The sequence below is a fragment of the Streptomyces sp. NPDC127190 genome (assembly GCF_042672505.1).
Classification (GTDB): domain Bacteria; phylum Actinomycetota; class Actinomycetes; order Streptomycetales; family Streptomycetaceae; genus Streptomyces.
Genome location: NZ_JBHXVE010000036.1, coordinates 16,482 through 71,658, shown reverse-complemented (window position 1 = coordinate 71,658; position 55,177 = coordinate 16,482). Strand labels below are relative to the sequence as shown.

Below are 55,177 nucleotides of genomic sequence, written 5' to 3'. Positions count from 1 at the left end.
CTGGTGGTGAGCGAGCTGGTGACCAACACCCGCACATACGCTCCGGGCCCGTCTTTGCTGACACTCGAAAGTCTCTCAGACGGGAGACAAGCCTCTCGGTCAGGCGTAGCCGACGGCCTTTCGCTCCTCCGGGGTGAGGGGCGGTTCCTCGAGTGGTGGTTTCACCGGGCCGATCAGGGCGCGGATGAGGACGTCGGGCCGGGCCAGCCGCTCGGGGCCGTCCCGGAGTGTCATCACGTCGGTGACGGCGCGGGCGACGGGGCCGGAGCCGGTGGCGGTGTAGATGAGGCGGTTGACGAAAGCGGCGGCCAGGCGCTCGCCGGCGGTCGGGCCGGTCTTGGTGGCGCCGGCGTAGAACACGTCCGTTCCGGTAGCGAAGGCCCAGGCTGTGGCGACCGGCCGCGCGATGGCTTGCTGCACCCGGCGGGTGAGACCGAGTGAGCCCCACCCGTGCTGCCGGACGGTGTCGCGGAGGATCACGGCGGCCTGGGCGGTGACTGTCATGCCGTGTCCGTACGTCGGGTTGTACGAGGCCACGGCGTCGCCCATGACCAGCAGGTTGTCAGGGAGCGATGTCTTCTCGTAGAAGTGGCGCCGGTTGGCCGTCATGTGCGTCACGCTGATGGTGCTGAGAGGGGTGGCCCTGCTGATCAGATGTCCGACGATCGGGTGGCGCAGTCTCTGGGCGAAGTCCTCGAATTCGTCAGGGTCCTTGGTCGGCTGGCCCCCGCGGGTGCCGGTGAGAGTGACGAGCCAGCGGCCGCCCTCGAGGGGTGTGATGACACCGGACCGCCCGGGACCGTGCCCCGGCGGGTCGGCCTGGACGTTGATGATGGGCCAGTTCGCGGGGAGGCCGTCGGGGGCCTGGTAGACGCGGCTGGCGTAGACGAGTCCGGAGTCGACCTCGCGGACGGCCGGTGGCTGTGTGCCCAGGGTCCGCAGCCAATGGGGGATGCGTGAGGCGCGGCCGCTGGCATCGACGACCAGGTCGGCGAGGAGGGTGTCGTGCTCGCCGGTGTCCTCGTGACGAGTGGTGACGCCGGTGACCGCGGTGGCGTCGCCGGTCAGGCCGATGACGGCGGTGCGCTCCATGACGGTGATGCTGTTTCCGGCCTTGCTCAGCACACGACGCCGGACCACCCAGTCCAGGAGGTCACGGCTGCAGGTGATGGCGTAGTGGCTCTCGGCCCAGCGGCGGAACCAGCCTTTGGGGCTGTAGGCCACCATGCCGGTCGTGAGGGGGATACGGTGGGCGCCGGCCTCGTCGAGTTCCTTGAGCGTGCCTGGCAGCAGCGACTCCATGGCCTCGGCACCGCCGGACCAGAGGATGTGGGTGTGGGCGGCCTGGGGCAGGCCGGTGCGGGGTGCGGGCCGGTCCGGCAGGACGTCGCGTTCGATGACGAGGACGTCCGTCATCTCCGACAGGACGCTCGCGGTGAGCATCGCCGTCAGGCCTCCGCCGATGACGATGGCACGGCGGGGGCGAGTGGGGCTACCTGGAGCGCTGCTGGTCATCTGACTGCACTTTCGTCTGCGGCAGTCCGGTGGACCGCGTCGCTGGGGAGTTCGCGCAGGGCGCGGGAGATGGATACGAGGTCAGCGGCGCCGTCTGCCAGCGGCCGCGCCGGGGCCGCTGGTTGGGTGCCGCCGGATCGGAGGCGGCCGACGGCTGCCTTGATGGCCGCGGCGTCGGCGAGGGCTTCGGCCTCAGAGGGGGTCTTGCCCTGGGACCGATGGGCACGCAGGTCCTGCTCGCGGCGGTCGTAGTCGATGTAGGCGTGCAGCTGTCGCACCGCGTCACGGACGAAGGTCCTGCGGTGCGTCAGGCGCAGCTGAAGCGAGGAGAACCGGCTGATCGTGACCGGACTGGACGCGGCCGGCACCTGCTGCAGGGCCTGGGCGAGGGGGGCGAGAGCCCGGTACTCGCGGCTGGCCGCCAGGCGTTGCGCCATGCGTTCTCCGGCGTGGGGGACGACGAAGCCAAAGCCGATCAGCAGGCCCACCACAGCGGCGATGGGCGGGGCGAGGTCGGTGCTCATCCAGTTGAGGTCATCGCGGCCGTTCCACCGCGCGATGACGGGGATCAGCTTGGCGATGTCGTAGAGCAGGTTCATGGCATAGCCGACGGTGAGCATGACGACGCCGACGTGCAGCCACCCGGTACCGCGGACCCGGCTTTCCCAGGTCCACAGCAGGGCGGAGGTGAGCAATACGGCCACGGTGTGCGCGAGCAGGTAGAGCAGGATCATTTCGCGCGACCACGGGGTGGTGGCGTAGTACGTGTCGAAATCCCGGGTGCGTTCGACGTGGTGGTCGCCGAGTGCGAAGCAGATCCACAGGCCGAGCGCCACGGTGCCGTAGCTTCCGTAGACGTACCAGGTCGCGCGCCGGATGCTCTCCGGCGTGCCGCCGCGCCACTTGATGATCAGCAGCAGGCACGAAGCGCTGAAACCGGTGAGGAGGCTGTAGACCCAGGGAGCCGAGAAGTTGGTGATCCCTGTCAGGTCGTTCATGGCGGCTATGACGGACGGTGCAGCGAAGAAGAAGACCCCGACTGCGGCTATCAGGAGCCCGCCGACCTGCCGTGCGAGGGGGTTGCGGCCTCCGCGCAGCACGGCCGGCACCTTGTAGAACAGCCCCACGCCCAGCACCACGGCTGTGATCCAGAAGGTGTCACTGATCGTCATGTCAGCCTTGCGCTCCCGGGTAGCCGAGCGAGACGCCGATGCGGCGCGCCACGTCGTCGAGCCGGCGGGCGCCCGGGACCGCGAGCCAGCCGGCCATCCGGCTGCTGAGGAGGAGACCGAAGCCCTCCGCCTCGAGTTCGTCCTCCTGGTTGGAGTGGGAGCGGGTGGCTATGTGGCGCGCTAACTGGGCCCATTCGATCTGGTCGCTCAGCGCCGCGCGGGTGGTGACCGCGGCGTTGCCGAGGTCGTGCCCGCAGTGGCCGGCGTGCATGTGCCACAGCTCATGCCCGAGGACAACCAGTTGGTGGTCGGGGGACAGGTTCTCCTCGATGACGATGACGTCCGCGTCCTGCACATCCAGCCACAGGCCTGTGGTGTCCGCCATGTTCTCGGGGAACGCGCGCGTGATCAGCGTGACCGGCCGTCCGCCCCGGCGCTCGCTCATGACCTCGCACAGAGCGGCGAACACGGCGTGCGGTTCGGCGGGAACGTCGACTTTCGCGGCAACGCCCGCGCCGAGGTCAGCCATGAGTTTGCGCTGGTCCTTGGCGGTCTTGCGCGCTGTGGCTCTCTTCAACTGGGGTCCTCCTGGTTGCCCAGGCGCTTGAGCTCGCCCCGGACTGTGTCCAGGTCCGAGACGATGGATGCGACGAGTTTTGCGAGTTGGGCCAGTTCGGGCTTGTTGTAGCTGCTCCTCCGTCCATTGACGCTGCGCACGTTGAGGTCGGCGAGCACCTGCCCCGGGTTGGTCTCCACCTTCAGGTCGAAGACGATCCGCCGCAGTTCCCGCCGCAGTGCGTCGGCCGGCTGAGCGGTCAGGAAGTCAGCCGGGACGCCGTACGCCTTGCACAGGGCGGCACCGACGATGATGTTCGGCTTTGCCTCCCCGGCGACGAGTTTCCTGGTCCACGTGGTGGTTTGGTCGATCGCGGCGGCGATGTCGTGGATGTCCTGCGGAGTACCGTCGGCCGTGGTATGACGTTCGTACAGGAAACGCACGCGGTCGCGGACCATGACGTCCGCCTTGACCTCCGCAGGGGCGCCGCCGGCGAGCAGGGTCCGCACGTCCGCCTCGGTCAGGCCGGTCGTGAGGGAAAGCGCCGTGACGTCCAGGACGTCGTCGGCGCTCTTCCCGCTGACCACACACAACTCCTCCACGGATCTGAGTAGTTCCTCGATCGTGGGCTGGGGCTCAGTCACAGGCGTCTTCCTCGCGGCCGGAACGTGGTGTGGGGCGACAGGGGCCACCGTATGCCCCTGACCGCACACAGCCTAGAGTCAACGAACATTCGTTGCATGGCTTGAACGTTCGTTGACATCGCTTCGCATCGGCGTAGCAATATCCGACCCTGGAACGCTACGCATCCACGCGAACGCATTGGGTGAAAGTTCAAAAGTGCACGTTCCGTCATGAACGGACGTCAGCACCCTGGGAGTCGCAGACCCGCACTCCCGGCCGGGTGCTCAACGGAATTGAGAGCAGCCGTGACGATCTCAGACGCAACGTCACACCCTCGCTCGTCGACGGCAACCCCTGCACGACACGCGTTGGTGACGATCGGCCAGGCCGGGAGCGCCAGACCGAGCACCACCCGGACCACCCCTGACCCGGCTCACCGCGTGCCCGTGAACGGTCAGGTCCGCGACGGCGCAGAGGGAGCCTCGACGTGACCATCAAGCACATCGCGATGGTGCTTGAGGCCGAAGGGGTGGACGGGCCGGAGCAGTTGCTCCTGATCGCGTACTGCAACAGAACCGATGACCACGGGTCCTGCCGGCCCGGCCAGCAGTGTTTGGCGGCGGGCTGCGGACCCTCACGCTGCCGACGGGCGTTCGTCCCGGGCTCGTCGGATGCTCGGAGGTTTGCGAGAAGCGGACTGGGACGGTGTGCTGACCCGGTGCGGAAGGTCGGCCCGAGAGAGTGCTGCTGGAAGACCGTGTGCTCCTGGTCGCCGCGTACTGGCGCACGAACCTGACCCAGTGCCAACTGGCCCCATCCTGATGAGCCTCCGGAAGCCCCCAGACTCTGCGAGACCCCGCAGTTCGCCAAACTGTGCGAGTCGGGCATCTGTCCTCCGCCCCGATGCTATCGGCCGACCCTGGCACATCCTCATCCGTCCAACCCGAACCGCCCTGTCAACGATCGTTTCCTAGCCGAAAATGATCGTTGACACTTCGCGCCTGCTCGTAGCACCATCCTCGCGATACCACGTCCTCGATGGATACCGGATGAACTTTCAGCTGGGGCGATAGGCGGCCTACCGGAAGTACGCCCATGGACTCCTAGCCCACATTCCTACTTCAATCAACTGGAGGTCTGGGTATGCGCGTGCCAAGAACGTGGGAGGCCCATCGGCTGACGGAAGGCGACTTCACCGAGGGGGATCTGGCCGAGTTCCACCGCCTCATGACGGAGCTCATCACCACGTGCAAGCAGGCAGTAGAACAACATGCACCAGAAGGCGTGTGGGCCCCATCCGCTTCCGGAATCTTCGATCAGTTCGGAGAATCCATGCAAGTGATCGCAGATATGACCCGAACACTCAACAAGACACGCGCCGGCATACGCAAGATCGGTGGCAGGGCACGCGCACGATTGAACGAGCGTGCCGCAAGGCACACCCCACCCGTGGAGACCTGCCCAATGGGCCAACGGCCTCATCCGGCTGTGCTACGCGGGGGCGGGTCGTGACCTGGCCAAGGGCCGCATCGACGAAGCGAACAACAGGCGTCCGCCGTGCGCTTGTCGGAACACCGCTGACCTTCGTACACAGGCGCCTGCGGACAGCGCATCCACGACCGCACTCAGAAGGTATCTAGTGCCGCATCAGCTAACGTTCGTCCTGTAGGACCGCTGGAAAACTCGTCGGAATAGTCTCCCCGCGGCGGCCGAGGATGGCCCCTTTGCGGACCCTGACGACTGGCTGGGCGGACGCGGAGTCGAGGTCTGGGGTGGGTTGCGCGCCGGCGATCCCCAGGCCCGCAGCAGCCCATTCCAGCCGCCGCCATACACCGCCTGACCTGGTCTCTTGTCATCCTCGCTCCTATGATCGGCATCGGTCGAAAGGGAGGGGTGGATGGACCGGACCGTACGCACCGTCAAAGACGTTCTCGCGCTCTTGGACGGGCTCTTCGCATCTGAATCCGAGGCCGACCGCCTGGCAACAGGGGACGGCAAGGGCTTCTGGGACCGCGTCCGGGGCGGGGATGCCGGTGTGTTGGGCCCACCGGAAGGCGGCTGCGGGCACATTCAGGCGCTTGCCGGCCTGGCTCGCGTCGTATTCGGTTCGTCGTATGAGATCACCTCTCGCTCGTCGCTGGAAGCGGCGGACAGAACATGACGGGCAGGTGAGAGGCAGTCAATGGCGCAGCGAAATAGGCAAGTTGGGTGTACGTCGACGAGGTTCTGTCTCTTTGGTCAGCGTCGGGCCCGGATGAGGATTACGGCGAACGGGGAGTGCCGCTTGCCTGTCTGTGTTCCCCGAGCGGAGAATCCGCTTGCCCGGCTGCCAGTTCGTCCGCACACTCGCGATCATGATGTCTCACGCGCGCGGCCTGGTCCTTGAACGCTTCCGCTGGATCGGCGGCCACGCTGACGTCTGGCAGTTCTTCCGTGACCCCGAGGCTCTTGCTGCGGTGGTCCGTGCACTGGCCGAGCCGTTCCGGGAAGAAGGCGTCACGGCAGTCTGCGGCATCGAGTCGCGGGGGTTCCTGCTGGGCGCGGCAGTTGCCGTCGAGCTCGGCATCGGCTTCGTCGCGGTACGCAAGGGCGAGGGGATCTTCCCCGGGGAGAAGGTCACCAGGTGCAGCGACCCCGACTACCGGGGTACTCGCCAGGAGCTGCGTCTGCAGCGGATGGTGGTGCACTCCGAAGACCGGGTGCTGCTGGTCGATGACTGGATCGAAACGGGCAGCCAGGCGTCGGCTGTGCGGTCGATGGTCGAGGAATGCGGCGGGCAGTGGGCCGGCTGCTCCGTCATTGTGGACCAGACAGCCCCGGCCCGGCGGGCGGATCTGGGTGTCCGCAGCATTGTCACCGCAGCCGAACTTCCGGCTTGGGGTGGGTAGTCCTGACACGTGTCCGCCTGGCTGGTTACCCGGTTGACCGGATGTGCCTGTCGGACGAGTGATCACTGATGCGATGTGGGGCAGGATCGCGCCACTGATGCTGGCCGATCCGGTTCGCGGGAGGCGGTGGGCCGACCGCCGCCGCCATCGCATGGAGGTACCGCACCAACTCGCCGTGGCGAGACCTGCCGGCCGAGCTCGGCCCGTTGCAGACTGCTCACCAGCGCCTCATCAGACGGGCCGTCAACGGCAGGAGCGTATCCTCGCTGCTCTCCTGGCCGCCGCCGATGCCGAGGGCGGCATCGACTGAACCGGACGGCAGTGGCCTGGAAGTCGGAACCCCGGATACGTATCAGGCAGCCACGGCGCCCCACATGTCCCTCGTTGGCGGGCAGGGCCCAGTCAAAATCCGGTTCGTCAGAACAGCGGCGGTCAAGCCGACAGCCTGGCGGGACACCAAACCGACATGCTCGCGATCGGCTACCAGGCCGTCCTGCACATCCAATTCGAGTAGGAGATCTCATGCCGGTGTGGACGTGACCGACTTTCCCGACGACCTGGTCCATGACCCCTCTCAACGAAGTTTGACCGTCCGGGATTCGTCTCATAGAACTTTGACGTCGCAGGTCAGGTACGGTTCGGACGTGACTGAGCACCTTCCTCCCGACGTGGCTGAGGTGCTTGACGCCCTCCTTGGCGACGATGACCCCGTTCACCTTGCGCTCCGCGCCCAGCTGCCGCACCTGCGCGTGCAAGGGCGTTGTACGTGCGGATGCGGCACGGCCTATTTCGACCTCGACACGGTCTCGGTTCAGCCGGCACCGTCCGGGCCGGGCACGGTGGTGGCCGCCGACGCCCAGATCTACACCGAGAACTGCGACTGCCCTGGCGAAGTCCTGGTCTTCGCCCAGGCCGGGTACCTCTCCTGGCTGGAGGTCTGCTCTTGGAGCGACGACATGGAGATCACCCTCGCCATGGCTGCTGGGCCGTCTGATGGCGGACCCGCCTGTGGTCAATCTTCGCTGAGACTGATCAAAGTTCGATGAGACGGGTCAGTCCAGACGCAAGGCGCCTGGAACGTCACCTGCCAAGCGCGCGCCGCACCCCGCCCCCGCGACACCTCCGCCCTACGGCGCCGTCTGCTGGTTTTGTCCGTACGGCTGTGGTGGCACCCCTACGGGGAGACCGTCCCGGTGCTGGCGGCACGCTCCGAGCTGCGCCACCTGGCCCGCGCCCTCGGAGCCGTTCGGGCCGCGTGACCGGTCGTACCGGACGGCCAGGAGCACGACCCCGTAGTCGTGCAGTTTCTGCAGTCTTGCCGTGTGGTCTTGGAGGAAGAGCGGTGAGTCCTCGGCTGCGACGGCTGCGGCGGTGGCCGGGAGGGACGACAGGCGCTCGTCGTCGACGCTGAGCCACAGAGCGATCGGCCCGGCCATGCACACGATTCGAAGGCGGCGTCCGCTGTTGCTTGTCAGCTGGCGTTCCTGCCCTCAGTAAGGGCAACCGCCGCTTACACCAGCGCGGTCACCACCGCGGCCTGCACCACGCCCAGCCGGTCACTCGCTGACGGCGGTTGCTGCTACCCCTGTGCTCAGTCGCCGGTCAGGGTGGTGCGGGGCGTGCGCCGGTAGGTGTCGCGGTACAGGGCAGCGAAGCGGCCCGGGTGATGGAAACCCCAGCGGGCCGCGATCGCCGTGACGGTTGCCCCGCTGTCCGGTGTGGCGGTCGCCAGTTCCTGGTGGGCGTGGGCGAGCCGGACTCGGCGCAGGTGGGCCAGCGGGGTGGTGTCCAGGTGCCGCCGGAAGGCGTACTGCAGTGCGCGCACGGTCACATGGGCCGCGGCGGCGATGTCGGCGACCGTCATCGGCTGGTCGGCGTGGTCGTCGATGTAGGCGAGCGCCCGGCGCAGTACCGCGGGATGCGCGTCGCGGCGGTCGGCCGCGGTCGGCTCGGGCAGGGCCGTGTTCGGGAAGGCGTTCAGGACGCTCGCCGCGAGGTACTGCGCGGCGGTTGCGGCGATGAGCGGCTGGTCGGCGGTCTCCGGGTCGGCCAGCACCGAGTCCCGCAGGTGGGCGATGGTCCGGCTCAGCTGACCGGCCGCGGCCGCCGAGCGTGGCCGGTGCCCCGTCAGCCGTACCGGCCGCGCGTCGTCGGCGCCGCCGGCCACCTGGCCCAGCAGCGCTGGGTCCAGCATCGTGATGTTGTAGCGGGCGTTGCAGATGCGCCCGGAGTACGGCAGGTCGGGCGGGGCGAGCAGCACTACGTCACCCGGTCCGAAGGTGTCCTCCACGCCCTGGAAACGATGGTCCCGCACGGTTCCCTCGTACACGTGGCACAGACAGATGCGCCCGAGCGGCGTGACCGAGTAGCTCATCTCGAAGTCGAGGACGAGTTCGTCGACACTCACCGGCGCGATGGCGGTCCGCCGGATCCTGGCCCGGCTGGCTTCCGGGGTGCTGCTGCCGATGCGCATCCGGGCGTAGGCGCGGCTGAGGAAGTCCTCTGTGACCTCCAGGTCCGCGCTGTCGAAGGTGAGTGTCTCCACGCCTCGCCCATGCCCGGGCATCACCCGATCATGCGGGGCTGAGCAGGCCGTTTTCGCTTTTCGGCCGGATGCGTGCCAAGTCGTTCGCTTGGTGGCTGGCGCGGGTGTGGCGCCGTGCCGAGGGTGGGCGGCATGACCGGAGACGACGAGGAGACGGACCAGCTGGCGGCGCTTCAGCAGGAGGTGACCCAGCTGCGCACGGCCGTGGTTTCGCACGCCGTGATCGACCAGGCCATCGGCGTGGTCATCTGTGTCGGCGGGCTCCGGCCCGAGCAGGGCTGGGATGTGCTCAGGGAGGTCTCCCAGCACACGAACATCAAACTCCGCGAGGTGGCCGACTGCCTGGTGCACTGGCCGTCCAGCGGGCAGATGCCCGCTGGTGTGCGCCGGGCCCTGTCCGCGGCGGTGGCCCGGGCCCGGGAGTCCACTGCGACCGGAGAGGACGACGCGATGAGCGGGGTGCCCGTGCGCTGAGGTGGCAGGGCGTTCTCACGTGTGATCTTCAAGGCGCTGTTGGGCGGGTTTTGCGCATGGCGTCGGTGAGGGCGCAGGACGGGAAGGGGCTGCGGGTCCGCCAGGAGGCGGAAGCGGTCACGGTGAGGTGGGTCCCGGCAGCTCAGTTGGATCCCGTCCGGCGGCCGGACGCGGATTTCGAGGGCATCCGCGCCGTTCTGCGGCAAGCGCTGCGTTTGGCGGCAGCACTTGTGCATGAGTTCCGGTGTCAGTTGGTGATCACTCCGCCGAGAGATGTTCGCGAGTTTTGCCGGCACCACCGTGCCGTCGTCGCATCGGGTGATCAATTCACTGTGCTTTGGCAAGCAGCGTCCGTAGGGTTTAGGCATGACGGATGAGAGTCAGCGGGCTGTGCAGGCAGCCATTGATGGGGAGATGCGGCTTCTCGATCCCGAGGTGCGCGCTTCCCCGGCCCGTGTCCTGGAGCTCTTGGATCCGGAGTTCACCGAGATCGGGGCTTCTGGGCGCCGGTGGGACGTGGAGTCGATCCTCACGGTGACGAGTGGCGGCTCGGTGTCCCCGGAGTCTCCGGTCAAGGTCAGCGAAATGTCCGGAGTCGTCCTTGCTCCGGGCGTCGTTCATCTGACGTACTTCGCCGACAATCAGGGTCGTCGGGCATGGCGGAGCTCTTTGTGGCGTCTGACGGAGACGGGCTGGCGGATGTACTTCCACCAGGGCACTTTGACCGGTTGAGTGGGTGGGACCGCCGCTCGCAAGGGCGGTGATCGCCCTTACCGCCCAGGCCATCCTTACCTGGAAGGAACGCCGAGAACAGCTCCAGACCAGCCTCCCGCCCACCAGCGCCGACCCTCTTCCCCGCTCTCACCCACCGGGAGGAGCCATGTCAGTACGCGCTGGTCGCTCACGAGGTCGTCGACGCCACCCGGGCCCGGCGGGCGTGGCCGTCTACCTCGACCTTCCCGACGACGTTGCGCCCTGCCTCCGGAGGCTGTCAAGAGGGCCGTCGACGACCTCGACATGGACACGCTGGACGGCTTCGGAGCCATCCCACAGCCCAACCCTGCCCTGGCCACACCCACTGCAAGACCTCGTCGCACAGTCAACCGCGGCAAGCTGGCACGTTGGCTATCGCCGCCGCGGCTTCAGGCGGCTGTGTACACGCGTTCTCCAAGCCGGCGTTGTAGTCGACATGCCTTCTCGGGGCAGTATCAGCGCATCATTGGTCTGCTGGTGAGGAGTTGTCATGCCGACTGCCTGCGCTGTGTCTTCCGGCCGGATCAGAAGCCCACCCCAGGCGCTTTCTCTCCGGCGGTGACGCAAGCGAACCTGAAGCAGACAATCTTGCAGAAAGGCGGCTGTGCCGAGGCAGTCCGGCCACCAGCCTCGGTCATGGACCGGGAGAAGAAGCTGAACGCCGCCTCCTACGGCTATACCGGCCGTCTTCTGGACGCCGCCCGCCAGCTGGTCGGCCTGGAGCCGGGCGGTGACCCGAATGACGCCCGCAACCTGTGGTCGGAGGAGCCTGACTCGGGGCATCGGGCGCGGTCACCGGGCCGGACACGGGACCACTTCGCTGGCCGCGGCGTCATCCCGCCGGTGGTGCAGCACCGCGGTCTGGGGTCTTGCCTGCGGGGGTCAGGGAGTGGGGCCGAGAAGCAACCTACAGCTTTCAGTGCGGCGCTCCTCGGTGGACCAGGTCTCCCGCCAGCGTGCGGCCATACGGTCCGCAGGCGTGTTGTTCGGTGTGGCGGGTCCGGCGTGCCGAAATCCTTCTGGGGCCCGGACTACTGAGGCGGAAGACTTCCAGCGTCCCGCACCATACAGGCCAGATCGGACACCGTCCTGGAGGGCCGGCGTCCGCCTCCGGCGCGTGGGCCGACCGACACTCGCGGGTGTGGGCTGAACCAGGGTTGGGGATGACTGGCAGGCCACCGGCGGGGGTGAATACCCGCGCGTGTGGGCTGACCAAAGGGGAAGCTGTTGAACGGCACCACCATGACCGAAGACCCCCGACGCGACCTGAACCGTTGGGGGAGCGAGGAGCTGGCCAGGGCGGCCGAACTTGTGGCGGCGTACAAGGGCGTACGGCACCTTGTGCAGTTGGGAGAGCAGTACCGTCTATGGCCGTCCGGGGACGGTGAGTTGAGCGCCGTACAGTATCTGGCGCCCGACGGCCTGCGGAGTGCCTAGCGATTCTCGAACCTGCTGCAAAGGGCCATTGATCCGCTGGTTCTTCCGGTTTCCGGCACAGAGCCGTGCCACCTGCCACCGATCTGCCGGTTCACCGGGCGGGGGTCTTACCGTCGGGTATCGTCGGGCCCATGGCTGCTGCCCCGGTTCGCGTTCGTTTCGCCCCGTCCCCGACCGGCATGTTTCATGTCGGTGGTGCACGGTCCGCTCTCTACAACTGGGCGGTGGCACGCCGCTCCGGCGGCGCGTTCGTCCTGCGGGTCGAGGACACCGACGCGGCCCGGAACAAGCCGGAGTGGGTCGACGGGATCATCAACGCGCTGGCGGCGATCGGCATCCACGAGGAGGACCCGGCCTTCGAAGGCCCGTACTTCCAGTCGCACAACGCCGATCGGCACCGGGACGCGGCCCAGCGGCTCTTCGCGGCCGGCCGGGCGTACTACTGCGACTGTACCCGGGAGCAGCTGAAGGAGCGTACGGGCTCGGACCACCTCGGGTACGACGGGTTCTGCCGGGACCGGGGTCTGGCCTTCGCGGCGGGACGGGCGCTGCGGTTCCGGACGCCGGACGAGGGCGAGACCGTCGTGGTCGACCTGGTCCGTGGGAAGCCGGCGTTCCCGAACAGCGCGATCGAGGACTTCGTGATCGCTCGCGGTGACGGGTCCCCGGTCTTCCTGATCGCCAACGTGGTCGACGACCTGGACCAGGGCATCACGCAGGTCATCCGCGGCGAGGAGCACCTGTCGAACACGCCGAAGCAGCAGCTGCTGTGGGAGGCGCTGGGCGCCGAGCCGCCGGTGTGGGCGCACCTGCCGGTGATCGTCAACGAGAAGCGGCAGAAGTTGTCCAAGCGTCGGGACAAGGTGGCGCTGGAGGACTACCTCGCCGAGGGTTTCCTGCCCGAGGCGATGGTGAACTACCTCATGCTCCTGGGCTGGGGGCCCGGAGGCGACCGGGAGATCATGCCGTACGAGGAGCTGGAGCAGCTCTTCCGGATCGAGGACGTCAACACTGCGCCGGCCTTCTTCGACGTGAAGAAGCTGACGGCGTTCAACGGCGACTACATCCGCGCTCTCTCGCCGGAGCAGTTCGCCGACGCGTGCGCGCCGTGGCTGGTCGCCCCGTACGCGCCGTGGGGCCCGGAGGCGTTCGACAAGGCCCTCTTCGAGGCGGCGGTCCCGCTGGCCCAGACCCGGCTGGCGCTGCTGTCGGAGATCACCAGCTACGTGGACTTCCTGTTCCTCGACGAGCCGGCCTGGGACGAGGCGTCGTGGAACAAGGCGATGAAGGCAGGTGCCGGTGACATCCTGTCCGACGCCCGTGCCGAGCTGGCCACCGTCGCGGACTGGAAGGCGGGCGGCCTGAAGGACGTCCTGCTCGCCGTCGGCGAGAAGCACGGCCTCAAGCTGGGCAAGGCCCAGGCACCCATCCGGGTCGCGGTCACCGGCCGGACGATCGGACTCCCGCTGTTCGAGTCCATGGAGTTGCTCGGCCGGGATCGCGTGCTGGCCCGTCTGGACGCCGCGGCCGAGAGGGTGGCCGCCGCGCAGGCATAGCCTGCGGGCCTGTCCCGATCAGATGAGCGTGTACCGCCCCCGTCCGACCCTCCGCACCAGACCCTTCTTGCACAAGCGGTCGAGAGCCGACGACACGACGGAATCAGGCCGCCGGGAGTCGCGCAGCAGGTCCGTTTGCCCCTCGTCACGCAGGCGCTCGATGATCGTGACGAGGTCCCGCGTGCGCAGTGCCTCCGTCGTGGACAGCACGTTGAGGAGCATCTCCTGAATGGAGAAGGGCTTGCTCGCGCGGAATCCGGTGGGGTGGACGATCACCGTCGCTGGGGCGGTCGGCTCCGGCGGAGGGGCCTGCGTGGAGTTCTTCGACGTGACGGCGCGCACGGCGGAGGCCGTCTCCACTAGGCCCGGCTGGAACTCGTCCAGCGAGGTGTTGAGGGTCTCCAAAAGGTTCAGCTTCCGCTTCGCCTCTTCCAGTTGCGTGCTCAGCGACTGGACCGTTTCCGTCTGCGCCCTCAACTGCTGGCGTACCAGCAGCAAGGTCTCGCGCACGACGGCATGACTGTCCGATGCTCTGTCCATGAACTCCTCCGCTGTAGGCGTCCTGCGGATTCCGGTTCAACTTATGCCTGCTGGAACGCAAGGATCGCAAGTCTTCCCGAGTTTGGACAGAGCACGCCCGGAACGCAGAAGCATGAACTCACCGGCCTTTTCCTTGCGCATTCGATGACCGGAATCCGATTCCGGGTCAGGAGACGTGATCGGGGTCGCCCGACGGAGCCGGAGCCAGTCGCATCATGGAGGACGAGGCGATGTACACCCCGTTCACGATGGCGATGAAGACTCCGGTGTGGACGTCCGGGCGCGGCTGATGACCGACCAGATCGATCTCTGCCGTGAACTCCTCCTTCCCGCCCGGAGGCACGCAGATCGGGGCGCTCACCTCGGGCGGCAGACCCAGGAATCGGCGCATCGCGAAAGCGAATCCGATTCCGCCGCGCAGGACATGTTCGGAGTCGTTGCGCAACGTCCGGGACAGGCCGATGACGCGACCCGACACGGCATTCGTGTCCAACATCCCTTCGAGTACGAATGCCGGTTCGTCCGATTCCTCACTGGTCCACCAGAGGTCACCGCAACGCCGGCACTGCAGAGTCCGCACCGTCAGACCGGCGTGCACCACATGCGCCATGGTGATGAGGGCGGCCCGGTCCCGCGCACAGTTCGGGCAGGTCACAGGCGTTTGGGACACCTCGCGCAGGCCGTCGAGCGACGGGCCTCCGTAGTTCCAGCCGTTTACATAAATTTCATGGGCGATCGCAGCGGCTGTGGCGTGCTGAAATGCGGCGAGATCGGTCTCGATCCGGGCAACATGCGAGGCCAGATCCGGCGCCTGCAAGTCCTCGGCGGCCTTGCGCACGCGGACCCGGAACCCTTCCACGGCGAGTGCGTCGACTCCTGGCTCCAGCCAGCACAAGCGTTCCAGGCGCGGCAGGACCACGTTGCTCAGATGGGCCAGGTCCCGGACCGCCCCTTCCTCACGGCGCGTCGCCATGACCGCCGCCGTGCCCGGCCCGGTGCCCGCTGCCCGCCCGGCCGGCAGGCCGAGGACCAGGCCGGGATCGCCGAGCAGGCCGAAGCGGTTCAGCCAGCCGTTGATCGGGTGGGCCCGCTCGTTCAGGCGCTCGACGGCGCGGCCGAGCGGCAGGTTCTCCGCGAGCGCGCTCTCCAGGTCTCCCTGCGCTCCCCGCTGTACGATATGGACGCCCAGCGCGCCCACGACCGCGACGGCGGTTCCTTCCAGCAGTCCCAGGCCCAGGGCCACATGGTGGGGGTAGGCGTTGGTGCCCACGGCGATGGACGAGCAGCTGTGGGTGAAGACCACGGTCGCGTGCAGTTCCGCCGCGGGAAGGCGTTGGTCCTCCGCCAGGTCGGCACGGTGACATCCTGCGCCGTACATGCACGGCATGTGCCGGTACGCGGGGTCGACGGCGGGCAGCGGGGTGTCGATCGCGTCGGACCGGCCGCACAGGATGCCGTCGGGCAGAGCCGCGCAGCACTCCTTGCCCAGCGCCTTGAGCACCAGCAGCTTCGGTCTGCGCCGGCCGAGTGCGATGACGTCCTCGAACTCGTTGGTGTCCGCCAGCTCGGCGTCTTCGAGCATGGGGTGGGTGGCCACGAAGACGCGGTCCTCGGCCGCCGCGTCGGCGGTGAGGCTCCGGTAGACCAGGCAGGTCAGCGCTGCCAGGTCACGAGCGGTGACGACGCCGACCACGGGGCCGTGGGCGCCCGGCCAGTCGCCGGACGCCGTGATGTCGTCGGCCAGGCCGACTACTGCGACGAGTTCGCCGGCCCGCGGGACGAGTTCCGCCGCAAGGGCGCCGGGCTCCACCACGCGGTGCTCACGGCCCGTGGCGACGGCCAGCAGCCGGCCGACGGCGCCCGCGTCCTCGCCGACGCTGATCACCGTCCCCGCCCGTGGGGCGGTGTCCACCGACGGCAACCGGGCCTCGGGGAACAGGGACCGGTAGCGGTCCAGCGAGGGACCCGCCAGCACGGGGAAGGGCAGGCCCGGGGTCCAGGCGTTCGCCCGCTCGCGGTATTCGGCGACGTTGGCGCAGGGCATGACATGAGTGTTCACGCGCCGCTCTCCTTCCCCGCACCGGCCGCGAAGGCCGCGACGCGCGCCGAATCCGGGGCGTGGGTCTCCAGCATGCGTGCCTGCGCACCGAGCGTGGCGTGGGTGTAGAAGGCGCGCAGCGGCGGCCTGATCCCCAGGTCGCGGCGGATTCTGGCGCTGAGGCGCCCGAGGAGCATGGAATGGCCACCCATCCTGAAGAAGTCGTCCTCGGGCGTGACGGCGTCCACTTCCAGCAGGTCGCACCACATGGCCGACAGGACCTGCTCCAGCGGGGAGAGGCCGTCCTCGAGCGCGCCGTGCGCGGAGTCCCGCTCGCGCTGGTCGCGCTGGGGAACGAAGGCGGCCAGGGCCGTGCGGTCGACCTTGCCCACGGGGGTGAGCGGCAGCCGGTCGAGCACCGTCAACCGGGGCACCATCCACTCCGGCAACTCCCGCGCCAGCTCCTCGCGCACCCGGTCGGCCATGCCCGCCTCCGCCGAGGCGGCGGGCACCACGAAACCAGCGAGGCTCCGGTCGGCCTCCTCCCCGCGCACCACGACACAGGCGTTCCCGACCTCAGGGTGGGCGAGCAGCCGCGCCTCGATCTCACCGAGCTCCACGCGGTGTCCGCGGACCTTGACCTGGTGGTCGGTACGCCCGAGGTAGACGAGCACGCCGTCGGCATCCCGCCGGACGAGATCGCCCGTGCGGTAGAGCAGGAGGTCTGGGCGTTCCGGATGGGGCACGAACGCCCGGGCCGTCTGCTCGGGGCGGTTGAGGTACCCCAGGCTGAGGCAGGGGCCCGACATGTACAGCTCGCCGCGCCGGCCGTCGGGCACCGGGTGGAGATCCTCGTCCAGGACGTGGGCCTGTAGACCGGGCAGTGGCGTGCCGATCGGGATGATCCGGGTCTCGTCGGTCACGCCGGAGACCACGTGCCGGATGACGAAGGTCGTGGTCTCGGTGGGACCGTACACGTTGGCCAGGGTGCCGGACAGGGTTGCGAGCACGTCGCGGGCCCGCCGGGGATCCATGGCCTCGCCGCCGACGAGCAGCAGCCGCAGGGGCGCGAACGCGGCGGGGTTCTGCAGAGCGATCTCGTGGAAGACCGACGTGGCTGTGATCATGGCGGTGATGCCGTGGCGCCGGAACTCCTCGGCGAGCAGTCCGCCGTCGGTGAGCAGCTCGCGGGGGAGGATGACGAGGGTGGCGCCGGACGTCAGCGTCGCCCATATCTCGTACGTGATCGCGTCGAACGCGGGACTGGTGAGCTGAGCCGTACGGTCGCCGGGGGAGAGGGACAGGTCCGGGTCGGGTCCCGCCACGTTCGTCAGGAAGTGGGCGATGCTCGCGTGCCCCACCAGGACGCCCTTGGGTGTGCCGGTGGTGCCCGAGGTGTAGTACACGATGGCCGGAGTGTCCGGTGCGACGGCGGGCGGCGCGACGAGCGGACCACCCGCGGCCGGAGCCATGTCGACGTCCGGGAGGACCAGCTCGGACGGGAATCGGTCCGCCAGCTCCGGAGTGGTGATCACGCAGGAGGCGCCGCTGTCGTCCAGGATGAACTGGTGGCGGCCGGCGGGCTGATCGGGTTCCATCGACACATAGGCCGCACCCGCCTTCCACACGCCGAGGAAGGCGGCGATGCGCCGGCAGCCCTGCGGAAGGCACACGCCCACGAAGGAACCGGGACCCACGCCCCGGTCGATCAGCTGGCGGGCGACGCCGTCCGCGACCCGGTCGAGCTCTGCATACGTCAGTTGCTCGCGAGCATCCGGATGGAAAACGGCCACCGCATCAGGAGTCCGCTCGACCTGCCTGGTGAACAGAGCGCCCAACATCCCCTACACCACCCCTCGTTGAATCACGCCCGACGGGTCAGGCCGTGATCCCAGGACTGTAACCCCTGGTTGCGGCGATGAGGAGGCGGACAGGGCGTCAGTCCGTCAGACGCCGGGAAATTTTTGGGAGTTGAACCCACCTGCCTGGTTTTCGGCAAGGAACCTTGTGGACATAGGACGTGAAATCTCTCCTGTGCAAGGTGGAGGTCTAGCCTCCGTCTGATCTTTCGGGTTAACTGACGGTCGGCCGAGCACCACGGCGTCCGCGCGTTCAAGTCCGCTCGCGACCGCCGATTCCACCGGAACGACCTTTCCCCGGTTGGCGGTTCGCGCAGTTCCCGGCCCCTCGGTCGCACATCATGTTCAGCGGGGGTAGAAAATGCTTGAAGGCAGCTTCACCGAGGATTCCTCGGACGACCACTGTCGACTCAGAGATCAACTCCTCTCTCCTGAAACCGAGTTGGCCGAGCCCGCCGTGGGCTTCCCGGCCAAGGCGGCAGACTTCCCCGGGGAGATCCTCGACGGACTCGACGGAGACCTCCTGCGGCACGGGCTCGGAGTCGTCCGGCTGGACGAGCCGCTTCCCAACGACGCCTTCAGGAAACTGGGTTCGGCACTGGGAACCGCCATACCCGAGACCGCCCCGGCCGTGCAGCCCTACGTGGAGGACGGCGTCGTCCTCAATCTCCGGGCCGACGCCGGGACGACGCAGGACGTGTCCCTCCAGCCCTTCGCCAGTAATCGCCTGTCCCTGCACAGTGAGGGCAGCGGGCGCTCCGTCGCGGACCAGCCCCGTTACATCGTGCTCATGTGCGTGGAACCGGGCGACGCCTCCGCCTCCACCGTCCTCGTCCCCATGGACGAGGTCGCCGCAGGCCTGAGCGGCGAGGACCTCCGCCTGCTCCGTGCCACTCGCTACGCCGACGCCCCCGGCGTCCCTGCCGTCGTACGGTCCCGCGGGGACCACACGGTCTTCTCCTTCCGCGACTTCCAGCAGGACACCCTGCGATGGGTCTGCGAGGCGGACGGCGCTTCGCCGGAAGCCGTCAACGGCGCCCTCGGCCGCCTGCTCGCCCGCATGTACGAAGCGAGGGGCGCCTCGGGCGTGGTCTGGTCCCGCGGGCTGCTCGTCGTCATCGACAACACCCGGTTCTTCCACGGACGCACGGCGGGGCTGCCCCGAGCCGCGGCCCGGACGCGCCACCTCAAGAGGCTCCGTATCCGCTGAGGCGTCCCGTCTCGTCCCGTCCCGCCCGTGGGTACGCACGCGCAGCGTCCGGAGCGCCACCTACCGGGCTCCTCTTCTCTCCCCTTGGAGACGGTATGCCCCTGTTCGACATCTCTCCGCCGGTCCGTCCGATCAGCCTGCCCCGCGAGGTGCACGACGAGGCCATGAACGCTCGGCCCACCACCCCTCCGGCCGGCCTGTTCACCCCGGTCGTGGACGACGCCACGCTGGAGGTCTTCCAGCGGGCCGTCGACCCGGAAGACGCCTACGAACTGCGCGACCTCTGGCTCGGCCGGGTCGAGCACCGCCTCGGCACCCGGACCCTCCGCCCCGAACAAGCCGAACGCTGGCGGAACTCGACCGTCCGCCGCCAGGTGACCGCCGAGGAGGTCCTCACCTCGCGGGCGACCGTCCGCTTCGTCAAGGAGCTCTTCAACTCCTACTTCCGCGACGACCTCTACGGGCGCCTCCGGCCGGACGCGCGGTACATCCTCTCCGGCGGCTCCGTCGACGAGGAGCAGTGGGGACTTCCCGAGACCATCAAGGACACCCTCCGCTACGCCCTTTCCCGCGACTGGTACGGATACTCCGACTCCTGCGGACGCACCCCGGCGCGCGAGGCCGTCGCCGCCTACGAGAGCGCCCGGATCGCGGACGTCACGTACACCGCCGAGAACGTCGCCCTGACCATGGGCGGCACCTTCGCCGTCAGCTCCCTCGCCGACTTCGTCCTGTCGGGCTCCACGCACACCTCCCCGGCGCTGTGCGCCATTCCCAACTACCCGCCGCTGGTGGAGGCCATCGCCCGACGGACACCGGTGCGCCTGGTCCCGGTCTCCTCGGACGGCGGCGTCATGTCGGTCGACCCGATCATCGCCGCGCTGACCCCCGACACGCCGTTCGTGATGCTCCAGACGGCGGCCAATCCCACGGGTGCCGGTGTGCGCGAAGCCGACCTGGAGCGGCTCATCCGCGCCGCGTCGCCCAACACCATGATCCTCCTGGACGAGTGTCACGAGTGGCTGGGCCCCAAGCGGGAGTTCGGAAAATTCCGTGCGGCCTCCAACGTCATCCGGGTCTCCAGCCTGTCCAAGAACTGGTCGGCCCCCGGCGTGAAAGCCGGCTGGATCGTCGCGGACGCGGCGTTCATCGCCTCCTACTACGAGTACGCCTCCACCAGCTTCGGCGGCCCTCCGTCGTTCCTGTACACCGCCATCGAGGTCCTCGCGCGCATGGAGCGCTGGTTGATCACCGGGGTCACCGAGGTGGGCGCGGCCGAACTGGCCGAGTTCGAGGAGACCTACGAACTCGGGCGTGCAGGGCTCCAGTCCGCCTACGACAGCTATCGCCAGGAACGGGACTCCCGCGAATCCGCGCTCACCACCCTGCGCGACGCCAGCGTTGGCCGCCTCGCCGAGGTCGCGCACGTCCTGCGGCCCGAGTACTCCATCAACGCGGCCGCCGTGTTCGACCGCTGGGACGACTCCTACCTCTGCTTCCGTGAACTCCTTCGCGAGACGGGCGTGTCGGTCTACCCCGGCATCCTCAACTTCGGCTTCGGCAGCGGCGTCGTCCGGTTGACCACCGCGCGCTCCTGGACGGACCTGTCGCCCGCCTTCGACCGGATCCGCGCCGTCGTCCGACGGGACGAGGTCGTCCATGCCTGAATTCCACCTCCCCGCCGGGCGCAGGACCGTCATCGGCATGATCCACCTCCAGCCGCTCCCCGGCACCCCCTTCCACGAGGAAGGAACCTTCCGGGACATCCTGGAGACGGCCGTGGCCTCCGCCAGGGCGCTCGCCGACGGCGGCGCGGACGGCTGCCTGATCCAGACCGCCGACCGCGTCTACACCGTCGAGGACGTCAGTGATCCGGCGCGCACGGTCGCGATGGGTCTGATCACCGACGCCGTCGTCCGGGCCGTGGCCGACACGTCCGGTTTCCTCGTCGGTGTCCAGATCATGCGCAACGCCATCAGCGCGTCCCTCGCCGTCGCCAAGGTGTCCGGAGCCCACTTCGTCCGGGCCACCGCACTCGTCGGAATGACCCTCAGCCCGCACGGCATGGTCACCCCCGACCCGCTCGCGGTCGCCGAGTACCGCAAGCGGATCTCCGCCGGGGCCGTGGGAGTGATCGCCGACGTCGACTCGATGCACTTCCGCTGGTTCGGCGGGGAGAAGTCCACCGGAGAGGTCGCCCGCGCGGCCCGCGGCGTGGGGGCCGACGCCGTCACCCTCGCAGACCCCGACGAGGCACGTGCGCTGGAGCTGATCGCCTCCGTCCGGCGTGCCGCCCCCGGCCTCCCGGTCGTCCTCGCCGGCCACACCGATCATGACAACGCCGCCCGGTTGCTCGCCGAAGCGGACGGTGCCTTCGTCGGCACCTGCCTCGAAAAGGGAGGCTGGGGAGGCCGGATCGACGTTGACCGGGTCCGCGCCTACGTCGACATCGCCCGCTCCCTGGAGTCCCGATGACCGCCCCGGCCGGCCCGCCCGCGGCACCGGACCCCATGGACAGCGCCGTCCTCGTCCGCCAGAGCGGGCGCCTCGCCGCCGACCTGCGTGACCTCGTCGGGTTCCTCCCCGACCGCGTGGACACCGCGTGGCGCGAGCTGTACGACCCGGACGGCGCGGCCGGGACCGTCCGCTCCGTGTGCCTGGTCGGTGACGGCGACTCCCTGCACGCGGGCACGGCCGCCGAGGCCGCGTTCGAGTACCTCGCGGACCTGCCCTGTGAGGTCCAGCCCGCTCAGCGCTTCCTCGGATACCACGTGCGCACGGCCGCACCGGGCACCCTCGTCGTGGCCGTCTCCGCCTCCGGCCGTACCGAACGCGTCCTCCAGGGCGTCGCCGAGGCCCGCGCCCGGGGCCTTCGCACCCTCGGGATCAGCGGATCGGCCACCAGCCCGCTCGCCGACGCCGCCGACACCCACGTCACCGTCGGCCTGCCCGACCCCGAGCCGTCCCCCGGCATCCGCACCCACCAGGCGAGCCTGGTCGCCCTGCTCATGCTGGCGCTTCGCCCCGCGGAGACCACCCGCGGCGCGGACTGGGCCGCCCGGGCCCGCGCCGAACTCCTCGGCCTTGCCGATGGTGTCGCCGCGACCGAGGCCGCCGTCCGCGAGCGGGCTTCCGTATGGGGACGGACGCTGACCGACGCCCCCGTGATCGCCGTCCTCGGCACCGGCCCGGCCGAAGGCACGGCCGGCTACGCCGCAGCCAAGATCGTCGAGGGCGCCGGAGTCCACGCGTACGGCCGCGACCTGGAGGAATGGTGGCACGTTGAACGCTTCGCGGGCCCCCTGGACACCCCTGTCGTGGTACTCGCTCCGCCCGGCCCCTCAAGGGCCCGCGCCCTGGAACTCGCCGAGCGCGCCCTCGCCCTCGGCCGGCGGGTCGCCCTCGTGACACACCCCGAGGGGACGGAGCACCTCGACGACCGGATCGTCCTCCTCCCGGTGCACGGCACCGCCCGCGAGGAGTTCGCCCCGCTGCTCCACCAGACCTTCGCCGCCCACCTGGCTTTCGGGCTCGCCCGCGGGCTGGGACGCAGCCCGTTCCAGAGGCACCGCCCGACCGGTCCCGCCCTCCGCTGACACCGCGTCCGCCCGACCCCGTCGACACGTTCACCAGCACACACCGAGGAGACACCGATGGACACCGTCTTCGATCCGAACAAACACGTCCGGAACATCTACACCTCGCCCGAGGTCAAACTGGTCAACTCCCGTAACGAGATCATCCCCGGCATCCTCGGCACGGTCGGAGCCGGCGAACTGATCGAGGGCGGCGTGCCCATCGGAGCCGACCGCATCATCATGGAGACCGGCTCCCGCTTCGACCTGCACACGCACCCCGGCGCACACATCCTCTTCGTCCTCAGCTCCCGCGGCTACATCCACATCAACGGCGTGGACTACGAGATGGGCGCCGGCGACACCGTGTTCGTCCCCGCCAACTACGCGCACGGCGTGAAGACCAACCTGCACGTCCCCGAGCCGCTGGAGATCCTGGCCTTCGGCGTGCCGCACATGCCGCTGGAGTCCGCCGAACGCATGACCCTGGTGGAGGAGTGATGACCGAACCCCGTGGCGACCGGGCCACGGCGCACGGAGGGCTCCCGGCCGACCCTGACCTGGCAGAGGTTCTCGACGTGGTCTTGGACGTGGTCCGCGGACTCCTGCCCGAACCGGTGTCGCCCTGGGGCCCCGAGCAGGCCGACGTCTCCCTCGCGGACCTCGGCTTCGACTCCCTGCGCACCGTGAAGCTCCTGGTCGCCGTCGAGAACGCCTTCGACATCGAACTGCCCCAGGAGCAGATCACCGCCGACACCTTCCGCACGGCGCTCACCCTCGCCCACGCCGTGGACAAGACCCGGCACGCGCATGGGTGACCCGACCAGGACCGATCAGGACCTCGCCCGCCGGTACAGGGGAACGCCGTTCCCCGCCGCGGCGGGTGGGCTCCGCTCGGTCCTCGACCACCTCGACCGGCACGCCCGGGAACGCGGCGGGGAACCGTACCTCACGACCCCCGCCGCCGACGGCACCGCACGGACGCTGACGTACGCGGAGCTCGAACGGTACAGCCGCCGCACCGCCCACTGGCTGGACACGGTCCTCGAGCTGCCGGCCGCCGGGCCCGTCGGCCTGGCCCCGGTCAACGACATCCCCTCGGTGATCGCCTTGTTCGCCGCGCTTCGCTCCGGCAGGCCCGTCCTCGTGCTCAACCCGGCGGACCCGGTCGCCCGGGTCGCCGAGCAGACGGCGGCCCTCGCCGTCGAGGCGATCGTCACCGGTCCCGGCACGGCCGCCGACCGGTTCCCCGGCACCGCCACCGCCCCCGACCCCGAACGGCTGCCCGACCCGCCCCCCGGCTGGTCCCCGCCGCCCCCGCGGCCGGACGCCGACATGCTGTACTTCGGCACCTCCGGGTCCACAGCGGCCTCCAAACTGGTCGCCCAGACCCACGCCAACGCCGTCGCCAACGCGGACGCCATGATCCGGCACCACGGACTGCGCCCGGGTGACACCTTCCTCGGCTGCCTGCCCATCCACCACGTCAACGGCGTGCACCTGACGCTCATGGCCACCCTGGCCGCGGGCGCCCACGCGGTGCTCGCCCCGGGCTTCGACCCGTTCCGCTACCCGGAGCTCCTGACGCTCTACCGGCCGCGGGTCGCCAGCGTGGTCCCGAGCATCCTCGACGCCCTGTCCGCCGTGTGGCGCCGCCGGACCCTGCCCGGGGGCTTCTCGCACTTCGTCACCGCCGCCGCCCCGCTGGCGGCCGAGACGGCCCGTGCCGTCCACACCAGGATCGGCGCCCGCGTCCTCCAGGGATACGGCCTGACCGAGACCACCAACTTCTCCACCACCATGCCGCGCGACATCAGCGACGCCGCCTACCGGCGCCTGCTGCTCGACGCCGACATCCCGACCGTCGGCGTCGCCGTCCCCGGCAACGAGGTGGCCGTACTCGGCCCGGACGGCCGCCGCGCCCGCCCCGGCGAACCGGGGGAGATCTGCATGCGCGGCCACAACGTGATGTCCCGCTACGCGGGCAACGCCGAGGCCACCGCCGAGGCGTTCGCGGGCGGCTGGTTCCACTCCCAGGACCTCGGCCACGAAGTCCTGGACGAGGAGACCGGGCGTACGTACTTCGTCCTCACCGGCCGCAGCAAGAACATAGCCAAGGTACGCGGCGAGGCCGTGTCGCTGGAGGAGATGGAACGGGCTCTGCGGCGCCTTCCCGGCGTGCTGGACGCGGCCTGCGCCGCGGTCCCCGACCCGCTGCTCGGCGAGACCGTGGCGGTGGCCCTGCACGCCCCCGACACGATCGGCGACGACACGGTCCGCACACACCTGCGGGCGCACTTCGCCGAGGCGGTGCAACCCGGCCGCATCCTGCGGGTGCCAGAGGTCCCCCGGACGGCCACCGGAAAGATCCTCCGGCCGGCCCTGCGGGACCTGCTGGCGCCGCCCCCGCACTGACCCGCACCCGCCTCGCCTTTCGCTTCCCCTCCGTCCTCCGTTTTCCCGACCCCGACTTTGGATCCCGAGGCACGACCATGACCATGCTGACTCCTCACGACCCCCAGACAGGCCAGCCCCGCCCGGCCTACCAGGCCGCGCGCGAGAAAGAGATCACGGCCGCGGTCGAAGCCGCGGCGGCGGCACAGCGCGGCTGGGCCGCGCTCCCCCCGGGGCAGCGTTCCCGGCGCATGCTGCGACTGGCCGACCGCATCGAGGACCGCGCGGAGGAGTACGCCGCCACTCTGCGGGCCGGCACCGGGAAGCCCTGGGAGGAGGCGCGGGGCGAGGTGGCGGGCTGTGCCGACGTCCTCCGCTTCTACGCGGGCGCCGCCCGCACCGAGGTCTCCCCGGCGGCCGGCCGGCGCATGGCCGACCGCGAGAGCTGGGTGCGCTGGGAACCGCTCGGCGTCGTCGCCGTCGTCGTCCCCTGGAACTACCCGCTGATGATGGCAATGTGGCGACTCGGCCCGGCCCTGGCCGCCGGGAACACCGTCGTCCTCAAGCCGGCCGAGACCACGCCGGACACCGCGCTCCTCCTCGGCGAGGACGCCGCCGGACTCCTCGGTGACGACGTCGTCCGCGTCGTCCCCGGGGACCGCGAGACCGGCGTCCTGCTCGTGGAGTCCGGCGTCGACGCCATCGCGTTCACCGGAAGCACCGTCGGCGGCCTGGACGTCGCCTACCGCGCCGGACTGCGGCCGTTCAGCCTCGAACTCGGCGGCAACTGCGCCGCCTTGGTGCTGCCCGACGCCCCCGCGCACACCTGTGCCTCGCTGGCCGCCGCCTCGGTGTTCAACGCCGGCCAGAGCTGCGCCGCCCCCGCACGGGTGATCACGCTCCCCGAGAACCACGACGCCGTGGTGGAGGGCCTGGCCCGGGAGATGGGCCGCAAGGTCGCCGGGGTCGACTTCGGCCCGCTCAACAACCCCGATCAGGCCGCCCGGTACGACCGCATCCTGGCCTCGAGCCGTGCGGGCGTCCGGCACACCGGCCGGATCGAGCCGGGGCCGGGGTGCGAGGGCGGCTACTGGCGGCCGTCCGTGGTCCTCGCGGACCTTGCCGAGGACGACCCGGCCGTGGTGGAGGAGGTCTTCGCGCCGGTGCTGACCGTGCAGCGGGCCCGGGACGTCGCGCACGCGGTGGAGCTCGCCAACGGCGTGCGCCAGGCGCTGGCCGCCAGCGTGTGGTCGTCGGACGTGTCCTCCGCCCTGACGCTGGCGGGCGAGCTGGACGCGGGAGAGGCTTGGGTCAACTGCCACCTCGACCAGACCCCCGAACTCCCGCACGGCGGACGCAAGTCGTCGGGTCACGGCACCGACTTGAGCGTGCTCGCCCTCACCGAGTACCAGCGGCCCAAGTGTGTGACCGTGCGTGTGGGGTGAGCGGCTCCGCCCGCTGGGCCGCCCCATGCTGAGGGGGGCCACCGGAGATGATTCGGTGGCCCCCCTCGCGGTGTCTCCTGCGCGATGTTCCCTGCGGGCTCAGCGGGCCGGGGCGAGCAGGCCGGCAGCGAGCTCGGCCGCTCGGGGCGCCCCGCCCTCGGCGAGCATCGCGTCCCGCAACCGCGCGCAAGCGGCCCGGTGCGCGTCGTCGGTCAGGACCCGGTCCACGGCCTCGCGCAGCAGCTCCGCCGTGACCGTGCCGTAGGGGTCCCGTATGTCCCAGAGGGCCACCGCGGCACCGCCCTCGACCGCTGTGGCCGCGTTGGCGAACTGGTCCCCGGCACCCGGCACGGACACCATCGGGACGCCCGAGAGGATGCTCTCGGTGGTCGAGTTCATCCCGTGGTGCGTGATGAAGGCGTCGGCGTACCGCTCGAGCAGCTCGCGCTGCGGGACGAAGTCCCGGACCAGGAAGTTCGCCGGCCAGTCGGGCTCGTCCTCGGCGGCCAGCAGCGAGCCGACGGCCGTGACGACCAGGAGATCCTTCCGATCGCCCAGCGCCGTGGTCAGCCGGTCCAGCATCGCCATCAGGAACTCACGGCCGGTGGCCGCGCCGCCGACGGGGCTGCGGAAGCGGAAGTCCGTCAGGACCGTGCCCAGGGAGAACAGCACCACGGACCGGCCGGCCCGCCGCGCCTCGTCGAGCCTCCCGAAGGGGAAGCCGGAGGAGTCGTGCCGGACCCGCGCGTCGTTTCGCACCGGCCCCGTGAGCGCGGTGCCGGGCATGTAGCGGCCTGTTCCCACGGAGGCGCCGACGTGCACGCAGGTGCCCCGATACGGCTCCAGCACCTCCGCCAGGCGCGGGGTGTCCGGTCCCGGCTCGCGGGAGAGCTCCCGCGCGGCGGTGACCACGGAGAGGTCCCGGGACGGGAACAGCACCGGCAGCAGGCCCTCGCCCAGCGGGTCCACGCCGTACCGCGCCCGGTACTCCCCGTTCGCCCGTACCAGTTCCGGGTGCGGGCGTCCGTGCTGCACGGCGAAGTCCTCGCCGAGGGCCCCGTAACCGGGGAAGGTCACCAGGGAGACGGACGGGACACCGTGGATCCGTGCCGCGAGCATGCCGTGGATGCCGAACACGTCGTAGAGGATGACGTCCGGCCGGAAGGCGGCCACGGCCCCTTGATACGCGTCGCTCACGGTCAGCGGGTGGACGAAGCTCTTGAAGGGAAGGTCCCCGAGGCCATCGGGTGTCGGCGGCAGGGGCACCGAGGGGACAGGCGTGTAACCGGCCCCCACGGACGCGAAGGCGTCCGCGAGGGAGTCCGGACCGAAGCCGCGGACTTCGGTCACGTCCGGCCGGAGGACCAGCTCCTCCACGATCGCGAGCAGGGGGTTGACGTGCCCGATCGCGTCGATCGGGAGTACCGCTATCCGCATGGTCCGCCTCAGCCGACGACGGTCAGCGGCAGCGGGCGACGGGTCTGGATCGCCGCCTCGATCCGGGGCGTCCGGTAGTCGCGGCCGGCGCAGGAGCCGCAGGCCGTCAGGTGGGTGTCACGGGCGTACAGCGCGCGGATCTGCTTGCGCAGCTCCGTGCCGGACAGGTCGCCGGTCAGGTCGATCACCTCCTCCGGCGCGTCGGGGACGGCCTTGAGGTTGTGGGCGTTGGCCGAGAAGGGACAGCGGTACAGCTTGCCGTTGAGGAGGGTGACGATGTCGTTCACGCAGCAGTTGCGGAACATGTCGTCCAGGACCTCGGCGCTGCGCGGGACGTAGCGGATCCGGCCCGAGTCCGTCCATACGGGGATCTTCGAGAAGTGCGTGATCCCCTCGGCGGTGAGGGTCTCCTGAAGCGCGTCGAGCTTCTTGGAGTGCTCGCCGTAGTTCGTGATCTCGACGACGACCTTCTCGTCGCGCAGGCAGTCGAGGTTGGCGCCGCGCGGCACGATCGTGCCGTTGGTGTAGACGACGACCTTCTCGACCACCTCGTAGGCGACGAGTTGCTCGATCACCCGGTGAACCCGGGGGTTGACGAAGGGTTCGCCGCCCAGGACGCGGAACTCGTAGATGCCGTCCACGCTTTCCATGATCCGGTCGACGGCGCTCGCCAGCAGCTCAAGGTCGCTGTGGCGCGGCTTGGTGTAGTACTGCATCAGGTTCGAGCAGTCCTGGCACTTCATCGAGCAGGCCTCGGTGACCACCACGTCGAGGTACTTGAGGATCAGGGTGTCCTCGGCGTGCTCGCGGTCCTTGCGGGTCTCGTGCTTGTGCAGTGCGGCCTTGCGCTCCATCAGCACCGGGCTCATACCGGTGTCCGCCTCGGAGCCGGAGAAGTCGAACCCGTCGAGGAGGTCGACGCAGTCCTGGATGCGGGTGAAGCCGGCGCCGCGCACGCGGTCGGTCATCGTCTTCAGATAGTTTCCGCAGAGGAACACGATGCCGTCCTCGGCCAGTTCGGCGATGTCCGCGACGGACCGCACGGGGAGGCCCCGCAGGACGGTGCCCTGCTTGGACTTCCGCCCGTCCGCGAAACAGGTGACGGTCACTCCCAGGCGGGTCAGGACGTGGTGGGCCAGGACGCCGATGTCTCCCGCGCCGAAGAGGACGACGGGTCGAGGATCGGCCAGCAGGCTCCGGATCACGGGCGGGGGCGTGTACTCGATCATGGCGCGGCCTTCCTCACGGCAAGGGTTTTGTGGAGGTGTACGAAGCGACGACCCGTGTCGTCGGAGTGCACCGGGCCGCACTGCTCGAAGCCGAGCGATGCGAGCAGGGCACGGGTGTCCCGAAGGTCCGGGTTGGCCTCTGCCCGGAGCGCGTCGGCCCCAAGCGACGTGGCGAGGCGGATGGCCTCCCGTAGGCAGCGGACGCCGACCAGGGAGCCGGCGACGAGGTGGTCGGGAGCGACGGCGAGTCGGCTCAGATAGGCGGGGCGGTCGGCGTGTGGCTGCCCCGGGGGCTCCACGGCGCGCGGCCTGGTGCTGAGGGTGAACATGCCGACGGCCCGGCCGTCCTCACGCAGCAGCCGGACCCGTCCCCCCGCCACGAGGGCCGCGGTGGTCTCCATGCGCCGCACCGGCCGGGGGGTGCCCGTGGCCTCCGCCTGGTGGGCGTCGCACGCCTCCAGGAGGGTGTGCACCTCGACGGCGTCGGTGGCGTCTTCCCAGTCGGCGGTCATCCGACGACGGTGCGGGTGTCCCCGTCCACGACGATGGCCTGTCCGTCCTTCAGGGCGACGAAGGGCACGTGATGCTCGATGTAGTACTCGACCAGCCGGTCGATCTCCTCGGACTCGGGGTGGTCCGAGCGGTAGTGGGGGGCGATGGCGAAGGGCAGCAGGCCGAGGCACTCCCAGTCCATCGTCGTGCCCTCGTAACCGGCCGGCACGAGCTCCGGGTCGTCCACATCGCCGCGGATGCCGTGCAGGTCCGGCCCGAGCAGGCAGGGGCCCGCGCTGTAGCCGGCGTAGACGACGGCCTCCTCCTCGATCAGCCGCTTCAGGACGTGGTCGGCGCCGCTCGCCTGGAAGGCGCGCCGCAGGACGAACACGCTGCCGCCCCGGACGTAGACGCAGTCGGCCGTGGAGAGCACCTTCTCCAGTTCCTCGGCGCGCCCGAAGTAGTCGCGGAGGTCGACCTCGAACGGGTCGAGGCCGATGCCGGAGAGCTCGTCCAGCTCGCGCTGGAGGGACGCGGCCCGGGCCTCTTCGTCCTTGTAGTCGTCGGCGTTGAGGATCAGGGCGGTGCGACGGCCGCCGTCGCCCAGCAGACGCAGCAGCTCCTCGGGCCTGTTACCGATCCGGAAGGAGGACAAGTAGAGCTTCATGCGGGCACGTCTCCGATCGTGTGGAACTCGTGGATGGTCCGGTGACGGTAAGTCTGGCCCGGATCCAGGCGCGCCGAGGGGAAGTCGGGACGATTCGGGGCGTCCGGCCAGGCACCCGTCTCCAGGCACAGGCCCGCCCGCGGACGGTGGAAGTGATCGCCCGAGTAGACGCCGACGCCGCTCTGGTCGGTACGGACGCGCATGGCCCGGCCGGACGGCCGGTGCACGACCTCGGCGGCCCAGGCGGGGTCGTCGAGGACGAAGAAGTTGTCGAGGCGGGAGGCGTCCAGCCGGCGGCCGCGTGTGTGGTCGAGCGGGGTGCCCGCGACCGGTCGCGGCGGGCCGGCCAGCGGCATCAGGCGCTCGTCGAAAGCCACGTACCGTGTGGAGTTCAGGGTGAGCTCGTGGTCGTCCACGGTCCGCCCCTGGCCGCCGAGGTTCCAGAACGCGTGGTTGGTGAACCCGACGATCGTGGGGGCCGTGGTGGTCGCCCGGAAGTCGAAGGTCAGCCGGGACTCGGCGTCGATCTCGTAGCGCACCTCGGCGGCGAGCGCCCCGGGATAGCCCTGGTCGCCGTCCGGGCTGTCGAGGCGCAGGGAGAGCACGAGGCGGTCCGGGAGCACCCGCGGCTCGGCCCGCCAGACGTGCTTGTCGAAGCCCAGTGAACCGCCGTGGAGGTGGTGCCCGTCGTCGTTCCGGTCCAAGTCGTAGACGTGTCCGTCGAGTTCGATGCGTCCGCCGGTCACGCAGCGGCAGTAGCGTCCGACGGTCGCGCCCACGTAGGCGTTCAGGGCCCGGTCCTCGTAGGACCGCAGATCGGGCAGCCGTACGACGACGTTCTCCGAACGGCCTTGCCGGTCGGGCACGTTGACCTCGACCAGAGTGGCTCCGTACGTCCACACCGTGATGGCCAGGCCGTTGCCTGAATCCAGCGTGTAGGCATCGACCTCGGCGGGTCCTTGCATCGCGTGTCCGGTGGTCATTCCGACTCGCTCGCGCAGGATCCTCAAATGCTCCCCCTGGCCTGGATTAATGGCGGCGACGGCTGATTGGATCACTCAACTCGGGCCAAGGCAAGGGTCTTTCAATATCATGATCGGTCTCGTACAGTTGCCGCCAGCACACGCTGTGGGCCGCCAGGGGGAACAAGTGATCAGATTCGGGGTCCACTCCGGACAGCAGTACGAGAAATTCGACGACTGCCTGGAACTGTGGACCCGGGCCGAGGAACTGGGCTACGACTGGGTGTCGCTCTTCGACCACCAGCGTCCCCCGCTCGGTGGCCCGGACGGTCCTTGCTTCGACGGTCCGACCCTGCTGGCGGCCCTCGCCGCGCGTACCCGGCGGATCCGCTGCGGCATGCTGGTGTCCGCGGTCACCTGGCGCCATCCCGCGCTGGCCGCCTCCATCGCCGCCACGCTCGACCACGTATCCGGCGGACGCCTGGAGTTCGGCGTCGGCGCGGGAGGCGCGGACCTGGCGTACGAGCAGTACGGCCTGCCATTCCCGGGGACCGGCGACCGCCTGGACATGCTCGACGAGGCGTGCGAGATCATGCGCGGCCTGTGGACCCACCAGCGCGTCGACCACACGGGCAGGCACTATCACCTCACCGGCGCGTGCCTGGAACCCAAGCCCGTGCAGAAACGCTTGCCCTTGGTGATCGGCGGCGGGGGCGAGAAGCGCACCCTACGGACCGTCGCACGCCATGCCGACGTGTGGAACACGCTCGTCACCGACATCGACACCTACCGCCGCAAGCAGACCGTCCTCCAGGGGTACTGCAAGGAGATCGGCCGGAACCCCGACGAGATTCGGCTGTCGATGACCTTCCGGGTCGTCCTCGGCGCGGACGAGGCCCGAGCCGAGGAGCGGAAGCGGGAGCGCATGGCCCTGCTGCCGGCCGGCTCGCCCGACATCGGCGAGTACCTGACCTTCGGAACGGCCGAGCGGTGCGTCGAAGCGCTCCTGCCCTATGTCCGCCTGGGCGTGAGCGACTTCCTCCTCGGGCTGCGGCCGCCGGTGGACTGGGAGACGATGCGGATCTTCGCCGAGCAGGTGGCGCCCGCGCTCCGGCAGACGGCCGCCGAGCTCGACGGTCCGACATCGTGACCGGAACGGACTTCCAGGTCGTGGAGCTGGCGGATCTCCTGGCGGAGATCGACGCGGACCCCGGGGCCGGGCCGGTGCACACCGCCTGGGACGCGGTGTCCGTCGCGCTGCTGCCGCCCCGGCTCGGCCGCCCGTACCTGCGCCCGGGGGCCTGCCGCGTGGTCGTCGCCTCCGCGGCGGGGCGCCCCGTCGGCCTCCTGCCCCTGCTGCGCGGCACCCCCGGCCAGACCCCTGCCGTCCTGCACGACGCCGGGCCGGAGACGGCCGCCTTCCTGCCCGTGAACCCCGGGGACCTGCTGTTCGTCGGCGGCTGCGTCGACCTGGTCGCCGGCGCCGCCGTGGCAGCGGACCTGACCGACGAGGAGCGGCGCACCGTTCGCCGCGGTCTGGTGGACCGGGCCTGGGACCAGGCCCGCGGCGACGGCCTCGTCCCGCTGTCCCTGCACGTGCGGGACGCCGAGGTGGCCGACTTCCTCGGCCCCGGCCGGCGGGCGGCCGAGATGGGCGTGTCCTGCGTGCTCCGCCTGCCCGCCGACGGGTCCGACGCTTCCTACCTCGCCGGCCTCGGCCAGAACGGCCGCCGCACCGTCCTCAAGGACCGTCGCCAGGTGCTCGAGGCCGGGCTCCGCTCCGAGGTCCGGCCGGCCGAGGCGCTGACGGCCGCGGCCGCGGACCTCGTCGTCGCCGTCAAACGGCGCTACGGCATCGAGGAGCACCCCCGGCTCGTACGCGCCCGGCTCGACCGCTGGGCCGCCGACCCCGCCGGCGAGCGCATCGCCTTCGTCGTGTCCGACAGCACCGGCCCCGTGGCCGTCACCTTCGGCTGCGCACGCGGTACCGGACTGGAGATCTACGAGACAGGCCTCGCCGCCGCGCATCCGCACCGCCACGAGGCGTACGTCGAGAGCCTCTTCCAGGCACCGATCGCCTTCGCGCAGGCCCGCAAGATCACCACGATCGACCTCGGCCTCGACGCGGCCACCCCCAAGACACGGCGCGGGGCGACCCTCGCGCCGACCTGGGCCATTGGGCCCGACCGATGAGGAGACGGACCATGGACATGACGGTTGACGACATCGTGCGGGCCGAGTGGTGCGAGGTGCTCGACGTCACCTCGCCCGCCCCGGGCGACGACTTCTTCGAGGTGGGTGGCAACTCGCTGCTGGCCGTCACCCTGGTCGAGCGCGTCGAGACCCGGCTCGGGGCGGAGGTCGCCCTGGAGGACTTCTTCCTCGACGGCCGCCTGGACACCCTGATCTCCGTGGCCCGCGCCGCGGTGAAGTGAGTCCGCGGAACCATGTCTGCTCCCGCACTGCCCCGGCTCGGGATCTGCCACGCACCGGACGGCGCGGCCAACCTCCGCGAGGTGCTCCGCGCCGCCCGTGACCTGTGCGTCCCGGTGCTCCTGCTCGACGCACGGGTCGCCGCCGGACACCCGGACCTGGTGGCCCTGGCCTCCCGCATCCTGGAGTGCCACATCCTGCCGGCGACCGACGACCCGGAGGCGAACGCCGCCCTGGTGACCGGTCTCGGCCTGGCCGGCGTCACCACCTTCCACGACGACGAACTCGAACGGGCCGACGCGCTGGACCGTGCCGTCCGCCAAACGCCCGCACCGGCAGTCGCGGCCCCCTGGGACAAGCTGGTGCAGCGGCGGGTGCTCCACGCGGCCGGGCTGTGCGCCGTACGCGCCGAGCCCGTCGACTCGGCCGACGACCTCCACCGGGCCTACGCGCTGCTGGGCGGCGCCTGCGTCCTCAAGCCCCGGCGGGCCGCCGGCGGCCGGGGGATCGCCTTCCTGGACGGCCCCGACGACGTCGCCGCCCACGCCTCCGCACGCCGGGTATGGGACGGCATGCTCCTGGAGACCAGGATCCCGGCGGCCCCGCATCCCGCCGGAACTCCCTGGCTCGGCAGCCTGATCTCCGTCGAGACCGTCAGCGTCGCCACCCGCCGGACCCACCTCGGGATCCTCGACAAGCTCCCCGTCGCCGTCGGCCGCCGGGAGGGGCCGGAAGGCACGGACGCCGTGAACGTCCAGGGCGACATCCTGCCCTCGGTGCTCCCCGCCCCCCTGCTGGACCACGCCCGCGAGCTCACCGGCCGGGCCCTGGACGCGCTCGGGGTACGCGACCGCGTCACGCACACCGAACTCCTCCTCACACCCTCCGGCCTGGAGGTCATGGAGGTCAACGGACGCCTCGCCGGACACACCGCCCGCCTGTTCCGGCTCGTGGGCGCCCCCGACCCGGTCCGTACGGCGCTGGCCGCCGCACTCGGCGTGGAACCGGCCGACCACGGGTCGCCCGACGGGACGGCCGCCGGACTCTTCCCCACCTTCCGGCACCGCACCGGTAAGGTCCGCACCGGCCTGCGCCCCCGCGACCTGCGCGAGCTCCCCGGCGTTCAGGCCGTGGACGAACTCGCCCGCGACGGCGACGAGAAGGCGGCCACGCACTACCGCATGGCCAACCTCACCGTACGCGCCGACGACCGCGCCGGCCTCGACCGCGCCGTCTCCTGCGTCCTCGACACCCTCACCGCGGGGTTCGCCGCCCCGGCCGACCCGGACCCTGGCCCGGACAGCACCACGGAGCAACCGACATGCGTCTGAGACAGTCCCTCGAACCGTTCAGGCACCGTCGGTTCACCTACCAGTACGCGGGTTTCACCGTGTCCGTCATCGGCAACACCCTCAGCCAGGTCGCGATCACCGTCGGCCTGCTGGAGGTGACCGGCTCCGGCGCCACCGCCGGCCTCGCCCTCAGCGCCTCCACCGTCGCCCTCGTCGTGTGCATCCTCTTCGGCGGAGTCTGGGCCGACCGCCTGCCTCGGCACCTGGTCATGGCGACGATGGACTGCGTCCGCGCCGGCGCCCAGATCGGTGTCGGCGTCATGCTCCTGACGGACCGTGTCAACGTGCCCGGACTGCTCCTCCTCCAGGTGTGCTTCGGCGCCGCGCAGGCCTTCCACCTGCCAGCCTCCTCCGGCCTCACCCGCTTCACCGTCCCCAAGGACCAGCTGCAACGCGCCAACACCCTCCTCTCCTTCTCCCGCAGCATCTCCGGGGTGCTCGGACCGCTGCTCGCGGGAGCGCTGATCGCGGCCGCCGGCGCAGGCTGGGCGCTGATCGGCGATGGTCTGTCCTTCCTGGTCAGCGCCTCCTGCGCGGCCCTGATCAAGCTGCCCCGCCGGGAGACCCCGCGCGAGAAGGACGGCACCCTGCGTGAACTCGCGGCCGGTTTCCGGCTGGTCCGCACCACCCCCTGGATCTGGACCAGCATCGTCGGGTTCATGTGTACGCACGTGGCCGTGGCCGTCTTCATGGTCGTCGGACCAGTGCTCGCCGCAAAGAACGGAAGCGGCGTCTGGCAGTGGTCCCTGCTCATTGCCGCCCTCGGTATCGGCGACGTCCTCGGCGACCTGTTCCTGCTCCGCTACCAGCCCCAGCGGCCCATGCTCGTCGCACGGCTCGCCGAACTCCTTCTCGTCCCCATGCTGCTTCTGATCGCCTGGGGCGCCCCGCTCCCGGTCCAGATCGTGGGCGTGGTCCTGGCCGGCGCGGGGATGACCGCCGCCGACTCCCTGTGGTTGACGACCATGCAGCACGAGGTGCCCGAGGACTCCATGTCGAAGGTCTCGTCCTACGACTGGCTCAGCTCGGTCGCCCTGCGCCCCGTCGGCTTCGCCCTCGGCGCCGCCTTCGCAGGCGGCGGCCTGGCCGTCGTCCTCGGCTGCCTGGCCGTGATGGTCCTCGCCTCCCGCCTCGTGAGCCTCGCCTACCCGGGGGTGCGGTCCCTGCGCACCCCGGCCGACGCCATGGCGCACTGACCCCACACCCCGGAGAAACCCATGCATGACGTCGTGTCCGCGATCGAGGAACAGGCCGGACGCGGTCCGGACCGGATCGCCCTGCGCGTGGCCGAGCGGGAGTACACCTACGCCGAACTGTGGCGAGCCGCGGGCGGTGTCGCCGCACGCCTGGGCCCGCGCCCCGGCCGCGTCGGGCTCGTCTTCCGCCGGGAGTTCCCCACCTACGCCGCGTACCTGGGCATTCTCCGGGCCGGTGGCGCCGTGCTGCCGATCGGTCCCCGATGGCCGGAGAAACGGGTCCGGGAGGTCCTGGACCGCGCTGCCCCCGCGAACGTCCTCGTGGACGGCGTCACGGACCCGGCGACGTATGGGGGCGTACGTCTGCTCACCGCGGCCGATCATCTGGAGGGACCCGCTCTCGCCCCGGCGGACGGCGCGGCAGCGCCCGACCAGGAGGCGTATGTGCTGCACACCTCCGGCTCCACCGGACGCCCCAAGGGAGTCCCCGTCGACCACCGGGCGCTCGCCGCCTACCTCACCCACGTCATCGACCGCTACGAGCTCGGCCCCGGCTGCCGGATGGCCCAGGCGGCCGACCTCACGTTCGACGCGTCGGTCTTCGAGATCCTCGCCGCGTGGGCGTCGGGAGCCACCCTCGTCGCCGCCACCGGACGCTCCTGGCGCTCCCCGGTCCGCTTCCTGGCCGAACACGCCATCACCCACCTGGACACGGTCCCCTCGGTGATCGGTCTCGCCCGCCGGATGCGCACGCTCGGGCCCGGAGCCCTCCCCGACCTGCGGTGGAGCATGTTCGGCGGCGAACAGCTCACCTATGACGCGGCCTCGGCATGGCGCGCGGCCGCTCCCGGCTCCGTGGTGGAGAACAACTACGGTCCCACCGAACTGGCCGGCGTCTGCGTCAGCTACCGGCTGCCGGACGACCCCGCGCTCTGGCCCGACACCGGCAACGGCACCGTCCCCATCGGCACCGTCTACCCTCACCTGGAGGAGATCGTCCTCGGCCCCGGGGGATTCCCCGCCGCCGATGGCGAGCTGTGCGTCCGGGGTCCGCAGCGGTTCGCCGGCTACGTCGATCCCGTGGACGACAGGGGCCGGTTCCTGCGTGGCCAGGCCCCCCACGCCCCCGTCGAGGGGCGTCCCGCGCCCGACGACTGGTACCGCACCGGTGACCGCGTCCGACGCCAGGACGGCCTGCTGGTGCACTGGGGCCGCATCGACCGGCAGGTCAAACTCCGCGGCCACCGGGTCGAACTCGACGAGGTGGAGGCGGCCGTGCGCGCCCGGCCCGGGGTCCGCGAGGCCGCGGTCGTCCTCGTCGACTCCCAGCTCGTCGCCACGTACACCACCGATACGGCGGACGGCGTGACCGGCGCCGACCTGCGCGCGCACGTGGCCACGCTGCTGCCCGACTACATGGTGCCCGCCGTCTGGCGGCAGGTGGACGAACTGCCGCTGACGCAGAACGGCAAGCTCGACCGCGCCCTCCTGGAGCGCGCGTGACCGGGCCGGGGGACGTCCGCCTGTCCCACGCCCAGCAGAGGTTCCTGTGGGACGAGGAGATGGCACCGGGCCAGGACGACAACAACGTCGTCCTCGCCTATCACCTCACGGGCCCCGTCGACGCGGACGCGCTGAGCGCCGCCTTTGAGGACGTGCTGCGCCGTCACGAGGTGCTGCGCACCGTCTATCTGTGGGACGTGGCCGCCGAGCCCGTCCAGCGGGTCATGACGGCCGAGGCCGCCGGGATCGCCCTGGAACACGTCACGGTGACCGACCCCGCCCTTTCCCCGGCTGACGTCGCGGCGCGCGTGTGCGCCGACTGGTGGGACAGCCCCTTCGACCTGGAGCTGCGCCCGCCCGTCCGCGCCCGCCTGGCCGCACTTGCCCCGGACTCCTGGCTGCTCTGCCTGAACGTCCACCACATCGCCTTCGACGGACAGTCCGAACTGCTCCTCGCGGCGGACCTCGGCACCGCCTACGAAGCCCGGGCGGACGGCCGGGCACCCGTGTGGGACGCCGTTCCCGGATACGTGGAGTACGCCCGCTGGGAGTCCCACCGGATCCCGGTCTGGGCGGAGAACGACCTCCCGTTCTGGCGGCGGGTGCTCGAGGACCCCGCCCCGGCCCTGCTGGCGCCCCCCGAGACCGACCAAGGCACGCGGGGCGAGTACGAGATCGCGCTGGACACGGCCACGACGGACCGCATCCGGGACGGGGTCCGGGCCGCCCGGTCCATCGTCCTGTCGGCCCTGCTCCATGAGGCGTCCGCCACCGTCGGTGACGTCTTCGGAGTGGACGCCGTGAACCTCGCAACCGTCTCGTCCGGCCGATTCGAGAAGGCACACGCCCCGATCCTCGGCTGCTTCGTCAACCCCCTCGTCCTGCCGCTGCGCGGCCTGAGGACGACGGACTCCGCCGCGCGCCTGACCGAGGTGAACCGGCTGGTGCTCCAGGCGCTGCGGCGGGCCCGCCTCCCCTTCGACCTCATCGCACGCGACCTGGGCATCCAGGCCGCCGACGCGGGCCTCTTCGACGTGATGGTGGCTCTCCAGGCCCCGGAGCCCGGGGGCGTGTTCGCCCCCGGGGTGACGTACCGGCCCCTGCGCGTCAGCGCGCCCCGGGCGGGCTTCGGCCTGATCGTGGAGCTCGAACAGAACATCGCGGGCCACTGGGTGGTGGCCGGCCGCTGGCGGGAGGATCTCGTCGAGGAGCCGGTCGGCCGCAAGGTCGTGGAGTCCCTGACGGAACGGCTGCTCGCCCTCCCCGACCGGGCAGGCATCCGATGACCCGACGGACCGACGGTGCGCGGGTGATCGCGGTCGACGGCGACACGATCCTGCTCCAGGACGGCGCCCGCGGCCCCGAGCTGGCCGACCTGGTGCCGCCGCCCCCGGCCGAGGGCCAGGTGAGGGGAACGGACGCCCAGGGCAGGCCCTACCTCGCCGTGCCGTGCGCCGACGTCCTCCCCGGCACCCGCCGCGCCCGCCTGATCGACGTTCTGGACGAACTGCCCCCGGCGCAGGCCCGCCTCGCGCTCCGCGCCGTCGGATTCCACCAGTGGGTACGCGCCTCCGCGTACTGCCCGCGGTGCGGCACCCCTGCCGGCCTCAGCACCGACGGCCGCTCCCGCTGGTGCGCGTCCTGCGCGACCGAGCACCACCCGCGCACCGACCCGGCCGTGATGATGTCGGTCACCGACGACCGGGACCGCCTGCTCCTTGCACGCCGGGCCGTGGCGCCGCCGGGCCGGATGTCGCCCCCGGCCGGATTCGTCGAGCCCGGCGAGACCGCCGAGGAGGCGGCGGCCCGGGAGCTGCTGGAGGAGGTGGGGGTGCGTACGACGGACGCCACCTACGTCGCCAGCCAGCCGTGGCCCTTCCCCGGCAGCCTGATGCTCGCCTTCGCCCTGCGCGCCACCTCGCCGCGGATCACCGTCGACGGAGAGGAGATCGTCGCCGCCCGATGGTTCACCCGCGAGGAACTGGCGACCGCGATTCGCGAGGGCACCCTGATCCCGCCGCCCCCGGGCTCCCTCGCGGTGAAGCTGGTCAAGCGCTGGTACGGCCCTGGATACGACGCGCTCGCCGGGCGCACCGCGGAGCGCGGTCCGGTGCCCGGGGCGTGAGGTCTGGAGGGGGGCCGTCGGAGAGCCAGGGTGAACTTTCCGGCGATCCGTCCTCCTTATACGGCGGCACGCTGGGCGTCGGTCGGTGGGCTGCTCGACTTCGTAGACGACGTGGGCGGTCTGCCGGGGCTGCCAGCCCGGGCGAGGTGTCATTCGCGCATATGCACACCCCCGTCATGCATGCCCGTCGGCATGCGCGGGACTACAAACGGCTCATCCACAACTTCGGTCTCACAGCCACCGCTTGGCTGATTCGACGCTGTCTCCGCCGCTCGTGTTGAACGCGATCGCAGCCTTCGGCGCATGACGCCGGACCAGATTCACGACCTGCTCAAAGAGCGGCAGAAGCGGTTCCGGCTTGCGGATCCCACCCCCGATGACGACGACGTCCCAGTCGTGCTCGGACAGTGCTGCGACGATCGCCTGCTCGGCCGACTCATCCAGCTCGATCAGCGTCATGGACGCATCGATGGCGTGTTCGCCGAATCGGGCCAGTTCCTGGTCGAGGGCCGCTCGAAGGGCGTCTCCGTCCATACCGGGCACGGTACGTGGGTCGATTCCAAGAATGAGAACGCGAGGCATGCCCAAGAGGACGATCAGCCATCCCTCCGGGTTCCCACGTCGCGCGGCCGGTGCCCGATCTCAAGGACGACACCCTGGGGAATTGCGCCGTGTATCGGGAGCACACGTGCGCGGTCACCGGCTGGCGACCGCGCAATGTGATCGCCGAGTGCCTCGCGCGTGACCTGCCGATGTTGATCGTGGCCCTGACTGCCCCGCAGGCGTGTGAGGAGGCGAGCCTGCACGTTCTGCCCGGGCCGGCAGCCAGCCTGGGTATCGCCGGGGGCGATGACCGGCTGCCCCTGCATGACGATGCGTCGACAGCACTCGCCGCCGCCCGTTCAGTAATGTGGGCTTGTCCAGGGCGGCTTGGCATCCAGGGAGCAGATCATCTCTACCGACAATGCCTCACAATCCCAGCCCGAGACAGCAACGCCCGGCGTTGAGAAGGGTGCACGGGCTCAGGGTTCTGTGACCGCTCTGCTGGTGGCGGCCGCTCTCACCTATGCCGTGGACCTCGGCAGCAAGCTTGTGGCCGTCTCGCGGTGGGAAGGTCGGGAGCCCGTTGCCCTAGCAGGCCGCGTGGTGACGCTTCAGGTGTTCCGTAACGCAGGTGCGGCATTCAGCTCGGGCCAGGCTTTCACTGTTGTGTTCACGGCGATCTCGGTCGCGGTTGTCCTGGTCATCACGCGCGTCGCACGCAGGCTTCACAGCTTTCCGTGGGCTGTCGCTCTGGGCCTGTTGCTCGGGGGTGCGCTCGGCAACCTGACTGACCGGATCTTCCGGGCGCCCGGCGTCTTCCGTGGGCACGTCGTCGACTTCATCTCCGTCGAACACTTCGCGGTGTTCAACCTCGCCGACTCGGCCATTGTCTGCGGCGGTGCCCTGGTGGTCCTCCTGTCGTTCCTGGGCACTTCCCTGGACGGCTCGCCCCCGCACGACCGGCAGAGCCGGAGCACTCTCGCTCCGCGATGAGATGCTCCAGCCCCAAGAGCTCGACCGCCGCCTAGCGCAGGCCCGGTGCCCCCTTCGGTAAGGGCCCCGGCTGCATGCCCATCCCGTGGCATTCTCGAAGTCCGCCGAGGGATGCTGCGGCACACCCTCTAGCTGGAGGAATTCACCCACCGACTCGCCAGCGAGTGGCTCGCCTACCGTCACCACCGCTGGCCGGCATCAACGAACCCCTACCTGATCGTCCGGCCTGTCGGCGTACAAGTGAACGTGCACCACCGCGTACGGATGAAGGGGCCGTGTCGCTGATCTTGTGATCGGGCGGGTCATGATCTGTGCAGGATACGGGTGCGGAGGTGGTCGAAGTTGGCCCGGCCGTACCCGTCCCTTTTGATCCGTTTGACTCTCGTGTTCTGACCCTCGACCTGGCCGGAGTTCCAGGGGCGGGACAGGCCAGCGATGACGGCGTCCTGGTCCCGGCGAAGTAGACATTCGGACGGTGCACCCACTCCAGCGCGTCGCCGCAGTCCAGGAACGCGGTCACCTCCTCCGGGGGCCAGCCCGCGTTCGCCTCCGATGGCTCACGCGGCTGGGGCCCCAGGCAATTGGGCCCGCCCAGGGGCGAGTTCGGGGCTCTCGCCACCTGCCCCGCTCCTCAGCCGTCAGTCGTACGATGCCAGGGTCGCGTCACCGCGATGGTCGTGAGCGCGGCGAGGCCGGTCAGGCAGAGCCAGGCGAACGTGTCGCCGATCCGGTCGTAAATCGTGGTGGTGCCGTGCGTGGGCACGTAGGCCACCATCGTCTGCTGGTCCGTCGTGAAGTAGTCGGTGGTGGCCAGGACATGGCCCTTGTTGTCGTAGGCGGTCGAGACTCCCCGCGCGTCCTGCCGTGCCAGTGAATAGCCGCCCTCAATGGCTCGCAGACTCGCCTTGGCGGTGTGCGCGCCGCCGTACTCCTTCCAGTCGGCGGAGGGCACGAGCATGATGTCGGTCCGCGTCCGCATCATGGCGGGGAAGTCGGCGTCGTAGCAGATGACATTGGCGATGCGGCCGTACGGGGTGTCGGCGACGGGCACACGGCCGTCGCCCGGCGTGAACTTCTCCGAGCCGGGGATGGGGTGCGCCTTCTGGTAGGTCCACAGCACCTTGCCGTGGGGGTCGATGAGCAGCGCCTCGTCGCGGCCGTAGGCGGGGGCGATCGTGCTGTAGACGCGGACGCCGATCTCCAGATAGATCCGGGACCGGCGGGCCTGTTCCTGTGCGGCCGCGATGGCGGCGGGTGCGTGGGACTCCTGGGTCCTGACGGCCTCCTCCGGCCAGATCACGATCTTCGCTCCGGCGGCGGCTTCGCGCCGGGTGGCTTCCAGCAGGTCGTTCTCGACGGCGGTCATGGTGGGCTCCACCTGCGAGGCGGGGGCGACGGCGATGTCGGCCGGCCCGCCGTCGATTCGCCCGAGCGCGGCCTCGAGGGCGTCGGTGACGGTCCGGCTGGGGCTCACCCCGGCGATCCGCACGGTCGTACCCACCGACGAACCGAAGGCGAGCCGGGCTCCGCCGGCGAGCACGACGGTCAGCAGCACCGTCCCGTAGACCACGCCACTGCGCCACGCGGGCCGCTCCCAGATTCGGTTGGCGGTACTCGCGAAGAAGCCGATCAGGAACCCGATCCCCCAGGGCCCGGTGACCGAGACGACCTGCAGGAGCGGGAGGTCGCCGTACTGCGTGACGGCCAGGCAGCCGTACGCCGTGCCGAGCGGGGTCACCATGGTGATCAGGAACTCGGTGGCGGCGAAGGCCGCGGGGAAGGCGAGGGCCGCCACCGCCGGGCGCAGCCGACCGGCCAGCAGCCTGTCAGCCAGGAACGGCAGTGTCTGCAGCGCGGCGAGTGCGATCGCACCCACGACGGCGACGGGGGTGAAGCCGAGCTCCGACTCCTGGATCCAGAAGACGGCGGCAGCGATGTGTGCCAGCCAGATCCACAGCGTTCCTGACCACACTCGGCTCAGGCGGGCGAAGCGCAGCAGGAGCATGGGGAAGATCCAGGCCGCGGCCGCTATGTCCCACCGGCCGCCCACCGCGAACAGCATCGTGCCCATACCGAGCACCAGTAGCCCGTACCGGAGGAGCGCCTTAGAACACCCTTTATTTTTAAAGGAGTTGGCCATGGGAATCTCGCCCTGGAGGGGCGGTGCGGTCGAGACGGCGAGGGGGTTCACCGACGGGAGGTTCGTCATGGCGAAAACGCTAGGCGGGTGCCTCCACGTGGCACGTCCGTCTCCACGGCGATCTCCCGCACGCCCACGCAACTATCGGTGCGCGACCGAGGGACGATCCGCCGGGCGCCCCCGTTCGTCTAGCCTGACGGACCGAGATGGTCATCAACAGGAAAGCCGCGCCACGAGCCGCGCGGCGATGGATAGCCGACCGGCCACGTCTGACGGACGTCGCACTGGGCGGCGGTCTGACGTTGTTCGACGTGGCCACCGTGCTGGACCGCGCACCGGAACCGGCCAGCTGGGGAGTGGCCCTGTGGGGAGCCCAGACCGTTCCGCTGCTGTGGAGGCGGACGCGTCCGCACGCCGTCCTGGCGGCGATGACCTGCCTGTACGTGGTCTTCCAGGTGCTCAGTCCGATTCAGGGCCGCATACCCGGCCCGTTCCTGCTCATGATCGGCGTGTATGCCGCGGCCCGCTACGCGCCGGTCCCGGCGAGCCTGCTGGGAACGCTGCTGTGCCTGGCGTCCACCACCGCCGCCGATGAGCTCACCGGGCACTGGGAAGTCCCGCGCCTGGGATCCCTGGAGCCGATCAGCACCACGACGTTCGTCTTCTTCTTCGGCCTCGCCTGGCTTCTGGGGTGCGGCAGGCGCAGGATCGGCGCCGACGCGGAACGTCTGCGTGAACTCAATCGACGCCTCAAGGCCGAGCAGGAACTCAACGCCCGGCAGGCCGTGGTCACCGAGCGCGCCCGCATCGCCCGGGACCTGCACGATGTGGTGGCCCACCACGTGAGCGCCATCGCCGTTCAGGCGCGAGCCGCCGAGGACGTCATGACACCCGAGTCCGTCCCCGCGGAGGCCGTGCACTGCGCCGGTCTCATCGCGCGGGCAGCCGACACCGCACTCATCGAGATGCGGCGCGTCCTCGGGCTGCTGTCGTTCCACGAACGGGAGCTCACGCCCGAACCGTCCCTCGACCATCTCGAACCACTCATCGAGGCGGCGACGGCGGCGGGCTGCCGAGTCACGTACGCCTCGGAGGTCCGGGCGCAGACCGCGCTCTGCGCGGGCATACGGATCTCGGCCTACCGGATCGTCCAGGAGGCGCTCACAAACGTCATCAGGCACGCCGGTCCCGTCGGCGTGCGGGTCACCGTCGGCGGTGACGACTCCCGCCTCACGATCGAGGTCGCGAACGATCCGGCGCCACCGGGGCACTCACCCGTGCGGGGGACCGGGCGCGGGCTCATCGGCATGCGGGAACGCGTCGCCACCTTCGACGGGGTGCTGGAGGCCGGGCCGCGCGAGGACGGCGGCTGGCGGCTGCACGCGGTTCTCCTCGCGAAAGCACCCCAACCGGCGGAGGCGGACGCATGACCGTCAGAGTGCTGCTCGTCGACGACCAGGAGATGGTGCGGACCGGGCTCCGCCTGATCATCGACCGCCGCGAGGGCCTGTCGGTCGTCGGCGAGGCGGCCGACGGAGAGCAGGCCGTCGCCCGCGCCCTCGAGCTCCGGCCCGACGTCGTGCTGATGGACGTCCGCATGCCCGGCACGACCGGCGTGGAGGCCACGCTGCGCATCACCACCCGCTGGCCCGGGCCGGGTCCGGCGCCGCGCGTCCTCGTGCTGACCACATTCGACCTGGACGAATACGTGCATGCCGCGCTGCGGGCCGGGGCCGCCGGCTTCCTGCTGAAGAACAGCCCGCCCGATCAGCTTGCCCAGGCCATCCGCTCAACTTCCATAGGGGAGGCTGTACTTGCCCAGAGCGTGACACGCCGCCTGATCGACACGGTCACCGCCCTGCCGGCCGCCCTGCTGCCCAACACCCCGGCTCCCGTCCTGCACGAGGGCGAACTCACGGATCTGCTGACCGAGCGCGAACTCCAGGTCCTCGTGCTGGTCGCCCAGGGCCTGTCCAACGCCCAGATAGCCTGGGCCCTCGACCTCAGCGAGGGGAACGTGAAGAGCCGCGTCAACCGCATCCTCACCCGCCTCGGCCTGGAGAACCGGGTCCAGGCCGCCGTCCTCGCCCATCAGAAAGGTCTGGCCGGAATCATCCGGATGCCACCCGGAACCTGACGTAGCCTCAACTGCCCGACAGACCAGGGTCAGGTCTGCCTCGCAAGCACAACTCGCATCACCTCGGCGAGTACCCGTTCCAGATCCACGGCACCCCGCTGACTCTGTCACTGATCTAGCGATCGAGCGGGTGCCGTCGGTGATTCCTGCCACCGTGTCCCGGGTGTCCTTCGGGGAGTCTTGAGGCGCTTCTTCCTCATCTGGCCGGTGTCGTGGTCGGGTTGAGCAGTCGGTGGGCGAGATCACCATGCATGCCCGCGTGCGCGCGGCCGAAGGGCGGTGCCCGCACTGCGGCAGGGCATCCCGTCGGGTGCACGGCCGGTATCTGCGGCGGTTGTCAGATGCGGCGATCAGCGGAGCCCGGGTGGTGATCGAGCTGCTGGTGCGCCGGTTCCGGTGTCTCAATGCCGCGTGCGCGGCCGTGACGTTCGCCGAGCAGGTCGCCGGGCTGGCCAGCCCGCATGCCCGCTTCACCCCGCTGTTGCGCGGGACGCTGATCAGCATCGCGGTCGCTCTGGCCGGGCGGCCGGGGAGCCGGCTCGCGGTGGCCCTGGGAGTCCCGGTGGCGAAGGACACGCTGTTACGTCTCCTGCGAGCCCTCCCCGAGGAGTCGGCCGGGCAGGTCAGGGTACTGGGTGTCGATGGTTTCGCACTCCGCAAGGGCGACTCGTACGCGACGATCCTGGTGGATCTGGAACGGCGGCGGCCCATCGACGTGCTGCCGGGACGCGACGCTGAACCGCTGGCCGCCTGGCTCAGCGGCCACCCCGAGGTGTAGATCATCTGCAGGGACCGCGGCGGGGCCTACGCCGAAGGCGCCCGGACCGGCGCCCCGCAAGCGAGGCAGATTGCCGACGCCTGGCACTTGTGGAAGAACCTCGGCGAAGCCGTCGAGAAGACCGTAGGAGCCCACCACGCCTGCGTCCGGACGGTATTCGCGAACACCCTACCGGCAACGCCGCCGCCCGGAGAGGACTTCTGGCAGACTCCACCACCCGTAGCCGACGCCACGCTCGATGCCTGCGGCCGGGAACGCCGCCTGGGGAAACGGACGAAAGAGCGGTACGCCGCCGTGCAGCAGCTCCTAGCCGACGGCAGTTCGCTGGAGGGTATCTGCCGCACTCTCGTGCTGGACCGGTCCACCGTGCGCCGCTTCGCCCGCGCCGCCGGCATCGACGAACTGCTCGTCAAGGCGACGAACCGAGCCAGCATCCTCGACCAGTACACAGCCCACCTCCACCAGCGATGGCACGACGGCTGCCATGACAGCGCACAACCCCACGAAGAAACCGGGCCCTGGGATTCCGGGGCAGCATCCAGACCACCCGCCGCTACCTCCGCCGCTTCAAATCCTCCACTGCCGCACCACCAGCGCCTCGCGTGGCTCCGCGGCCCCGCCGCATCGTCCGATAGATCATGACGAACCCGGCAACCTCTCTGACGAGGACGCCCTCACGCTCAAAGAGATCCGCGCGGCCTCTCCCGAGCTGGACGCGGCCACCGGGCACGTCCGCGACTTCGCCACGATGATGCGGGACCTGACCGGCAGCGAACTCCCCGCCTGGATAGAACGCGTCGAAAACGACAACCTCCCCGCACTGCACTCCCTACTCAACGGCCTGCGCCGGGACCAGGACGCCGTCATCGCCGGCTTGTCCAGCTCCTGGAACTCCGGCCAGGTCGAGGGTCAGAACACGAGAGTCAAACGGAGCAAAAGGGATGGGTAGGGCCGGGCCGACTTCGACCTCCTCCGCACCCGCATCCTGCACAGATCCTGACCCGCTCGATCACAAGATCAGCGACAGAGCCGATGAAGGCGCACCGTTCTTGATGCGGTGAGGTTAGTGTCGCGCGAGTCGTCTGTCGTCCTGTTCGGGTCGGTGGAGGGCGGCGAGAGTGGTCTTGGATCCGCATCATTAGTTGGAGCTGAGGCGCTTTCGCGGCGTGTACGAGCCCGGTGCGATGAGCCTGCGCGAGATCGCGAAGCCAGACTGGGCTGAATCGGCGCACGGTCGCCAAGTACCTGTCGGGCGATACTCCGGTCGTGCCGCGAAGGGCTCCCAACGGGCAGCCGTCTCGGCGGGCAGTGGATGAACTCGCGCCGTCACTGCGACGTCATCTCGATCAACGGCCCCAGCTACCGACGCAAGAATCGGCTCGCTGCCATCGAACATGAACGGGACGACGCGGCCTGAACAAGCCTCCCGGAGTTTTCACAGGTCAGTCCAGACATGTCCCTCGGAGTAGTTGTGCCAGCCCCGGAAGTACCAGTTGGCAAGATCCCCGATTCGCTGGATGCAGTCCTTGAAGTAGGCATCGGGCGCTGGCTTGGGGAAGTTCGGGTGTGACGTCCACGAGGGAACCCAGGTGGCGACCTCATAGAACCCTTCGGCGACCCATCGATCGAGCTTCTCGTCGGACTGGGACCGCTCGCATGCGGCTCGCATCGCCTGTTCCAGGCGAGTGAAGGCAGCCCGGTCCCACTCCAGATCCCCGCGCAGCCGCAGCAGGAAGCTCCCCTCCTCTGCGTCGAACTCCCGCTTCAAAACCTTGGTGAACTCGTCCATAGCCGAGATCATGACAGTCCCCAGACAGACCTCCACACCGCCCACGGCCAACCATCACGCCGACCACCGAGCGGTGCACGTTTGTCTGTACTTGGCGGAGCACTCAGCGGAGTACGCCGACAACTACTGCGTCGTCTTCGGCGCCGACCGCGAGAAGGTTCCCGTCTTCACCGCGCTCGGGCAGTGGGTCGGCGAGGCGGACCCCCCCGACGCCGGCGCCACCCTCATCGACATCCACGAGCGCGTGAACGGCGGTGACGCCTGATGGCCACGACCAGCACGCAGGCTCGCACGGTCCTGGAGCGATTCCCCGCCGGCGGGTTCCCGCGGGTCCTGGCCGGCCGAAGCAAGATGATCGTCGGCCCTGAGGTGTGACGCTCACGGGGCGAAGGTCGAGGACAGGATTCGGGTGACCAGGGCGAGGTCGTTGCCGCCGCCGGTGGTTGGGTTGAAGGAGTACTCCAGGCGGCGGCGCAGGTCGCGGGTGGTGAACATGCCGTTGGTGTAGCCGAAGGTGGTGCCGGTCTTCCCCCACACGGTCACACCGTTGGGCAGGGTCACGCGCATCAGGCTGACGGCGTAGTAGGCGCGGCCCCGTCCCGGATCGTGGGCGGTGCCGCCGAGGTAGGGGACGTCGGGGACGTCGAACAGTTCCGCCTGCTCGGTCGGGGGCAGCAGTTGTCCCCGCAAGAGTGCGGTCAGGAAGCGGTCGAGGTCGGCGGTGGTGGAGATCATGCCGCCGGCGCCGGGATTCTGTTCGGTGATGTCGACCAGCTGCGATCCGCCGTCCGGCCGAGGTACGGCGATGTAGCCGTGGGAGTGGGGGCCGGGGATCGTGGTGTCGGTCTGCGGGGCGGTGGTGTCGCGCAGATGCAGAGGTTGCAGGATCCGGGTGGTGATCTCCTGCTGGTAGGTGTGTCCGGTGAGGCGCTCGACGAGCATGGCGGCGACGTAGTAGCCGGTGGCTCCGTAGACCTGCATGGAACCGGGCTCGGTGAAGGGGCGTTCGTGCCGGACGGCCTTGGCGACGAGTTCGGCGAGCGGGTGGTCGTCGAAGCGGTGCGCGACGATGCCGTCCGGACTGGTGGGCAGGTTGTCCTGGGTCAGTTCTGGCAGGCCGCTGGTGAAGTTGAGCAAGGTGCGGACGGGGATCGGCGGGTAACTGTCGGGCAGGACGTCCGGCAGGTAGTGCTGGACGGGCTGGTCGAGGTCCACGCGGTGCTCGGCGGCCAGTTGCAGCATGACGGTGGCGATGAAGGTCTTGGTGACGCTGCCGAGACGGAACCGGCCGTCGACCGGCACCGGCGCGCCGGTCGTGACGTCGGCGGCGCCGTAAGTCCCCCTCCAGTGGCCGTCCGGCCCGCTCACGCGTGCCAGCACGCCCGTGACGAGGTCGGGCGCGCTCGACAGGGCCTGCTGCAACGCCTGCGGATCCAGCTTTGGCAATCGGTCGCTGGTGGTGTTGCCCGTGCAGTCGACCGCGGCGGCAGGCCGCACAGCGGGCGCCGCGACCGCCGGGACGGCCGTGCCCAGCGCCACCGCGCCGACGACCGCGCAGGCGAGCGCCGCCATCGGCACCCGCCTGCGTCGGCCCGCTGTCGCCGTGGTCCCCGCGTTGGAGAAAGGGTGCTTGAAAGTCATGTCCACGACCGTTCCGCATAGCCGCGGTGCGACGAATCAGGGATCACCCCCGAGAGCACCCTGATCGATCCCTGATGCCGTCTCAGCTCCTGGAACCGGCTGGAGTACTAGGCAGCGTCTTGTCGATCACGTCTCGAGCCAGATGAGTGTGCTGGCCGGGTGATGGCTGCGAGGTAGCGGCCGGGCTGTTTCTCGTAGCGGGTGGCGATGCCGCGCCACTGCTTGAGGCGGTGGAAGCAGCGCTCGACGACGTTGCGGCGTCGGTCTACAGCCCTGTCGAAGCCACACGGCCGTTCGCGGCGCCGTGGTCGGCCCGCACGCTGGTCAACGCGTTCCGGGATGGTCGCCTTGATTCCGCGTCTGCGCAGGTAGGCGCGGAAGAGCGGGCCGAGTAGCCCTTGTCGGCCACCACCCGCTCGGGTCGGACACGGGGTCGTCCCGGGCCGGGCTGGATGACGTGGATGGCGTCGATGACCGTCTCGGCCTGGGTGCAGTCGTTGCGGGTGCCGGCCGTGACCGTGAGCGGCCCATGGCGGGCGGAACGGTTCGTCGATCTGCGGCAAGTCGACCTCGGCGAGGTCGACCAGGTCGTAGTCGGCGTCGCCGCGCTTCTGGGCCTGCTCCGGGACCCACTGTGCGACGCGTTCGCCGGCACGTCCGGTGCGGGTGCTTCCGAGAATGATCGCGATCTTCATCGTGTCTCCGGGGGTGAAGGAAGCGGTCGGCTGTTCGTCCTGGGCGCGGATCGATGCCCCCGGCCCCGTGCATTACAAACCGCTTGCCGAGGACAACGCCGGCGTTGGCTCGCGGACGGGGAACCAGACGGCAGGGGGGCCGGTGGCCAGGGCTAGGGGGTGAGGAAGGAGTCGAGATGCGTGAAGACCGTCTCGGGCTTTTCCCGGATGGGCAGGTGTCCTGCGCCGGGGATGAGTTCGAATCGGACGTGGGGGAACGCCGCGGCGTAGGCGCGGCCGAAGTCGGGGGTGACGACTGCGTCGTCGGCGCCCCAGATCACCAGGACCGGGCAGGTGACGGTGGAAAGGCGGGGGAGCATGCCGGCGTCTGCCATGGTGGGCCCGGCGTAGGCGCGCATGGCGGACATCGCCTGGGCGGACGGTCCGCCCTGCGGCGCCGCGGTCGCAGGGGCCGGTGGGCCGGTGGGCATGGTGACCTGCTGGCCGGGTATGGCGGGGCCGATGGCGTCCATGAGGACGAGCTGGGAGATCCGGCCCTCGCGGTCGTCCAGGACGGTCTGGGTCGCGACCCAGCCGCCGAAGGACGTGCCGATCACCGTCATGTCGGTCAGGCCGAGATGGCTGACCAGGTCCAGGTAGACAGCGGCGAGTGCGGGCACCGAGTCCAGGTCGTCAGGCCGTACGGTGCCCTCCCAGCCCGGATGGGTGGGCGCGACCACCCTGTGCGCCGATGCGAGGTGATCGGTCAGGGGCGAGATGCTGGAGGGGCCGGGGCCGCCGTGCAGGACGAGGACCGGGCTGCCGCTGGTGCCGGCCTCGCGCACGTCGAGGTCCAGACCGGGCCGCACCGGAATGGTGCGCTGATGGACCGCGGTCATGAGGTGCTCCTGGATGCGGGGGGTTCGGTGGCTGAGGGCGCGGTGGCCGTCGGGGCTGGCCTCACTGGGCTGGCGGGTCGGAGGTGAAGAACGCGACCATCTGCTCCAGGCCCCGCTCCCCGAACATCGTGTCCAGGTTGGCGGCGGACTCGACGGCGGACTCCTCGCTGCGCGGGAAGAGGGCCTCCTCGTACGCCGCCAGGGCGGCCTCGGTGTCGCCGGGACGTGCGGCGATGGCCAGGGCGAGTTCGGCGCCGTCGAACATGGCCAGGTTGGCGCCCTCCCCGGCGAAGGGGGACATCACGTGGGCGGCGTCACCGAGCAGCGTTACGCCCGGGACGCGGTCCCAGCGGTGCCCGACCGGCAGGGCGTGGATACGGCGCGGGATGATCGTCTCCGCGTCGGCGACCAGGCCGCGCAGGCCGTCGTCCCAGCCCTCGAAATGGGCGAGGACCGCGGCCTTGGCGGCAGCCTGGTCGCTGAAGTCGACCGTGTCCAGCCAGCCCTCGTCGACCTTGAGCGCCGTGTAGACGTGGAGACTGCCGTCACTCTCCCGGTGCGCGAGGATACCGCGCTCGCCTCCCAGTGCGATGAAGAACCCGCCGCCGATGACGGCGGCGCTGCGCGGGTGGCGGGCATCGGCGTCGAACAGGTCGGTCTCGACGAAGGAGATGCCGGTGTAGGCGGGCCAGGCGCTGGAGACCAGCGGCCGGATCCGGGACCAGGCGCCGTCCGCGCCGATCAGGAGGTCGGTGGTGATGGCCGAGCCGTCGGCGAACGTCACCTCGTGGCGCCCGTTGCCCAGCCCCCGGGCGCCGGTGACCTTGCGCCCCCAGTGGATCGTGCCGTCGGGCAGGGAGTTCAGCAGCAGGTCGCGCAGCTCGCCGCGGTCCACCTCCGGCCGGCCGCCGGTGCCGTCGTCCTCCTCGGACACGTGCACAGTGCCGTCGGGGCCGAGTAGGCGCATGGCCTGGCCACCCTCGTGGATGATCTTAAGGAAGTCGTCGTACAGGCCGGCGGCGTGCAGGGCCTTCTGCCCGTTGTTCTCGTGGATGTCGAGCATCCCGCCCTGCGTACGGACCGCCGCCGACGCCTCAAGTTCGAAGATCGCCGACTCGATGCCGTTGACATGCAGGACGCGGGCGGCGGTCAGGCCGCCAAGACCTGCGCCAATGATCGCGATCGGGAAATGGCTGCCGCTCATAGGGGACCTCCGAAAGCAGTAAGGGAAAACCTCTGTCCGCCGAGCCGGCCCCGCCGCTGCCAAGCTCCTGAGGAAGGCCGGCGCACACGTGATCGGCAGGCAATGGCTCGGCCACATAGACCGTACCGAACATGTTCGTTGCGAACAAGTTCGGTGCAAACAAGTTCGGTGCAGGGTGTGCGGCGGCAGGCGGCGAGAGAACTGCGTTCAACCCCAAGCCCGCAGCGGTCGAAAGGGCGGGCGAGCCCGCCCGGGACTCAGCTTCCTGTGCCCGGAACGGGCGTGTGCGTGATGCCGTTGACGAGGACGTCGAAGCTCCAGCGGATCCTGTCCGGCACCGAGCCGCCGATCAGGGCGGGCATGTGCGCGGTGATCGCCGGATGCGTGGCGGCGTCCACGGCGTGCAGTGCACGGACCGTGGCGTTCCAGTCGTCCTCGGAGGCGGGATCGTGCTCACGCGTCGAATGCTCGGCGGCGGTGGCTGTCGCGTCCTGGAGCAGTTTGTCCACCCCCCAGGCGACCTGCTCGCGGCCGGCCCCGCTCTGCGAGAGGAGATCGAGGATGCGCTCCACCAGGCGCAGATAGTTCTCCCCGCTCGGACGGGCAATCAGCGCCGCCCGAGCCAGTTGCGGGTGCTCGAACAGCACGTGGGTGTACGACGTCATGACGGCGCGCAGCTGCTCGCGCCAGTCCCCACCGCCGTTCCGTCCGGTCAGGTCGACCTCGCCGAGCAGGGAATCCAGGACGGCCGCGTGCAGCTCGGCAGTGTTGGCGACGTAGACGTACAGTGAGGCCGGGCCGGTGTCCAGCTCCTGCGCCAGGCGGCGCATCGTGACCTTCCCCAGCCCCTCCGCCCGCATGATCCGCACGGCGGTGTCCACGATCCAGCGCCGGGACAGGGCGGGCTTCGCCGGACGCTCACGGCGGCTGATCGGTTCTCTTCTCGCAGTCATAACCTGATCGTAACGAACGCGTTCGCAACAGGGGGCGCGAGTTAAGGCGCGGGAGGGACGGCGTCGATCCGCGACATGGGCGCAGTGGGTGGGATCCGCCGCTACGGCGACACGATGGGTTGGCCACGTGAGTGATCACCAGTTGTTCCGGCGAAGCCGGTGCTCGCAACGCTCCGATGATCGCGAGGCCGGAATCAGGCCGGAATGCACGTGCGGATGATGTGCCGCCCGCGATACATACGGCGTTGAGACAGCGAGTTCTGCCTAACAGCGGCGTCCAGTGCCTCCACAGCGGCCCGGGGCCACTGGAAGGACGACGTGTCCGGGGCGGGGATCAGGCCGGTGTGCCGGGCTCACCGGAAGGCCGCTGCGGGCACCTTCGGGCGCTTGGCGGCCTGGCTCGCGTCCTACTCGGTTCGTCGCATGAGATCACCTCTCGCTCGTTCGCCGGAAACGGCGGAACAGAACATGACGGAACACACGAAAAGCGTGCCAATATCTCCTGGGGCCGGACAAGTTGGGCGCGAACCGCTAGGACTGCGCCCGCGTACGCGAAGGAAAACCATGGGTCAGCCAGGCCCCGAGAGGAAACCCGTCATGGTGTGTGCCTTTGGGGACGCAGAGGTTGGCGGTCTCATCGGCTCGGGCGCGGGCGTGGGTCAGTCCGGGCCTTGGCGGGTAGGAGCGGGTCGTTTAACGGTGCTGTGCGGTTGTCCGGTTTTCGGGGGTGAGGCCGATGCCGGTGAGGAGCGCGCGCTGTTGCGGGTGCAGCCGGTGCCAGGCGGCGCGTTGGGTGGATGCCCAGGAGCTCGTGGGCGCGGTGATGGGTGTGGTGCGGGCGTGGTGGTAGGCGCGCTGCCAGCGCATGGGCCAGTGCGGATTCCACCAGGGGTCGAGCGTGGTCAGGGCGCGGTGAACGGCGTAGGGGGTGTTCGTGCTCTGGGCCAGGAGGCGTTGTCGGGCCAGCCAGGGCCCCAGGGGGAAGCCGTCGTGGACGGCGCAGTACGGCGTTGCCAGACTGCCGTGTGCGGCTGTGTAGGCGTGGGCGTGGGCCAGTGCGGTCTCGGCGTACGGGGTGACGGGCCGGGTGTGGGTGCTCTCATCGGTGAGGCCGATGTCGGTCAGGAGGCGCGGCTGCCCGGAATGCAGGTCGTCGTAGCGCGTGACCTGTCGGCGTAGCCAGGCGCGCTCGGCGGGGGCGAAGCTGGGGAACTCGTGCATGGCGTCTAGCTGGTGGCCGGCCTGGACCTGCTGATGAATGTGCCGCCAGGAGCGCTGCCAGGCCAGGGACCAGGGCGGGCACCACCAGGGATCGACCCCGCCTAGTGCCTTCGCTGCGCCAGAGGGAGGTACTCCCCGGCGGGGGGGGGCGCCGGCGGGGCGGCGCCCCCCCCCGGCGCCACCCACCCACCGCTGAGACGCCCTGGGGAGGGGGGCGTTATTGGGCGC

General features: G+C 70.2%; 53 protein-coding genes and 5 pseudogenes. 32 read left to right on the top strand and 26 right to left on the bottom strand.

The window, feature by feature from the left end; all coding sequences use genetic code 11:
- Positions 1-99: 99 nt before the first annotated feature.
- The 4 genes from ACFVIU_RS35375 to ACFVIU_RS35360 are packed head-to-tail and all read right to left on the bottom strand — an operon-like array spanning position 100 to position 3,887.
- Positions 100-1,515, bottom strand: a complete 1,416-nt coding sequence (locus ACFVIU_RS35375; protein WP_385847640.1) for an NAD(P)/FAD-dependent oxidoreductase — start codon at positions 1,513-1,515, stop codon at positions 100-102.
- Complete coding sequence (locus ACFVIU_RS35370) at positions 1,512-2,687, bottom strand: MAB_1171c family putative transporter (protein WP_385847639.1); 1,176 nt, start codon at positions 2,685-2,687, stop codon at positions 1,512-1,514. The genes ACFVIU_RS35375 and ACFVIU_RS35370 overlap by 4 nt, the downstream gene beginning before the upstream one ends.
- 1 nt (position 2,688) lies before the next feature.
- Positions 2,689-3,264: an ImmA/IrrE family metallo-endopeptidase gene (locus ACFVIU_RS35365; RefSeq protein WP_385847637.1), complete on the bottom strand. Its 576-nt coding sequence runs from the start codon at positions 3,262-3,264 to the stop codon at positions 2,689-2,691.
- Positions 3,261-3,887: a hypothetical protein gene (locus tag ACFVIU_RS35360; RefSeq protein WP_385847635.1), complete on the bottom strand. Its 627-nt coding sequence runs from the start codon at positions 3,885-3,887 to the stop codon at positions 3,261-3,263. The genes ACFVIU_RS35365 and ACFVIU_RS35360 overlap by 4 nt, the downstream gene beginning before the upstream one ends.
- 706 nt (positions 3,888-4,593) lie before the next feature.
- Between ACFVIU_RS35360 and ACFVIU_RS35355 the strand changes: the two are divergent.
- The 5 genes and pseudogenes from ACFVIU_RS35355 to ACFVIU_RS35335 all read left to right on the top strand — a co-directional run.
- A pseudogene (locus ACFVIU_RS35355) lies at positions 4,594-4,683 on the top strand (IS5/IS1182 family transposase); the annotation flags it as partial.
- Positions 4,684-5,764: 1,081 nt separating this feature from the next.
- Positions 5,765-6,028 (top strand): hypothetical protein, encoded by a 264-nt coding sequence (locus ACFVIU_RS35350; protein WP_385847634.1) that lies wholly within the window; start codon positions 5,765-5,767, stop codon positions 6,026-6,028.
- A 193-nt stretch (positions 6,029-6,221) separates the two neighbouring features.
- Positions 6,222-6,755: a phosphoribosyltransferase family protein gene (locus tag ACFVIU_RS35345; protein WP_385847633.1), complete on the top strand. Its 534-nt coding sequence runs from the start codon at positions 6,222-6,224 to the stop codon at positions 6,753-6,755.
- A 43-nt stretch (positions 6,756-6,798) separates the two neighbouring features.
- Positions 6,799-7,047, top strand: a pseudogene (locus ACFVIU_RS35340) (transposase); the annotation flags it as partial.
- Between the two features lie 352 nt (positions 7,048-7,399).
- The gene (locus tag ACFVIU_RS35335) at positions 7,400-7,801 is read left to right on the top strand and encodes a hypothetical protein (protein ID WP_385847631.1); all 402 of its coding nucleotides are present in this window, start codon (positions 7,400-7,402) and stop codon (positions 7,799-7,801) included.
- Between the two features lie 81 nt (positions 7,802-7,882).
- Here the strand turns inward: ACFVIU_RS35335 and ACFVIU_RS35330 are convergent, their stop codons facing one another.
- Positions 7,883-8,191: a hypothetical protein gene (locus ACFVIU_RS35330; protein WP_385847630.1), complete on the bottom strand. Its 309-nt coding sequence runs from the start codon at positions 8,189-8,191 to the stop codon at positions 7,883-7,885.
- A 155-nt stretch (positions 8,192-8,346) separates the two neighbouring features.
- Complete coding sequence (locus ACFVIU_RS35325; protein WP_385847629.1) at positions 8,347-9,300, bottom strand: helix-turn-helix domain-containing protein; 954 nt, start codon at positions 9,298-9,300, stop codon at positions 8,347-8,349.
- 132 nt (positions 9,301-9,432) lie between these two features.
- Here ACFVIU_RS35325 and ACFVIU_RS35320 point away from each other — a divergent pair, with 132 nt between their 5' ends.
- The 4 genes from ACFVIU_RS35320 (at position 9,433) to gltX (ending at position 13,520) form a co-directional block, all read left to right on the top strand.
- Positions 9,433-9,774 (top strand): ANTAR domain-containing protein, encoded by a 342-nt coding sequence (locus tag ACFVIU_RS35320; RefSeq protein WP_385847628.1) that lies wholly within the window; start codon positions 9,433-9,435, stop codon positions 9,772-9,774.
- 366 nt (positions 9,775-10,140) lie between these two features.
- The gene (locus tag ACFVIU_RS35315) at positions 10,141-10,506 is read left to right on the top strand and encodes a DUF4440 domain-containing protein (RefSeq protein WP_385847627.1); all 366 of its coding nucleotides are present in this window, start codon (positions 10,141-10,143) and stop codon (positions 10,504-10,506) included.
- Between the two features lie 1,263 nt (positions 10,507-11,769).
- Positions 11,770-11,964 carry a hypothetical protein gene (locus tag ACFVIU_RS35310; RefSeq protein WP_385847626.1) on the top strand — a complete coding sequence of 65 codons (195 nt, stop codon included), beginning with the start codon at positions 11,770-11,772 and terminating at the stop codon, positions 11,962-11,964.
- A 179-nt stretch (positions 11,965-12,143) separates the two neighbouring features.
- Positions 12,144-13,520 carry a glutamate--tRNA ligase gene (gene gltX / locus ACFVIU_RS35305; protein ID WP_385847648.1) on the top strand — a complete coding sequence of 459 codons (1,377 nt, stop codon included), beginning with the start codon at positions 12,144-12,146 and terminating at the stop codon, positions 13,518-13,520.
- Positions 13,521-13,538: 18 nt separating this feature from the next.
- Here the strand turns inward: gltX and ACFVIU_RS35300 are convergent, their stop codons facing one another.
- The 3 genes from ACFVIU_RS35300 to ACFVIU_RS35290 all read right to left on the bottom strand — a co-directional run bounded on the left by ACFVIU_RS35300 (position 13,539) and on the right by ACFVIU_RS35290 (position 17,939).
- The gene (locus tag ACFVIU_RS35300) at positions 13,539-14,060 is read right to left on the bottom strand and encodes a hypothetical protein (protein WP_385847625.1); all 522 of its coding nucleotides are present in this window, start codon (positions 14,058-14,060) and stop codon (positions 13,539-13,541) included.
- A 166-nt stretch (positions 14,061-14,226) separates the two neighbouring features.
- Positions 14,227-16,119: a hypothetical protein gene (locus ACFVIU_RS35295; protein ID WP_385847623.1), complete on the bottom strand. Its 1,893-nt coding sequence runs from the start codon at positions 16,117-16,119 to the stop codon at positions 14,227-14,229.
- Entirely contained in the window at positions 16,116-17,939 is a 1,824-nt protein-coding gene (locus ACFVIU_RS35290; RefSeq protein WP_385847622.1) for a non-ribosomal peptide synthetase, read from the bottom strand. Before ACFVIU_RS35290 ends, ACFVIU_RS35295 begins: the two co-directional genes overlap by 4 nt.
- Before the next feature lie 460 nt (positions 17,940-18,399).
- On the opposite strand from ACFVIU_RS35290, the gene ACFVIU_RS35285 reads away from it, so the two are divergent.
- The 8 genes from ACFVIU_RS35285 to ACFVIU_RS35250 all read left to right on the top strand — a co-directional run bounded on the left by ACFVIU_RS35285 (position 18,400) and on the right by ACFVIU_RS35250 (position 26,581).
- Complete coding sequence (locus ACFVIU_RS35285; protein ID WP_385847620.1) at positions 18,400-19,167, top strand: TauD/TfdA family dioxygenase; 768 nt, start codon at positions 18,400-18,402, stop codon at positions 19,165-19,167.
- 95 nt (positions 19,168-19,262) lie between these two features.
- Entirely contained in the window at positions 19,263-20,834 is a 1,572-nt protein-coding gene (locus ACFVIU_RS35280; RefSeq protein ID WP_385847618.1) for an aminotransferase class I/II-fold pyridoxal phosphate-dependent enzyme, read from the top strand.
- The gene (locus ACFVIU_RS35275) at positions 20,827-21,642 is read left to right on the top strand and encodes a BtpA/SgcQ family protein (protein WP_385847616.1); all 816 of its coding nucleotides are present in this window, start codon (positions 20,827-20,829) and stop codon (positions 21,640-21,642) included. The genes ACFVIU_RS35280 and ACFVIU_RS35275 overlap by 8 nt, the downstream gene beginning before the upstream one ends.
- Positions 21,639-22,763 (top strand): SIS domain-containing protein, encoded by a 1,125-nt coding sequence (locus ACFVIU_RS35270; protein ID WP_385847614.1) that lies wholly within the window; start codon positions 21,639-21,641, stop codon positions 22,761-22,763. Before ACFVIU_RS35275 ends, ACFVIU_RS35270 begins: the two co-directional genes overlap by 4 nt.
- A 57-nt stretch (positions 22,764-22,820) precedes the next feature.
- A complete protein-coding gene (locus tag ACFVIU_RS35265; RefSeq protein WP_385847613.1) occupies positions 22,821-23,243 on the top strand; it encodes a cupin domain-containing protein in 423 nt (140 codons plus the stop codon).
- A complete protein-coding gene (locus ACFVIU_RS35260) occupies positions 23,243-23,560 on the top strand; it encodes a phosphopantetheine-binding protein (RefSeq protein ID WP_385847611.1) in 318 nt (105 codons plus the stop codon). Before ACFVIU_RS35265 ends, ACFVIU_RS35260 begins: the two co-directional genes overlap by 1 nt.
- Positions 23,553-25,157, top strand: a complete 1,605-nt coding sequence (locus tag ACFVIU_RS35255) for a class I adenylate-forming enzyme family protein (RefSeq protein WP_385847610.1) — start codon at positions 23,553-23,555, stop codon at positions 25,155-25,157. Before ACFVIU_RS35260 ends, ACFVIU_RS35255 begins: the two co-directional genes overlap by 8 nt.
- Positions 25,158-25,240: 83 nt before the next feature.
- Positions 25,241-26,581 carry an aldehyde dehydrogenase family protein gene (locus tag ACFVIU_RS35250; RefSeq protein WP_385847608.1) on the top strand — a complete coding sequence of 447 codons (1,341 nt, stop codon included), beginning with the start codon at positions 25,241-25,243 and terminating at the stop codon, positions 26,579-26,581.
- A gap of 99 nt (positions 26,582-26,680) precedes the next feature.
- Here the strand turns inward: ACFVIU_RS35250 and ACFVIU_RS35245 are convergent, their stop codons facing one another.
- Genes ACFVIU_RS35245 through ACFVIU_RS35225 form a run of 5 tightly spaced genes read right to left on the bottom strand, consistent with a single transcriptional unit; the run spans position 26,681 to position 31,389 of the window.
- Positions 26,681-28,018 carry a nucleotide disphospho-sugar-binding domain-containing protein gene (locus ACFVIU_RS35245; RefSeq protein ID WP_385847607.1) on the bottom strand — a complete coding sequence of 446 codons (1,338 nt, stop codon included), beginning with the start codon at positions 28,016-28,018 and terminating at the stop codon, positions 26,681-26,683.
- 8 nt (positions 28,019-28,026) lie between these two features.
- Entirely contained in the window at positions 28,027-29,247 is a 1,221-nt protein-coding gene (locus ACFVIU_RS35240) for a 4Fe-4S cluster-binding domain-containing protein (protein ID WP_385847605.1), read from the bottom strand.
- On the bottom strand, positions 29,244-29,759 hold the full coding sequence (locus tag ACFVIU_RS35235) for a GNAT family N-acetyltransferase (RefSeq protein ID WP_385847604.1): 516 nt from the start codon (positions 29,757-29,759) through the stop codon (positions 29,244-29,246). The genes ACFVIU_RS35240 and ACFVIU_RS35235 overlap by 4 nt, the downstream gene beginning before the upstream one ends.
- Complete coding sequence (locus tag ACFVIU_RS35230) at positions 29,756-30,406, bottom strand: Type 1 glutamine amidotransferase-like domain-containing protein (protein WP_385847602.1); 651 nt, start codon at positions 30,404-30,406, stop codon at positions 29,756-29,758. The genes ACFVIU_RS35235 and ACFVIU_RS35230 overlap by 4 nt, the downstream gene beginning before the upstream one ends.
- Positions 30,403-31,389: an aldose epimerase family protein gene (locus ACFVIU_RS35225; RefSeq protein ID WP_385847601.1), complete on the bottom strand. Its 987-nt coding sequence runs from the start codon at positions 31,387-31,389 to the stop codon at positions 30,403-30,405. The genes ACFVIU_RS35230 and ACFVIU_RS35225 overlap by 4 nt, the downstream gene beginning before the upstream one ends.
- 166 nt (positions 31,390-31,555) lie before the next feature.
- Here ACFVIU_RS35225 and ACFVIU_RS35220 point away from each other — a divergent pair, with 166 nt between their 5' ends.
- The 8 genes from ACFVIU_RS35220 to nudC are packed head-to-tail and all read left to right on the top strand — an operon-like array spanning position 31,556 to position 39,977.
- On the top strand, positions 31,556-32,518 hold the full coding sequence (locus ACFVIU_RS35220; RefSeq protein ID WP_385847600.1) for an LLM class flavin-dependent oxidoreductase: 963 nt from the start codon (positions 31,556-31,558) through the stop codon (positions 32,516-32,518).
- Entirely contained in the window at positions 32,515-33,561 is a 1,047-nt protein-coding gene (locus ACFVIU_RS35215; RefSeq protein WP_385847599.1) for a hypothetical protein, read from the top strand. Before ACFVIU_RS35220 ends, ACFVIU_RS35215 begins: the two co-directional genes overlap by 4 nt.
- 11 nt (positions 33,562-33,572) lie before the next feature.
- On the top strand, positions 33,573-33,803 hold the full coding sequence (locus ACFVIU_RS35210) for a phosphopantetheine-binding protein (RefSeq protein ID WP_385847598.1): 231 nt from the start codon (positions 33,573-33,575) through the stop codon (positions 33,801-33,803).
- Positions 33,804-33,815: 12 nt separating this feature from the next.
- A complete protein-coding gene (locus tag ACFVIU_RS35205; RefSeq protein WP_385847596.1) occupies positions 33,816-35,132 on the top strand; it encodes an acetyl-CoA carboxylase biotin carboxylase subunit family protein in 1,317 nt (438 codons plus the stop codon).
- Complete coding sequence (locus ACFVIU_RS35200; protein ID WP_385847595.1) at positions 35,123-36,349, top strand: MFS transporter; 1,227 nt, start codon at positions 35,123-35,125, stop codon at positions 36,347-36,349. The genes ACFVIU_RS35205 and ACFVIU_RS35200 overlap by 10 nt, the downstream gene beginning before the upstream one ends.
- Positions 36,350-36,370: 21 nt before the next feature.
- Positions 36,371-37,852, top strand: a complete 1,482-nt coding sequence (locus ACFVIU_RS35195; RefSeq protein ID WP_385847593.1) for an AMP-binding protein — start codon at positions 36,371-36,373, stop codon at positions 37,850-37,852.
- On the top strand, positions 37,849-39,138 hold the full coding sequence (locus tag ACFVIU_RS35190; RefSeq protein ID WP_385847592.1) for a condensation domain-containing protein: 1,290 nt from the start codon (positions 37,849-37,851) through the stop codon (positions 39,136-39,138). The genes ACFVIU_RS35195 and ACFVIU_RS35190 overlap by 4 nt, the downstream gene beginning before the upstream one ends.
- Positions 39,135-39,977 (top strand): NAD(+) diphosphatase, encoded by an 843-nt coding sequence (nudC, locus tag ACFVIU_RS35185; RefSeq protein WP_385847590.1) that lies wholly within the window; start codon positions 39,135-39,137, stop codon positions 39,975-39,977. The genes ACFVIU_RS35190 and nudC overlap by 4 nt, the downstream gene beginning before the upstream one ends.
- Positions 39,978-40,208: 231 nt before the next feature.
- On the opposite strand, the gene ACFVIU_RS35180 is transcribed toward nudC, so the two are convergent.
- On the bottom strand, positions 40,209-40,559 hold the full coding sequence (locus tag ACFVIU_RS35180; RefSeq protein ID WP_385847589.1) for a hypothetical protein: 351 nt from the start codon (positions 40,557-40,559) through the stop codon (positions 40,209-40,211).
- A gap of 450 nt (positions 40,560-41,009) precedes the next feature.
- Here ACFVIU_RS35180 and lspA point away from each other — a divergent pair, with 450 nt between their 5' ends.
- Positions 41,010-41,513, top strand: a complete 504-nt coding sequence (lspA, locus tag ACFVIU_RS35175) for a signal peptidase II (protein ID WP_385847587.1) — start codon at positions 41,010-41,012, stop codon at positions 41,511-41,513.
- Positions 41,514-41,815: 302 nt separating this feature from the next.
- Here the strand turns inward: lspA and ACFVIU_RS35170 are convergent, their stop codons facing one another.
- Positions 41,816-41,998, bottom strand: a complete 183-nt coding sequence (locus tag ACFVIU_RS35170; protein ID WP_385847586.1) for a transposase — start codon at positions 41,996-41,998, stop codon at positions 41,816-41,818.
- A gap of 146 nt (positions 41,999-42,144) precedes the next feature.
- Entirely contained in the window at positions 42,145-43,722 is a 1,578-nt protein-coding gene (locus ACFVIU_RS35165; RefSeq protein WP_385847584.1) for a nitrilase-related carbon-nitrogen hydrolase, read from the bottom strand.
- A gap of 242 nt (positions 43,723-43,964) precedes the next feature.
- Between ACFVIU_RS35165 and ACFVIU_RS35160 the strand changes: the two genes are divergently transcribed.
- From ACFVIU_RS35160 to ACFVIU_RS35150, 3 genes are all read left to right on the top strand, one after another.
- A complete protein-coding gene (locus tag ACFVIU_RS35160; protein ID WP_385847582.1) occupies positions 43,965-45,083 on the top strand; it encodes a sensor histidine kinase in 1,119 nt (372 codons plus the stop codon).
- On the top strand, positions 45,080-45,790 hold the full coding sequence (locus ACFVIU_RS35155; protein WP_385847581.1) for a response regulator: 711 nt from the start codon (positions 45,080-45,082) through the stop codon (positions 45,788-45,790). Before ACFVIU_RS35160 ends, ACFVIU_RS35155 begins: the two co-directional genes overlap by 4 nt.
- A 232-nt stretch (positions 45,791-46,022) precedes the next feature.
- Positions 46,023-46,568, top strand: a complete 546-nt coding sequence (locus tag ACFVIU_RS35150) for a transposase family protein (protein ID WP_385847580.1) — start codon at positions 46,023-46,025, stop codon at positions 46,566-46,568.
- Positions 46,569-46,874: 306 nt separating this feature from the next.
- On the opposite strand, the gene ACFVIU_RS35145 is transcribed toward ACFVIU_RS35150, so the two are convergent.
- Positions 46,875-47,054: a hypothetical protein gene (locus ACFVIU_RS35145; RefSeq protein WP_385847579.1), complete on the bottom strand. Its 180-nt coding sequence runs from the start codon at positions 47,052-47,054 to the stop codon at positions 46,875-46,877.
- Here ACFVIU_RS35145 and ACFVIU_RS35140 point away from each other — a divergent pair.
- The gene (locus tag ACFVIU_RS35140; RefSeq protein WP_385847577.1) at positions 47,053-47,517 is read left to right on the top strand and encodes a transposase; all 465 of its coding nucleotides are present in this window, start codon (positions 47,053-47,055) and stop codon (positions 47,515-47,517) included. The two genes, ACFVIU_RS35145 and ACFVIU_RS35140, sit on opposite strands and share 2 nt — an antisense overlap.
- A 193-nt stretch (positions 47,518-47,710) precedes the next feature.
- Positions 47,711-47,894, top strand: a pseudogene (locus ACFVIU_RS35135) (IS21 family transposase); the annotation flags it as partial.
- Positions 47,895-48,003: 109 nt separating this feature from the next.
- Here the strand turns inward: ACFVIU_RS35135 and ACFVIU_RS35130 are convergent.
- On the bottom strand, positions 48,004-48,357 hold the full coding sequence (locus tag ACFVIU_RS35130) for a hypothetical protein (RefSeq protein WP_385847576.1): 354 nt from the start codon (positions 48,355-48,357) through the stop codon (positions 48,004-48,006).
- A 91-nt stretch (positions 48,358-48,448) separates the two neighbouring features.
- Here ACFVIU_RS35130 and ACFVIU_RS35125 point away from each other — a divergent pair, with 91 nt between their 5' ends.
- Positions 48,449-48,622 carry a hypothetical protein gene (locus ACFVIU_RS35125; protein ID WP_385847574.1) on the top strand — a complete coding sequence of 58 codons (174 nt, stop codon included), beginning with the start codon at positions 48,449-48,451 and terminating at the stop codon, positions 48,620-48,622.
- A 113-nt stretch (positions 48,623-48,735) separates the two neighbouring features.
- On the opposite strand, the gene ACFVIU_RS35120 is transcribed toward ACFVIU_RS35125, so the two are convergent.
- The 7 genes and pseudogenes from ACFVIU_RS35120 to ACFVIU_RS35090 all read right to left on the bottom strand — a co-directional run bounded on the left by ACFVIU_RS35120 (position 48,736) and on the right by ACFVIU_RS35090 (position 54,949).
- Positions 48,736-49,998, bottom strand: a complete 1,263-nt coding sequence (locus tag ACFVIU_RS35120; RefSeq protein ID WP_385847572.1) for a serine hydrolase domain-containing protein — start codon at positions 49,996-49,998, stop codon at positions 48,736-48,738.
- A 107-nt stretch (positions 49,999-50,105) separates the two neighbouring features.
- Positions 50,106-50,518 (bottom strand): annotated as a pseudogene (locus ACFVIU_RS35115) (transposase); the annotation flags it as partial.
- 73 nt (positions 50,519-50,591) lie between these two features.
- Positions 50,592-50,693, bottom strand: a pseudogene (locus ACFVIU_RS35110) (NAD(P)H-dependent oxidoreductase); the annotation flags it as partial.
- A 152-nt stretch (positions 50,694-50,845) separates the two neighbouring features.
- Positions 50,846-51,571: an alpha/beta fold hydrolase gene (locus tag ACFVIU_RS35105; protein ID WP_385847571.1), complete on the bottom strand. Its 726-nt coding sequence runs from the start codon at positions 51,569-51,571 to the stop codon at positions 50,846-50,848.
- Positions 51,572-51,632: 61 nt separating this feature from the next.
- Positions 51,633-52,775, bottom strand: a complete 1,143-nt coding sequence (locus tag ACFVIU_RS35100) for an FAD-dependent oxidoreductase (RefSeq protein ID WP_385847570.1) — start codon at positions 52,773-52,775, stop codon at positions 51,633-51,635.
- Between the two features lie 257 nt (positions 52,776-53,032).
- Positions 53,033-53,728 carry a TetR/AcrR family transcriptional regulator gene (locus ACFVIU_RS35095; protein WP_385847568.1) on the bottom strand — a complete coding sequence of 232 codons (696 nt, stop codon included), beginning with the start codon at positions 53,726-53,728 and terminating at the stop codon, positions 53,033-53,035.
- A 693-nt stretch (positions 53,729-54,421) separates the two neighbouring features.
- Positions 54,422-54,949, bottom strand: a complete 528-nt coding sequence (locus ACFVIU_RS35090; RefSeq protein WP_385847567.1) for a Helicase associated domain protein — start codon at positions 54,947-54,949, stop codon at positions 54,422-54,424.
- Positions 54,950-55,177: the final 228 nt, after the last annotated feature.

Excerpts from the sequence above, each read along its gene's own strand:
- ACFVIU_RS35375 (WP_385847640.1), bottom strand. The coding sequence starts at position 1,515 with ATGACCAGCAGCGCTCCAGGTAGCCCCACTCGCCCCCGCCGTGCCATC.
- ACFVIU_RS35370 (WP_385847639.1), bottom strand. The coding sequence starts at position 2,687 with ATGACGATCAGTGACACCTTCTGGATCACAGCCGTGGTGCTGGGCGTG.
- ACFVIU_RS35350 (WP_385847634.1), top strand. The coding sequence starts at position 5,765 with ATGGACCGGACCGTACGCACCGTCAAAGACGTTCTCGCGCTCTTGGAC.
- ACFVIU_RS35345 (WP_385847633.1), top strand. The coding sequence starts at position 6,222 with ATGATGTCTCACGCGCGCGGCCTGGTCCTTGAACGCTTCCGCTGGATC.
- ACFVIU_RS35330 (WP_385847630.1), bottom strand. The coding sequence starts at position 8,191 with ATGGCCGGGCCGATCGCTCTGTGGCTCAGCGTCGACGACGAGCGCCTG.
- ACFVIU_RS35320 (WP_385847628.1), top strand. The coding sequence starts at position 9,433 with ATGACCGGAGACGACGAGGAGACGGACCAGCTGGCGGCGCTTCAGCAG.
- ACFVIU_RS35315 (WP_385847627.1), top strand. The coding sequence starts at position 10,141 with ATGACGGATGAGAGTCAGCGGGCTGTGCAGGCAGCCATTGATGGGGAG.
- ACFVIU_RS35310 (WP_385847626.1), top strand. The coding sequence starts at position 11,770 with ATGACCGAAGACCCCCGACGCGACCTGAACCGTTGGGGGAGCGAGGAG.
- gltX (WP_385847648.1), top strand. The coding sequence starts at position 12,144 with ATGTTTCATGTCGGTGGTGCACGGTCCGCTCTCTACAACTGGGCGGTG.
- ACFVIU_RS35300 (WP_385847625.1), bottom strand. The coding sequence starts at position 14,060 with ATGGACAGAGCATCGGACAGTCATGCCGTCGTGCGCGAGACCTTGCTG.
- ACFVIU_RS35290 (WP_385847622.1), bottom strand. The coding sequence starts at position 17,939 with ATGTTGGGCGCTCTGTTCACCAGGCAGGTCGAGCGGACTCCTGATGCG.
- ACFVIU_RS35280 (WP_385847618.1), top strand. The coding sequence starts at position 19,263 with ATGCCCCTGTTCGACATCTCTCCGCCGGTCCGTCCGATCAGCCTGCCC.
- ACFVIU_RS35275 (WP_385847616.1), top strand. The coding sequence starts at position 20,827 with ATGCCTGAATTCCACCTCCCCGCCGGGCGCAGGACCGTCATCGGCATG.
- ACFVIU_RS35270 (WP_385847614.1), top strand. The coding sequence starts at position 21,639 with ATGACCGCCCCGGCCGGCCCGCCCGCGGCACCGGACCCCATGGACAGC.
- ACFVIU_RS35265 (WP_385847613.1), top strand. The coding sequence starts at position 22,821 with ATGGACACCGTCTTCGATCCGAACAAACACGTCCGGAACATCTACACC.
- ACFVIU_RS35260 (WP_385847611.1), top strand. The coding sequence starts at position 23,243 with ATGACCGAACCCCGTGGCGACCGGGCCACGGCGCACGGAGGGCTCCCG.
- ACFVIU_RS35255 (WP_385847610.1), top strand. The coding sequence starts at position 23,553 with ATGGGTGACCCGACCAGGACCGATCAGGACCTCGCCCGCCGGTACAGG.
- ACFVIU_RS35250 (WP_385847608.1), top strand. The coding sequence starts at position 25,241 with ATGCTGACTCCTCACGACCCCCAGACAGGCCAGCCCCGCCCGGCCTAC.
- ACFVIU_RS35245 (WP_385847607.1), bottom strand. The coding sequence starts at position 28,018 with ATGCGGATAGCGGTACTCCCGATCGACGCGATCGGGCACGTCAACCCC.
- ACFVIU_RS35240 (WP_385847605.1), bottom strand. The coding sequence starts at position 29,247 with ATGATCGAGTACACGCCCCCGCCCGTGATCCGGAGCCTGCTGGCCGAT.
- ACFVIU_RS35235 (WP_385847604.1), bottom strand. The coding sequence starts at position 29,759 with ATGACCGCCGACTGGGAAGACGCCACCGACGCCGTCGAGGTGCACACC.
- ACFVIU_RS35230 (WP_385847602.1), bottom strand. The coding sequence starts at position 30,406 with ATGAAGCTCTACTTGTCCTCCTTCCGGATCGGTAACAGGCCCGAGGAG.
- ACFVIU_RS35225 (WP_385847601.1), bottom strand. The coding sequence starts at position 31,389 with ATGACCACCGGACACGCGATGCAAGGACCCGCCGAGGTCGATGCCTAC.
- ACFVIU_RS35210 (WP_385847598.1), top strand. The coding sequence starts at position 33,573 with ATGGACATGACGGTTGACGACATCGTGCGGGCCGAGTGGTGCGAGGTG.
- ACFVIU_RS35205 (WP_385847596.1), top strand. The coding sequence starts at position 33,816 with ATGTCTGCTCCCGCACTGCCCCGGCTCGGGATCTGCCACGCACCGGAC.
- ACFVIU_RS35200 (WP_385847595.1), top strand. The coding sequence starts at position 35,123 with ATGCGTCTGAGACAGTCCCTCGAACCGTTCAGGCACCGTCGGTTCACC.
- ACFVIU_RS35195 (WP_385847593.1), top strand. The coding sequence starts at position 36,371 with ATGCATGACGTCGTGTCCGCGATCGAGGAACAGGCCGGACGCGGTCCG.
- nudC (WP_385847590.1), top strand. The coding sequence starts at position 39,135 with ATGACCCGACGGACCGACGGTGCGCGGGTGATCGCGGTCGACGGCGAC.
- ACFVIU_RS35180 (WP_385847589.1), bottom strand. The coding sequence starts at position 40,559 with ATGCCTCGCGTTCTCATTCTTGGAATCGACCCACGTACCGTGCCCGGT.
- ACFVIU_RS35165 (WP_385847584.1), bottom strand. The coding sequence starts at position 43,722 with ATGACGAACCTCCCGTCGGTGAACCCCCTCGCCGTCTCGACCGCACCG.
- ACFVIU_RS35155 (WP_385847581.1), top strand. The coding sequence starts at position 45,080 with ATGACCGTCAGAGTGCTGCTCGTCGACGACCAGGAGATGGTGCGGACC.
- ACFVIU_RS35140 (WP_385847577.1), top strand. The coding sequence starts at position 47,053 with ATGACAGCGCACAACCCCACGAAGAAACCGGGCCCTGGGATTCCGGGG.
- ACFVIU_RS35145 (WP_385847579.1), bottom strand. The coding sequence starts at position 47,054 with ATGGCAGCCGTCGTGCCATCGCTGGTGGAGGTGGGCTGTGTACTGGTC.
- ACFVIU_RS35130 (WP_385847576.1), bottom strand. The coding sequence starts at position 48,357 with ATGGACGAGTTCACCAAGGTTTTGAAGCGGGAGTTCGACGCAGAGGAG.
- ACFVIU_RS35120 (WP_385847572.1), bottom strand. The coding sequence starts at position 49,998 with ATGACTTTCAAGCACCCTTTCTCCAACGCGGGGACCACGGCGACAGCG.
- ACFVIU_RS35105 (WP_385847571.1), bottom strand. The coding sequence starts at position 51,571 with ATGACCGCGGTCCATCAGCGCACCATTCCGGTGCGGCCCGGTCTGGAC.
- ACFVIU_RS35100 (WP_385847570.1), bottom strand. The coding sequence starts at position 52,775 with ATGAGCGGCAGCCATTTCCCGATCGCGATCATTGGCGCAGGTCTTGGC.
- ACFVIU_RS35095 (WP_385847568.1), bottom strand. The coding sequence starts at position 53,728 with ATGACTGCGAGAAGAGAACCGATCAGCCGCCGTGAGCGTCCGGCGAAG.
- ACFVIU_RS35090 (WP_385847567.1), bottom strand. The coding sequence starts at position 54,949 with ATGCACGAGTTCCCCAGCTTCGCCCCCGCCGAGCGCGCCTGGCTACGC.